Below are 57,671 nucleotides of genomic sequence, written 5' to 3' on the forward strand. Positions count from 1 at the left end.
TTCTGTATATTTTTGAAATGATTGTCCTTTTCTTGCCATAAAAAAATCCCCTCCAGATAAAACAGTATTGAGTCCATCATATCAGATGGACTCTTTTTTTACTGTCTACCTATAGGGGATAATACCAATCTCCCGTCTTTTTTTATGTGGATGTTGATGAGTGTAATAAACGATTATATGCTTTATAGGCTGTAGTGACTGCAAGGAATGAACCGATTAAAAATAATACTGAGCCGCCAAATGTAAATATCCGGCCAATATACGTCTCTCTAGCTTCTTCTATTTTTTGTTGTAATTGCGTATTCATATTGATCACCCCGTAAACTATAGGCATTTAGTTATAGTCTATGTAGAATGCCTATATTGTGTGAAGTGTAAATAAAAAACCTCGGTAGGCACCGAGGTTTTTTATAATCCGATATAAGGAGATGGGTCAACTGCGTTTGTCTTGCCGACATTCCATTCTCCAAGATGAAGTTCGAAGTGTAAATGTTGTCCGTATGATTGGCCCGTGTTCCCCATAAATCCAAGCTGATCGCCTTGTTTTACAGTTTGTCTATTCGATACAGAACGGCTATTCATATGAGCATATACTGTCGTATATGTTTTTCCGTTTATACGGTGAGATAAATACACTACGTTTCCGTAACTAGATGATAATTCTGAACGAATAACAACGCCATCTGCAGCGGCGATAATTGGAACCGTTCCCGAAGCAGCGATGTCAATTCCTTTATGGTTATCTAAAGAACGTACACCAAATCCGGAAGTTTTTGATCCAGCTGCTGGTTTGATAAAGCCACCGATGTTTGTATCATGTGGTGTTGGGGCCGCTTGAGTTGCTTGAGCAGATTTAGTAGCTTGTTGTTTGCGAGCCTCTTCTGCCTGGCGAGCTTCTTCCGCTTTACGAGCTTCTTCGGCCCGTTTTTCTTCTTCAATTGCTTTTTGCACAGCTTGACGTTGATTTTCTAAAATGCCTTTGGATTCTTCTAATCCTTCAATCTCTGAATCTACTTTTGCTACTTTCGTATGTAGATCGTTAATAAGAGTTTGTTGCTGTTGTTGGTTATTTTGTAATTCTTGCTGTTTTTGTTCTAGTTTTTGCTCAGATTCTTTCAGTTGTTGTTCTTTTTTCTCAACAGCCTCTTTTTCTGTAGTTACAGCATTTTGATCAGATGTTTGTTTTTTTACAATATCTGTATCGTTGTTTAATATTAAACTTACGGAGTACATATTATCAACAAGATCGGCAATATTTGAAGAATTTGTTAGTACCTCTGTAATGATATTTGTACGAGGTTTTTCTTGCATAGATTGTAATCGTTGTTTAATAACTTCCTGACGTGTATCTATGTTTGTTTGTAATTGTTCTATATGTTTCTTTTTGTCAGCAATTACTTGTTGAGTTTTGCTAATTTCTTTTTTTGTATCGTTTAATTCAGCTTCGTTTTTATTAATAGAAGTAGTTAATTCATCAATTTTCTTCTGTAATTCTTGAATTTCTTTTTCTATTTGTTCTTTCTCGACTGATTTATTTTGTAAGTCACTTTGTTTGCCTTCTAATTCAGATTGAATGTTAGATAATTTATCTTGATTTGTTTCAGCGTATACGGGTGAAAGTAACGGGGAAGCAAAAATCGTTCCTGCTGCTAAAACACTAAACGCTGCAAATTTCTTTTTCATAGTTGTCTGACTCCTTTCTCTATGAATGTTATATATCATAAGAAGAAGAGTGTCTATCGTTGTAATCATAATGTAAAGAAAACTTTATAAAATTGCTAAGTTTTGTCGGAATTTATCATTTTTCAACTGTAATTGTCATAGTACATACATTTTATTCATATGTGTAACAAAGGTATATTTTGGAATTAATCTGTAAAATGAAGAAGGAAAGTAATCGTTTTTATGAGGTGAAATATTACTTGGAAAGCTAATAAAACACTAGTGAGGAATCGTTCTCATGTTAGGTTTTCTGACATAGGTCTGCTTTTTGTCAAGAAAATTATTTGTGTTCGGGCAAAGTTATTTTGTTGTCAGATTTAAATTTTTGATTTATGATTTTTAACAGGGACAAAATGTAGTGAATTGTCGAATAATATGTAATACTCTTAATTTCTTAGTTTTATAGAGATAGAATGAGAGATAGAGTGACACATCGAAGAGGGGGTTACAACAAATATGAAAAGAATAGGACTTGCATGGCAAATATTAATAGGGCTTGCGCTTGGTATTGCGGTTGGGGCGATTTTCTTTGATAATCCAGCTGTTGTGAAGTACTTACAACCAATTGGTGATATTTTCATCCGATTAATTAAAATGATCGTTGTACCGATTGTTGTAGCAAGTATTGTTGTTGGGGTTGCTGGTGTTGGCGATGTTAAAAAACTAGGTCGACTAGGCGGAAAAACAATTCTTTACTTTGAAATTATTACAACAATTGCAATTATTGTTGGTCTATTAATAGCGAATATTTTCCAACCAGGAAAAGGCGTAAATATGGAGCAGTTAACAAAGACAGATATTTCGAAATATACACATACGACAGAGCAAGTACAAAGTCATTCATTTGCAGATACGTTTGTAAATATTGTTCCAACGAACATTATGAAGTCATTGGCTGACGGAGATATGCTTGCTATTATCTTCTTCTCTGTACTATTTGGTTTAGGTGTAGCAGCAATTGGTGAAAGAGGAAGACCGGTTCTTCAATTTTTCCAAGGTGTAGCTGACGCAATGTTTTACGTAACAAACCAAGTTATGAAATTTGCACCATTTGGTGTGTTTGCACTAATTGGTGTTACAGTTTCTACATTTGGTCTTGCTTCATTAATTCCATTAGGGAAATTACTAATTGTCGTATATGGGGCAATGATCTTCTTCGTCGTAGTTGTCTTAGGACTTACAGCGAAAATATTTGGAATCAACATTTTCCAATTCTTTAAGATTTTAAAAGACGAGCTGATCTTAGCGTATTCTACAGCAAGCTCAGAAACAGTTTTACCAAAAATCATGGAGAAAATGGAGAAATTCGGTTGTCCGAAAGCAATTACATCTTTCGTTATTCCGACAGGTTATTCATTTAACTTAGATGGATCAACTTTATATCAAGCAATTGCGGCTATTTTCTTAGCGCAAATGTACGGTATTGATTTATCTATTACACAACAAATTACATTATTGCTTGTATTAATGGTTACATCAAAAGGTATCGCAGGTGTACCGGGCGTATCATTCGTTGTATTATTAGCGACACTTGGTACAGTAGGAATTCCACCTGAAGGCTTAGCGTTCATTGCTGGTATTGACCGTATTTTAGATATGGCTCGTACAGCAGTTAACGTTGTAGGAAACTCTTTAGCAGCTGTAGTTATGTCTAAGTGGGAAGGTCAATATGACGCTGAAAAAGGACAAGCTTATTTAAAAGAGATTTCTGAAAAGGGTCAAGCGGCTTAATTATAATATGAACAAGCTCTCACATAATATGTGGGAGCTTTTCTGTATATAGAAGAGGAGCAGACATAATGAAACGAAAATATGGTGACGGTTCTTCGTGGAAGAGACTAATAGAAAAGAGTTATACGGTTAAGCAAGTGGAAGAGGGAATGCTCGGAATACTGGATATAAAAAAGGTGAGAGAGCCTAGTTGTAAAGAATATGATGGTGAAGAACTTTGTATTGCAGCGGATCAGTATACGTGGATTCAATATTTCATAGACGGGAAAAACTTTGCGATTACCGCTATGTTAGATGATCAGAAAAAATTAGTGCAATATTATATAGATGTGGCGAAAGAATATAAAATAGACGATCGTGGTTTACCGTATTTTGATGATTTATATATAGATGTAGTATTATTACCTAGCGGTAAGGTGTATGTATTAGATGAAGAGGAGCTAGAGTATGCTTATAAAAGTGGCGATGTCACGAAGGAAGAGTATGAGTTAGCTTGGTATACTACGAAATGGATATTAGCAACAATAAAAAATAGTAAATTTTATTGGATTTCAATATTGAAAGAAGAAATAGAAAAGTTGAAATGATTGTTGTATTCAAATTTTTGTATAATTACCAAAAAAATCTATACAAAAAATAATTGACTTTTGTTTTGTAAGCGAGTAAAGTTAGGGAAGAAATTATTATTAAAAAATAAATATGAAACCTTCTTATAAAGAGAGGCGGAGGGACTGGCCCTACGATGCCTCGGCAGCGGACTCGATTTCAGAGTGCTGTGCCAAATCCAGCAAGCGTGTGCTTGAAAGATGAGAAGAGTGTTTCTTATAGATGTATAAGACCTCTTCTCATCGGAAGAGGTCTTTTGTTATTGATTAGAAAAAGGTTGAAACTAGGGAGAGATGGTACTTTGAAAGAAACGAGAGAAAATGGTTTAGCTTTATTACCACTTGGGATATTTTTGGCGCTATTTATTGGTTCTGGAATTATTACAGGTGATTTCTATAAATTGCCGATACTTGTAGCGATTTCAATTGCTGTAGGAGTCGCTTTAGTGATGAATCGTAAAGAAAGTTTTAATGTGAAAGTAGAGCGGTTCGCTAAAGGTGCAGGAAATCCGGATATTATGATTATGGTATTAATTTTTGTGCTTGCAGGTGCATTTTCTGAAACTGCTAAAGGAATGGGCGGAGTAGACTCAACTGTTAATTTAGCGTTAACTATTTTACCGCCAGGATTTATCGTAGCTGGAATCTTTGTTATTGGTGCATTTATTTCATTAGCGATGGGAACTTCAATGGGAACAATTGCAGCATTAGCGCCGATTGCTGTAGGTATTAGTGGTCAAACTGATATCTCAATTGCGCTTGCAATGGCTACTGTTGTTGGCGGAGCGATGTTTGGTGATAATTTATCATTTATTTCAGATACAACAATTGCAGCTGTTCGTTCACAAGGAACAGAAATGAAAGATAAGTTTAAAACGAACTTTTTAATTGTGTTACCAGCGGCTATTATTACAATTGTACTATTAGTAATAGTTACTTCAGGAAGTGACACGCACATTAAAGCACATAACTTTGATTGGATAAAGATTTTACCGTACGCAGGAGTACTTATTACAGCGCTACTTGGCTGGAATGTACTTATTGTATTAACTGGTGGAACTGTACTATCTGGTGTTATCGGTCTTATAGATGGAAGTTACACGTTAGAAAGTTTCTTTAAAAGTGTAACGACTGGAATGGGCGGTATGATGGAGTTAGTATTACTTGCTATATTAATTGGCGGTATGGTTGAATTAATCCAATATAATGGTGGTATTCAATATTTAATGAATGTATTAACACGTAATATTCGTTCGAAAAAAGGAGCGGAATTTGGTATTGCTGGTTTAGTGAGTATGACGAATATGTGTACAGCGAATAATACGATTTCAATTATCTTTACAGGCCCCCTTGCAAAAAATATTGCAGATCAATATGAAATAGACCCTCGTAAATCAGCGAGTGTATTAGATCTTTTCTCATGTTGTGTGCAAGGATTAATTCCGTACGGTGCCCAAATGTTAACGGCAGCAGGATTTGCAGCGTTATCTCCGGTTGAATTGTTGCCATATGCATTTTATCCAATGTTAGTTGGAGTATGTGGGATTGTTTCTATTTTAATTGGGTTTCCAAGGTTTTCGAAAGTAGCTGAGAAAAAAGAGTATCATAAAACAGCTTAATTTAATATGAATGTTAGTAATTAAAAAACGTGCAGAGAATAGATTCTGCACGTTTTTTTGCGTAAAGGGCTGAATATGACTCGGTCTTAAGTCTGAGTTAAAAACGGTTCTTAAGCTCGTTATGGGAAGATGAAAAATTAGTTAAGATAAGAGTATCAAATCGAAGGGAGGCAAGCACAAGATGAAACAATTTCTAGCGTTTATCGCAGCCGGTATTTTGGCTTTAATTGCTCTTGGTAGTCTTGCTGGTATTGTAGGATTCGCAATCGGAGCAGGAGTTGTATATTGGAGCTATAAATCATTTGTGCGAGCTAAATCATTTTTTGGAAAGTTAACTTGGGGTATTGTTGGTTTAATCGGTTTATCCATTGCACTTTCTCATTCGCCAGCATTAATCGGTATCGCTGCTTTAGTGGTTTTATACTACGGATACCGTGAGTGGAAAAAAGAAAAAGATGTAGTTGTTGAATCTGCTCCAGAAAGTTCTAAATCATATAGCAACTTTGAAGATGAGTGGAACAAATTAATGAAAAACTAAAACAATAAATCAAATTATAATTAAAGTAGAAGAGAGGAAGATTTATAATGAAACAATCTTTATTCGGACGTGTACGCGATGCAATTTTAGCTGATTTTCATAACGTGTTAGATGAGAAGGAAAGAAAAAATCCAATTGCGATGTTAAACCAATATTTACGTGATAGTGAGCGTGAAATAACAAAAATTGAGAAGTTAATTGAGCGTCATAAAACATTAAAATCTAACTTTGCTCGTGAGCTTGAGCAAGCACGTTATTTCGTTAATAAAAGATCAAAGCAAGCTATCATTGCTCAAGAAGCAGGTGAATTACAATTGCACGAACGTGCGTTAGAAGAGGTAGCTTATTATGAAGGGCAAGTAACTCGATTAGAAGAAATGTATGCAGGTGTTGTAGAGCAAATTGATGAGTTAGAGCGTCGTCTTTCTGAAATGAAAAATAAATTAAAAGAAATGCACGCAAAGCGCATGGAACTAATGGCACGTGAAAATATGGCACATGCAAATCGTCGTATGAATACTGCGATGCATAAAATGGATGAAAATAATCCGTTCTTACGATTTGAAGAGATTGAAGATCATATTCGTGACTTAGAAACTCGTATGAATGAAGAGCATGAGCGTGACACGTTTGATATGAAAATTGCAAAACTTGAGCGTGAAATGAAAGAAAAGAATGATGTATCGTTAACGAAAGAGTTAACAAAATAATAGTGGTATATTATAAAACAGGCTTATGATATAGTGATAGGAGAAAAGGTGTTGGAAAGCAATGCCTTTTCTTCTATGTATATGTGACAAGAAGGGGGGGAGCTGAAATGAAGAAACATTTTTCAAAGACACAATTAATGGGGATGCTCCTCATCATATTTGGATTCGGTCTTTTTCTTGATATGATACTTGGACATTTTGAACCAGGTGGTCTCATTTTTGCATTTATTATGCTTATGTTTGGAAGGCATTATCGTAAAAAGAATCGTCATGTACGGGGAAATGTATTTTTATTTGTTGGTGGTATCGTATTTTTATTCTTCTTATTTTCATCAGCAGCATTTGTTCTTGTCGTATTTGCTTGTTTAGCTTTAATAGGTTATCAACTGATTCAACAAGGACATCAGCAAAAAGCAATGAAGGTTGAAATTAAAGAAAAAGGGATTATAGACGAAGAGAAGCAAATATATCGTACAGAACCATATTTAAAAAATATGTTTGTAGGCAATGTACGAATGATGGATCATATTTATGAACTTGAGGATATTAATGTTCAATATGGTGCCTGTGATGTGGAAATAGATTTAACGACTGCTATGATTCCAGAAGGAGAAACGGTAATTGTTATTCGAGGTGTCGTTGGTAATATTCGTTTATATGTGCCATATGATATTGAACTTTCTTTAAATCATTCTGTTATTGTCGGACGTGTGCTCTTGCCAGGTCATGAAGAGACAGGGTTTAACCGCAATGTTATATTTAGAACAGAGCAGTATAAAGAGGCTCCTCGTCGTATTAAAATTATTTCTTCGCTTGTCGTAGGCGACACGGAAGTGAGGAAAGTATAATGAAGAAACAAAAAAATATTTCGTGGATGTATATTCGTTATTCTATGTTGTCCTCTGTTAGTATCGCACTCATTTGTACAATTGTATATGTATGGAAAAGCGAGCAACAAGTGTATGATTTATTATGGAAGGAATCCATCGCTTCTGTTCCAATTGGCTTGTTTATTATGACTACAAGTTTACTTATCGGAGGAATTGTAGGATATGCAATCGGTTACTATATAGAGCAGCGTATACAAGGATTAAATACGTTTCTATTTGAAGTAGAGCGAGGGAATTTTCCGAGCGATGTTTCGTTTACTGCAGATGATGAATTTCATGAAGTGGAACGAAAAGTAATCGTTCTGGCTCGTCGATTAGAGGAGCAAGCTGGACTCTTTCAAAAAGTAACGAATGAACGAGCTCATTGGAATGAAGAGATGAGACAAGAAGCGATTTCTCAAGAAAGGCATCGTTTAGCAAGGGAGCTGCATGATTCAGTAAGTCAGCAGCTTTTCGCAATGTCTATGATGATGTCAGCGATTAATGAACAAATAACTGAATTTCCAGATGTGACAAAAAAACAATTGCAACTTGTTGAAAATATGGTTGTAAATGCTCAATCAGAAATGAGAGCATTGCTCCTTCATTTACGTCCTGTACAATTGGAAGGTAAGAAACTGACAGAAGGTATAGAGGAATTATTAACGGAATTATCGCGAAAACAACATATGAAAATTGAATGGCTTATTGAGCCAATAGAATTAAAAAAAGGTGTAGAAGATCATTTATTCCGTATTGTGCAAGAAGCGCTATCAAACACGTTGCGACACGCGAAGGCAAAGAAAACAGAAGTGCGCCTTCGAAAAATTGATCAATATGCGATTTTAAAAATCATTGATGACGGCGTTGGGTTTGAAGTAGGGGTTAATAAGGCTGGTTCATATGGCCTAAGATCGATGCAAGAGCGTGTTCATGAAATTGGTGGGACACTCAAGGTACTTAGTTTCCCGGCCAAAGGTACACAAATAGAAGTAAAAGTACCGATTATGATTGAGAGAGGGGGAGAAGTATGATAAAAGTATTGCTTGTCGATGATCATGAAATGGTTCGTATGGGTGTATCGGCATATTTATCTACACAGCCAGATATTGAAGTAGTAGGAGAAGCTGAGAATGGAAGAAAAGGATCAGAATTAGCATTGCAATTAAGACCGGATATTATTTTAATGGACCTTGTTATGGATGAGATGGATGGTGTCGAAGCAACACGTGCTATTATTCAAGAATGGCCAGAAGCAAAAATTGTAGTTGTAACAAGCTTTTTAGATGACGAAAAATTGTATCCTGTTATTGAGGCTGGGGCGACCAGTTACTTATTAAAAACATCAAGGGCAAGTGATATTGCTGATGCTGTACGAGCTACTTATGATGGAGAAACAGTATTAGAGCCAAAAGTTACCGGGAAAATGATGTCCCGTATGCGTCAAAAGAAAGAGCAACCTTTGCATGATGATTTAACGGAAAGAGAGTTTGAGATTTTGTTATTAATTGCAGAGGGGAAAAGTAATCAAGAGATTGCGGACGAGTTATTTATTGCACTGAAAACGGTAAAGACACATGTGAGTAATATATTAAATAAATTGAATGTAAGTGATCGTACTCAGGCGGTTATTTATGCATTTAGGCATCAATTAACGAAGTGATAAAGTGAAACTTTAATCAGTGGGAGGGATTCATCCCCCACTGATTATCAGCTCTCACCAATCGGGTTTTTACGGGCAGTTAATGCGGGATAAAGTGAAGCTTTAATTGGCGGGGAATTCCTCGCTGATTATTGGCTCGATACAATATAGATTTGACGTTAAAACAATTGAATGTTTTTATTGACGATAAATAATGTAAACGTTATCATTGAGGTGTTAACAGTACATATAAAGGGGAGAATGTATATGTTAGTTCAAACTATATTCGGAATGGATAAGTCTAAAAAATTAGGGGATTATGTGAACGCATTACAAGCGCTTTGTGAACAATATAATGTTGAAACAGATAAAATTGCGATTATTGAGGCAACAGAGGAATACTATTTATTTTTAGTAAAGCAAGAAGAGCACTATGATGTTGTCAAGGTAGAAACAGTTGATACGAATATTGAATATTATACGAAAGCTTATAAAATAAGCAGTTTTAATCATGCTGCGTATCAAATGTAAAAAAACTCCCTTTTGGGAGTTTTTTTAGGAGGCTTTTACTTCGTGAGAGTCGGGGTTACTAATGGAACTTTTTTCGTACCGCTTAGCTTAGCCATTGCAAGACCAATAAGAGCTCCTACTAATGCTGGTATTAGCCAGCCGATTCCTTCATTATATAAAGGGATAAATTCAAAATATGGTGTGATAAATGAAACTGAAATACCACCTTGTTTTAATCCATCAAATACGCTTACTACAGCTGCTCCGATTAAAGCACCTACATAAACAGAGCGATATCCACCGAAGTATTTATGAAGCAATGATAGTAGTACGAGTACAATTGCAATTGGATACACAACAAGCAGAATTGGAACAGAGATTGCGATAATTTTCGTTAAACCTAAGTTGGCAACTAGTAATCCTAATGTGCAAATGATACTCGCGAACGTTTTGTATGAAAATGTAGTCAATAATGTTGAAAAATATTGGCTGCACGCAGAGACGAGTCCAACGCATGTCGTTAAACAAGCGAGTGTAACGATAAGAGATAATAGGAGCAAACCATATGGACCGAATAATTGTTGTACGATAACAGTAAGTAGCTGTCCGCCATTTTTTGCATATCCGAGCGAGACGCTAGTTGCCCCAAGCCAGCCGAGTGCACCGTATACAAGTACGAGCCCTGTAGCGGCAATAAGCCCTGCTTTTGCTGTGGCGATGGCAATGGACTTACGATCATTCACACCTTTAGAGCGAATTGCATTTACAACGATAATTCCGAATGCAAGTGCTGAAATGGTGTCCATTGTTAAGTAGCCTTCCATAAAGCCTTTGAAGATTGGAGAAGTTTGATACTCTTGCATTGCTGGTCCTGATTGTCCAAGTGGTGTAAATACACTTTTAACAAACAATAAGAAAATAGAGAGTAATAAAATAGGTGTTAATACATTTCCAATACGATCAACAAGTTTAGATGGATTCAAACTCAGCCAAAATACGATAGTAAAGAAGATGATTGTATATACAAATAGTACTAGGCTGCTAGAGCGGATTGTTTCTGGCAAGAAAGAACTAACACCCATTTCATAAGCGACATTTGCAACACGTGGGATGCCCATGGATGGACCGATGGCAATGTATACAACCACTGTAAAGAAAATTCCGAATAATGGATGAACATGACTTGCAAGTTGTTGCATTCCATTTCCTGATAGAGAAATTGCGATAACAGTAAGTAGTGGTAAGCCAACTCCTGTTAGTAAAAATCCAATCATTGCTGGCCAAAAGTTTTCACCTGCGTTTTGCCCAAGCATGGGAGGGAAAATTAAATTACCTGCCCCAAAAAATAAAGAAAATAGCATAAGACCCGTGAAAAAAATATGTTTTTTTGATACAGTGTTCATTGTTTTTCCTCCTTTTTCATTCATTTGTAAGAACACAAAAAACTCGTCCCTAAAGAAAGGGACGAGTTATATTTACCCGCGATACCACCCTAATTTACACATGTAGAAATAAATCTATATGTATACGGCTTTGCAACGTACAACATGATACGTGTTCCTTGTAACGGGGGACGGCCGGTAAGAACTTACTGTAACATTAGGTTCTACTTCTCGGAGATGATTTTCGGTTACGCGCTGAACGTTGGCTTTCAGCAAATCGCCAACTCTCTGGGGAACAGTTCTATAACGTACTCGTTCTCGTCAATGAATTTTTATTCAAGTATTCTGACAGTATTGTTGCATGTTTTTTTTAGAAAGTCAATATGTTTTTTGAAAGATATATTTATATACGGAAATATCGAAAGTGATATTCGTTGTTGCAAAAGGAATAATGAATTGTAAAATGGAAGTAAAAATTTGCGGAGAATTGTAAAATTTATAGAGAAAGTTGATATTTATAGGAGTAAAGAAGGGATTGTTTGAATTTACAGAGAATAATACAACAATCCACTTGCTGGAAAGAACAAACCAAAAGAGGTGACTGAAATGCTTGCGATGGGAGTATTATTTGGCATTATTGCTATAATTGGTTTTATGTGGTTATATTATTCGCGTTCGTTTAAACAAGCAGAAGTTTTACTCTTTCAAAAAGGTAGTTTGTTGACAAATCAGTCTAGATATTTAGTATGTCCGAAGTGTGGAAGTGCACAGGCCAGAAGTGGAGGATATCAAGAGTGTTGCAAAATTAGATTATGAAAGAAAGGAAGCCTCACATTATTTTGTGAGGCTTCCTTCCTTACAACTTCATCGCGCTCCAAATTGTCCATCGATCTCTTTCAATAATAGGAGAGACGTTTTGTAATGCGGTCTGTATATGTTGTAGAAGTTGAGAAAGTTCATCATCTGTTAACTCATATAGAATGGATCGACCTGTTCGAGGAGATAAATCTTGCAATAATGCTTCTACAGAATCATGTATTTTTCGTATTTCCCATTGTGTTTGTGTGGGAAGTACATGAAGAGAATGTTTTTGCAATTCTGTCTGTATAGTGTTGGTTTTTGGACGTCTTTTTGACTCTATTTCAATAAGTTTTGGAAATAAAGAGAAAAAATATCCGCGAATATGTTCGGGACTTCCTGGAATTGTACAATCTTCAATTGTTCGATCTTGTAAAATAAGTACACCGTTTTTATTTAATATACGAGAAGCTTCACGTAAAAATGTAGGAATGTCTTGTAAATGATGAATAACTGCACGCGAAATAACTATGTCAAATGTTTCATTAGGGTATGGGATATTATGTGCATCACCGTGGATGAATGAAATGTTTGGAAAGTTGTTACAATTTTCTTTTGCAGCTTGTAATATTTCTTTTGAAAAATCAAGTCCCACAACATTATTGGCTCCCATAAGAGCGAGTTCTTTCGTATAAATCCCACCACCACAGCCGATATCAATTATTTGCTTGTTTTGTATTTCTGTAATGTTTTTTACCATTTCAGCCCAAGAAATATGAGCGTTTCTTGTTGCATATGTGTACTTATTATTTTCATCATGAAAATTAATGGACATGATAAAGACCTCCTTTCAATGATTAGTATAGCGTATTTAATAGGATGTCACGTTTTTGTTTTATGTATGAAGGTTATAAGGATTTCTTATCGTAAGAGGAGGATTAATTTGAAAGGGAAATATGTATTGGTGTTGTTGTTTGTTATGTTACTAGCAGCTTGTGGTCAAGTTGAGCCGAAAAAAGAAACAAAAAAAGTAGAAGAGACGGTGAATGAAGTGAAAGAAACAATAGGGGTAACCGTTATACAAAAAAAACATAAAGAGAAAAAGTTGCAGGAATCAGAAGCGAAGTTAGTAATAGACATTTTGAATAAAGCTGAGAAACAAGAAATAACAGGAAGCTTCGGTGAACCTGAATATGAAATACAAATTAGTAGAGATGAGAAAAAAGAAACTTATTATGCATGGTTAAGGGGAGAAGATAGACGAGGATGGGTGCAATATAAGAAAGCTATGTATATGTTGAATGAAAAAGATACGGAAAAGCTTTTGGATATATTTCCAAATGTCTCAGAACAAAAAGAAGATGAGATGCAGGTAAGCCCTTTAACGGAAGTAACAAAAAAAGATTTGCAGATTACCGCGTTTCATATTAAAACAGGCGATCAAAACGTGAATTATACGGTACGGTATACGATTTCACAATCACTATACAATAAGTTAGTGAAGGAGCAAGAATATTATTTGCAACTCAATTTTCCAGAAAAAGTTCAAAAATTAATTGGAGCAAAAGAGAGTGAAATGATTTTAGGTGAAAAAGTAAAGGAAGGGTATAAGCAATATGAATTACATGCTACTGTTCCGATAAAAAGCGCTTCAGAATCACAATTAAAATCATTAGAAACATATTACGAAAATTATGATTTGAAAATATTAAACAGTGAAAAAGAAAAAATAGGTGTGTTTCAAAATATAATTCAGATTGTTAAAGATTATGGTGAAAAAATGAATTTTCAAAGATAAAGTGAGACTTTAATTAGCCCTTACGGATTGGAATGAATGTAAACACGTCAAATCTATATGACCTTTCCTAGGAAATGATAATAGAGAGGGGAAAGCACCCCTCTCTATTACTTTGCTTTTGTAGATGGCTCATTCATTGATTTTCGTGTAATAAGAAAAGAAATCATAAGAGCGGAAAGGATGACAAGGGCAATAAATACGTGATTGGGCAACAAATCTAATAATAATACGTAACTAACGGTATAAAAAATAAGAGTTGAAGCTAAAAACGATAGGGCACCTATTATAAGAGATTGTAAATTCATTTGTGTACACCTCCTTTTATTTATATTTTTGGCTGAAAATGGATTATATAAACATTATTTCTAACAATAGAAAAAAATATGTCATAATAGAGAAAAGAACAAGCTTTGATGAATGATATGATTCATTAATGAGAGATAAAGGAGAGGAATATGAAAAATAATAAAAAAGGATTATGGGGAATTATTGTTGCGATAGGTCTATTTTTACTGTCTAAGTTAAAGTGGGTATTTGCAATTTTTAAATTAGCAAAGTTTTCAACGGTATTTAGTATGTTTCTATCGCTTGGCGCATACGCAGTTCTATATGGTTGGAAATTTGGAGTGGCGCTCATTTATTTGTTGTTTGTTCATGAAATGGGCCATTTATGGGCTGCGAAAAGAAAGGGGATCCCAACATCGCCAGCAATCTTTATTCCATTTATGGGGGCTCTTATTGGAATGAAAGAGATGCCGAAAAATGCGAAAGATGAAGCTTACATTGCATATATGGGTCCGCTTTTCGGACTTCTGTCATTTTTACCAGCGATACCGCTTTATATAATGACGAAAGAGCCATTTTGGGCGCTTGTTATTTTGCTTGGAAGTATGATTAATTTCTTTAATTTAATTCCCGTTTCGCCGCTAGATGGTGGGCGAATTATTTCAGTTGTCAGTACTAAAATTTGGGGAGCAGGCCTTATTTTATTACTTGGCTATTCAATTTACTTTAAAAGTATTTTGGGAGGATTTATTGTTATTATCGGTTGTATGGAGTTATATAGAGTAATAAAGAGAGATGAGCCGATTAAGGAATTAGGGCATAAAATTGATGGGATGAAAGAATATGTTACTAGGCTTGAAGAGGAATTAAAAGAAACGGGTGCTGTACATCGGACTATATACGTGATGCATCATGAGATGAATGCATTAAGACAAAGAGAACGGGAAAAAGAGTTACAAATAGGTGAACTTCAAAAAATGGAAGTGTTAGAGTATCTTTTACCGAAGTTCGAACCGTTAGATTATGTTCCATATGAAGATGAAAAAGATGAGTATACAATTCACATAAGGGAAGCATTTGAAGCGTCAGAAAGAAAATTAAATGAATGGAAAACAGAAAAGGAACAACAAGAAAACTATTATAAAGTGGATGCGAAAACGAAATGGACAGTATTTGCTTGTTATATCGGATTAATGGCTATACTCGGTTACGCAGCTTATGAAGGATATATTGTTTTACAAGAACATTTGCCAACGAGAAATGTATAGAAAAATATTGTCGAAATGATAGGAAGAATTTATACAGGAATTATATTTCTACGAGAGAAAGTTACAAGTATAGTCATACATTGTAATATTTTTAGTAGAGAAGGAGTTCTGTATATGAAGAAATTGTTAAGTGTATTCGGGATTATTATCGTGATGATCATTGCAAGCTATAGTCTTATGAAAGTGCTGTTACATTATGCGAATAAGCCTGCTGAGGTAAATACAATAGCTCAAATAGAAGATGTGCAAGAAGAGACAAAAGTGCTAAATTTTATTCGAATGACACATGAAAGCTATAATAATTTCTTAAATTACGGTAAAGCAGAGAATTATACAGACGGGGATTGGAATCAATTTAAGCAATGGTTTCAACAACAAGAATCATCGTTAAAAAATATACATACAGACATAAAGAATGAAAAAATAAAACGTGATGTAAATAGAAGCTATGAAATTGTAAAAAAAGGTGTGGAACTTCAAAATATTGAGTATGTAGTGTATGCCCACCGTGTATATCATGACTTGGATATTATCGTAAATAAATATAGAGGTGAAACGAATATCTGGGGATATACGGAGTTTGGCGATGGGAAAGATATAAAAGTAATTGAACAAGCTATACAAACAAAATAATAAGCTAGCTAGAATTCTAGTTAGCTTATTTTCTTTTGTAAATACAATGTTCATATATTATTCACAAAAACACCGTGTTAATAGTGATTAAAATCACAATCTGCATTATAAGATTCAGTTAAACTAAAAACAGTTAAGGAAATAGAGGAGTGGGATACAATGTTAAGTGCAAAAACAATTGAAATCGTAAAGTCAACAGTATCATTATTACAAGAAAAAGGCGTTGAAATTACAACGAGATTTTATGAAATTTTATTTTCGGAACATCCGGAGTTATTGAATATTTTCAACCATACAAATCAGAAAAAGGGAAGACAACAACAAGCGTTAGCGAATGCTGTTTATGCAGCTGCAACGTACATTGATAATTTAGAAGCTATTATTCCAGTTGTAAAACAAATTGGTCATAAGCATAGAAGTTTAGGTATTAAAGCAGAGCATTACCCGATTGTAGGTACATGTTTACTGCGTGCCATTAAAGAGGTCGCAGGTGCACCTGATGAAGTTTTAAACGCATGGGGAGAAGCATATGGTGTCATTGCTGATGCATTCATTAGCATTGAAGCAGAGATGTATGAAGAAGCTGCACATAAAGAAGGTGGATGGAAAGACTTCCGCAACTTTGTGATTGTTAAAAAAGTGAAGGAAAGCGATGTTATTACGTCATTTTATTTGAAACCTGAAGATGGAGGGAAAGTTTCTTCATTCATCCCAGGTCAATATGTAACGATTCAAATCAATATTGAAGGTGAGACATATACACATAATCGTCAATATAGTTTATCCGATGCTCCTGGGAAAGAATATTATCGTATTAGTGTAAAAAAAGAAAAAGGTGTAGATACACCAGACGGTAAAGTGTCTAATTACTTACATGAACATGTAAAAGAAGGAGATGTTTTACCAGTAAGTGCACCAGCGGGAGATTTCGTGTTAAATATGGATTCAACATTACCAGTTGTACTAATTAGTGGTGGAGTAGGGATTACACCGATGATGAGTATGTTAAATACGTTAATTGAACAAGATTCAAAACGTAATGTATATTTTGTTCATGCAGCAATAAATAGTAATACACATGCAATGAAAGAACACGTTAAGGCAGTAGAAAATGAATATGAACAAGTTAAAGCATATACTTGTTATTCTGCACCGACTGAAAAAGATTTAGAAATGAAGAACTTTGATAAAGAAGGTTTTATTGAAAGTGAATGGTTAAAAACTATTATTCCGACAACTGAAGCAGAGTTTTATTTCTGTGGTCCAGTAGCATTTATGAAGCATATAAATGCTGCACTAACTGATTTAGGTGTGAAACAAGAGCATATTCATTATGAATTTTTCGGCCCAGCAACAAGCTTACAATAAGCAAAAAAACGAGGTATTTATTTTACCTCGTTTTTTATTTGTTCTCGTAATAAACGGTTTACTGTTTCACGACGTATACCTATCAGTTGACCAATTTCGGTTTGTGTTAATATTTCATATATAGGAATGTCACCTAAATATAGGGTGAACCATTCTTGTAAACGATGAAGACGTTCTTTCGGAGAGACGGTTGTCAATTGATCAATTCGTTGTTGCATCATTCTTAATTTAGATTGCAATTGCATAGCGATGTTAGCATACGATTCGGGATTTGCTTGAAGTCTCTCGTACCATTCACTACTAGTGATCGGTTCCACTTCTGTTTTTATTAAAGCGATGGCTGTACCGTGATATTCTTTCGGTGAAATTAAAGAATGATGAGGTATCGTTTCACCTGGAACGATAATGTTGAATAAAAATGGTGTTCCGTCTTCTTCTAGCCGAACTACTTTTAATAAGCCTGTTTTTATAAAGTATAAAGGACCGTCCTCGCCTTGACGGAATAGTACATCTCCTTTGTGTAGAATCAATGTTAGCCCCCCATTAATATGTTTCTATTTCTTCTATTTTAGCGTATATGTATATAGACAATATGCTATTTCAACAGCAATTTCATTGACGAAATGTATGCTATTACAGTAGTATACTATTTAGTGTGTAATAGTACTAGCAATGAATACGCTGTAGGGGGTTTAGTATATTGTTAGATGCGATGAGAATGACGGATATGAGAATTCCGGCGAATGCTATCGTTCATGTAGAAGAGATGAAAGGTGGAGTCGTTTTATCCGTTGAAGTAGACGGCCAAATTATTTATACGATGGCTTATGATGAAGAAACAGATAGCTATGCTGAATTATATGATCGAAACGATAAGAGGGCGTGCCAAGTACATGAAGACTTCATGGGGTGGTCACTTCTTCATTAAAAAAGATGTCAATATGACATCTTTTTTTATTAAATCGATAGAATATACAAAGAAATGAAATATAAGGATAAAATTTGTAATAATTGATTTTGCATTGTTAGCACTCTGTAACTGCAAGTGAACTATTTTTTCGCTATCATAAAGATAACAGTCGCAGTTATAGGAGTGGTCAACTTGAAGAAAGTACATATTTCAAATTATATGTTATTATGTGTTTGTTTAATTTTATTTGTTCTCCTCGGAGGATTTTTATATTCATGTGTATAAGAAAAACGCATTCTAAAAAGAATACGTTATAAAAGGGAAATAATGATTAATCTAGTTCCAAGAATAATCAACGTAATACGTAATAAATTAATTACGGCGTTACCACTTAGTTTTGTATTAATGTAAGCCCCGATTTTTCCGCCAATCCATGCACCCGGAATCAGGATTAATGCATAAATCCAGCTGACATTTCCAAGTGAGATGTGAGTTGCAGAACTTACAATTGCTGATAGAAATACGATGAACATTGAAGTTGCTACTGCAATATGTGCTGGGAATGCAAAAAGAAGCATCATTGCTGGAACAAGTAAGGCACCGCCACCAATTCCAAATAATCCAGATATAAACCCAACTATAAAGGCGATAAAGATAGCAAGAAACGGTGGAAATTGGTAGTGTACAGTATTTCCATCATTATCTGTAAAAGAACGCTTAATTACAGACGTATTTGAGAGGGAAAGAGGTTTTAATTTGTCTCGAAGCATAAGTAGAATTGAGACGAATATAAGGAAAATCCCAAAGTATAAAGAAAATGTGTCTTGGTTTAAAAATTTATTTGCCCATGATCCGATAATACCACCAGGGCCGCTTCCGATAAATAAAATAAGTCCACTTTTATAATCTACTCGCTTATGCTTCATGTAAGTAAGGGTGGAAGATAGTCCTGTGAAAACGACTGTTACCATAGAAGTCCCTACTGCAAGTTGTGGTGATAAACTGTGTAATCCAATTAATAACGGAACAATAATAATTCCGCCTCCAAGCCCAACTAGGCTGCCGACTGTTCCGGCGATTAGTCCGATGAAAAGTAACATGATGTATTCCAAAATTGCCAACTCCTCTAAATAACTTATCCACCAATTATTATACACGCTTTTTAATGAGAAATAGGCTTGTTCACAAAAAAGTCGTCTTCCTAGAAAAATAAGGAAGACGACTTTTGATTAGAAAACAAAATGTAATAGGTAGTAAAACAGAGCAGCTAAAGAAGCTGAAATAGGAAGTGTAATAACCCATGTAATTAACATACGTTTTGCAGTTCCCCATTTTACCCCTTTCACACGGTGAGAAGCACCAACTCCTAAAATAGAAGAAGAGATAACGTGCGTCGTACTAACCGGTAAGTGAATGAATGTTGCACCGAAAATAACAAGTGATGATGATAAATCGGCAGCTACACCATTTACAGGACGAATTTTCATAATTTGTCCACCGACAGTTTTAATAATTTTCCATCCACCGACAGAAGTACCAAGCCCCATTGCGACAGCACAAGATAATTGTACCCAGAACGGGATATCGCTAGAAGTATGATAGTTATTAGCCATAAGTGCCATCGTAATGATCCCCATTGCTTTTTGTGCATCATTCGTACCGTGTGTGTAGGCTTGTAATGCTGCAGTGAAAATCTGGAATATACGGAAGTTCTTATTCGTTTTCGTTAAGTTAAAGTTTTTAAATACTACTTTAAAAATACTGTATACGATATAACCAATAACAAAAGCGATAATCGGTGAAATGATTAAAGCTTCAATAATTTTAATGAATCCTTTAAGATTTAGCGAGCTAATCCCAGCGGCCGCAATTGCAGCACCTGCGATTGCGCCGATAATTGCATGCGAAGAACTACTTGGAATACCGTAGTACCAAGTAATTAAGTTCCAAGCTATTGCCGCAAGCAAAGCAGCTAAAATTACAAGAGAACCATTTTGTAAGGCGAATGGATCAACGATATCTTTTGTAATCGTTTTTGCTACACCTGTAAATGTCATTGCGCCTAAAAAGTTCATAATAGCCGCCATAATAATGGCATGTCTAGGCTTTAGAGCTTTCGTTGAAACAGCCGTTGCAATAGCGTTTGCTGTATCGTGAAATCCATTGATAAAGTCAAAAGCTAAAGCGCAAATGACTACTAAAACGGTCAGTATCAAGAGTGTATCCATGATCAAACTCCTTACGCGTTCTTCATAATAATTGTTTCTAATACGTTTGCAACGCTTTGACAGCTATCAGCTACTTCTTCAAGCTCTTCGTAAATCTCTTTAAATTGAATAATCTTAATCGGATCTTTTTCACGAGAGAATAAGTGCTTAATCGCATGACGGCGAATATCATCACACTGTGATTCATAATCCTTAATCTTAATCGCATTTGTACGAATGTCGACTAATTTTTTGTTAGACATTAATTCAACAGAGTTTGCAATCTCAATCGCACATTGATTAATTGCTTCTACGAATTTAATCATGTATTCATCAGCTTCTGTAATAGAATACATTTCGAACAGACCAGCACTGTGATCTAATCCGTCTAATACATCATCCATACTCATTGCAAGTTGTAGGATGTCCTCACGCTCAATCGGAGTGATAAACGCTTTGTTTAACTCCATAATGATTTCGTGAATAAATGAGTCACCTTTTGACTCATACTCTTTCATGCGCATAGAAAACTCTTTTAAATCGCTAGCATTTTTAATTTTATACTCCACGAAAAACTGCGCGCCTTCTTTTAAATTTTCGGAAACATTCATTAACATTTCAGAAAATTTATCTTTTTTTGATTTAAAGACCATTATTGTTACCCCCACAAAAGTAATATATGTAAAATATATTGGCTAATCAATTCTAACAAAAAACTGTCGTTTTTTAAAACATTTTATCGAAAAGTTTACAAAAACTTAACATAACTCTCGTTGTTCTATTAATAATATTAATATCCAATAGTGAATATCTTACTTGTAGAATGTCCTTTTCTTGCAAAAAGTATGAATGTAAAAGAAAAGCTTTACACTATAGGAATGACTACGTTATTATAATAAATTTAAAAGGCGGTATATTCTTCCTTTTAAAAAGAAGAGTGTAAATAAATGAAGGAAGTGAACGAATGAAATTGAAGAACACTCATTTTAAAAAAATGCTTGAGTGGTTCAATAAGAGGAAGAAACTTCGTAATTCATTAATTGTATTGGGAAGTGTATTCGTTACTCTATTTATTGCTGTAAATATAATAATTTCCATTCAAGACATATCTGAACTAAAACAAGCTGTTCCACAACCGACTTTAATTTATGATGCAAATAATGAGGTCGCAACTAAATTAGCTTCTTCGAAAACAGAAGGCGTTAAAAGAAAAGATATTCCTGATATTATGGTTCAGGCAATTGTTGCAGTAGAAGATAAGGAATTTTTTAACCATCATGGTATTTATTATAGTGGAATTATAAGTGCGGTTTTTAAAAATATTACAGCAGGAGAAGTTGTAGCTGGGGGAAGTACAATTACACAGCAGCTTGCGAAGAATGTATTTCTGACACAAGATCGTACATTTTCTCGTAAAATAAAGGAATACTTTTTAACAAAAAAAATAGAACGTACTTATACAAAAGATGAAATTATTGAAATGTATATGAATCAAATTTATTTTGGGGAAGGTGCTTGGGGTATAAAAAGGGCAGCAAAATCTTATTTTGATAAAGATGTAAAAGATTTAACAATTTCAGAAGCTGCAACGATTGCAGGCTTAATTAAAGCACCATCTGCATATTCACCTTATAAAAACTTTAACAAGTCAATTGAAAGACGTAATGTCGTATTAAGCTTAATGAAAGAGCAAGGGTATATTTCTGACGAACAGTATAATAAAGAAAAAGAGAGCGGTCTTGTATTAAAACGTGGTGTGGATGATAAATACAAGGGAAAATATTCTCAATATGTAGACTATATTGTTAGAGAAGCAATGGACAAGTACGAATTGACACAAAATGAAATTTTAGCGGGTGGTTATCGTATTTATACAGAGCTTGACCCGAAAAAACAACAGGCTGTAGAAGACGTTGTGAATAATGATAGTTATTTCAAAGATAATGGCTCAGACCAACTGATGCAAACGGGTGTAGTTCTTATGAATCCAAAAACAGGTGGTGTACCAGCTTTAGTTGGAGGGAGAGGACCGTATCAGTTTTTACAGTTTAATCATGCAACCCAATTAAAAAGACAACCTGGCTCAACGTTAAAGCCTTTAGCTGTATATGTACCCGCGTTAGAGCAAGGGTATGAAGTATACGATATATTGAAAGATGAACCATTTAATATTAAAGAATATAAACCACAAAATAGCGATCATACTTTTCACGGTGATGTGACAATGTATGAAGCTGTGGCAAAGTCGTACAATGTTTCGGCTGTTTGGCTATTGGAACAGATTGGATTAGATAAAGGATTGAAATCTTTAGAGCGATTTGGTATTCCATTAGTGCCAGAAGATCGTACGTATCCAATCGCTTTAGGCGGTATGCATGTAGGAACATCCCCATTTGTAATGGCTCAAGCGTATAGTACATTTGCAAATGATGGTGTTCAAGTGGAAGCTCATGCGATTAGAGAGATACAAAATGCGGAAGGTGAAACGATTGGAAAGTGGTATAAGAAAGAGACACGAGTGACAAGCGAGAAAATTTCTCAAAAGATGACATATTTATTAAAAGGCGTTGTCGAAAAGGGAACGGGCGAAAAGGCGAAAGTTAATAATGTTGATACGGCCGGTAAGACAGGAACTACTCAAATTGTAAATGGCCCAAGCACCGGCGCAAAGGATTCATGGTTTGTTGGATACACACCAGATTTGGTAGGTGCGATTTGGGTAGGATATGATAAAACAGATAGCGATCATTATGTTCCGGGTGGTAGTCAAATTACGACGACAATGTTCCGGGATATTATGAAAAAAGCGAACGCAAATCCAGCTCAAAAAGCATTTCAGTTATCGCTCATATCTGAGGCTGATTATAAAAAACAATTGACTACAATAGAAGAGGAAAAACGAAGAAAAGAAGAAGAGAAGAGAAGGAAAGAAGAGGAACAACAAAGAAAAAAAGAGCAACAAGAGTGGATTGATAAAGTGAAAGAATGGATTCCTTCATTTTGGTAAAAGAAAGAGGCGAATAATGAAATTCGCCTCTTTTTTGTATGAAAAACAAAATGAAACTTTAAACGATTGAAATTATCCCTTCTCCGTACTAGTTACTACTCGTTAAGTATAATGTTCGTATTGCCAAAGGATTGAGAATCGTATGTGACAATTATTTTTCCTTTACTAATAGGTTCGTAAGGTAATTCTTCTTCGTAATTACCATTATTTTCATTGTGGATAGAAAGTGTAATTTCATCGATTTTTTTATTTGTATACTGATCTTTAATCGTTTCAGCAATTTGAAGTAACGCTTCGGAACTAGAAGCTTTCGTAATAAGCATTCCCGTTATAACTTTCTTTTCATTTTTTGTTGCATTGGAATAAGGGATGTTGCTTTGTTTCGTATACAAAATTTTGTATGGAACAGTTTTTCTATCTGCTTTTGAAATAGTGGAATATTTTAGAGTTAAAAAAAATCCTACACATAAAATAATGCATACCATAAGAGCAATCCAAATGCGTATCGGTGACATAACTCTCATTTTTCATCCCTCTTTCATATCTTTGACTTCATTATTTATCATACAAAATGAGGATTAAGATAGAGTAAATTTGAGGTAAAGAAACGTAAAGAAGGAGCACTTATCCTCCCAAACAAGTGCTCCTTTTTATTAAAAGAGAGATTTAATAGACAATCAAAATCACATCTATTACTTATAAATGTGCTTAGTCCTCCCAAAATATTTTCGGAAATTGTGGTTAGTAAATTCGGAAGACAGATAGTGTCGCAGTTGTATCGCCCGCAGGTCCTTGAGCGCCTTGAGGCCCTTGAGCACCAGTAGTCCCCGTAGTTCCTCCGCCTAGGCAACCAAATCCATATTGAACTAGAATAGCTTGGCCAAGAGCTTGAAGAAGTCTAACGAATTCTGTAAGTTCGGACTTAGAAATGTTAATATGACTGCAAGCTCTGACTTCGCAACAATCATTACCATAAAATACTTTTCCTTTATTTTTATTGTTCATCTTTTCATTCGTTTCTTTCATAGAATCATTAGTCATTACTATATATTAAAATGAAATTTATACTAAATTCGTGATGGACAAACTACCATTTCTAAAAAAATAAGAAATTGGCCCACCTAGAAAGAAATAAGTAAGATATAGAGAAAGGTTTATATAATGTAAAAAAGAAAAGTGCAACATAAAAAACTACATGCTAATTGTTGGGAGTGTTTAACAATTGGCATGTAGTTCGTGGATAGTCCTTTATTTACATTGATTTAATTTTTCAAGGGTTGTTTTAGGTAAGATTGGAATTGAAATAGTGAAAGTTGTACCATCTTCATTACTAGTCATTTTTAATGTGCCGTTATGATTTTGGATGATTTTTTTTGTTACTGACAAGCCCAGTCCTGTTCCCGAATCCTTCGTTGAGAAAAATGGATCAAAGATATATTCTTGAATAGCTGGAGGAATACCAATTCCATTATCTGTGAAAGTAATCCGAATGAAGTTATTAAGGCGATAACTAGTAATTTGAATAGAAAGAGGTTTGTCGCCTTGAGCATCGACGGCATTTTGAAATAGATTTAAAAACACTTGAACAAGTTCATGTCGATCAATATTGACTAAAATATCATCTAATTCATTAGAGAAGTTATAATCAATTGAAATATTATGCAAGGAAACTTCACTAGCTAGTAACTGTTGAATATAGTCACGTAAAAATGTATTGATGGGAAACGGTTCTCTTGTAAATTCCCGTGTTTTTGAAATGGCTAAAAATTTTGTAATAATATTATTTGCACGATCTAATTCAGGGATAAGCAAGTTTTTAAATAACTCTTTATTTGATGGAGAAACGCTTTCTTGTAAAAATTGTAAGTATCCTCGTACTGTTGTAAGAGGATTTCGTACTTCGTGTGCAATTCCAGCTGCGATTCGCCCTGCTAACGAAAACTTCTCTGCATCACGTTCTGTATTTAAATAATGAAAGACACTAATAACTCTAAAAATCTCCCCGTTATAATCGCGAATAATTCGGTTATTTATAATGCCATAGTTTTTGTCTAAAACTTCTTCATTATATATTTCTGTTCCCGTTTTTAATGTTTCAATTGCTTTAATTTTTTCTTCCGGCAAGTTTAGTAATTGTTGAATCGGTTTTCCGATAATATCATTTCGTATTATACCGAAATCATCTGCAGCAACTTGATTACATAAAGTAATATTCCCTTTACTATCGATAAAGGTTACATGATGTGAAAAGGCATCAAAAATATGTACAAAGTGTTTTTCAAGTTGTTCAAATAAAAATAATGAATCACAAGTAAGTTGAAAATGAGCCTCTTTATTCTCTTTTGGTATTTCTTGAATGGAATGAGTCGTTCTAGTTTTCTTTATTCGTAAACCAATATGTGGATTTTTGTATGTGAAATGATGTGGTAATTGATTCACAAGTTCTTCATAAAAACGTACTTTATTTTCTAGTTCTTCAATTCGTTTTTCATGAGATACAGTAGCATCGTTTGGAAGCATAAATAAATAACCCCTCATTTTAAAAATTCTTCCATATAGTATATCATATTTTTATAAGGATACTCTTAAAGAAAAGGCTACATGATGCAAAGTGTTTGGAAAGTGAATTGAAGATGAAGTTAAAAGGGAGGGGTATATGTGCTGTTTATTGGAGTGACAGGATGGGGAGATCATGATTCTTTATACATAAATCCCTATGAAAATAGAAATAAATTACGAACATATAGTGAGTATTTTCCTATTGTGGAAGTGGATAGTTCATTTTACGCGATGCAACCTGCACGAAATTATATAAAATGGGCAATGGAAACGCCGAAAGATTTTTCCTTTGTCGTAAAAGCGTATCAAGGAATGACAGGACATATGAAAGGTGAAATTCCTTTTTCTACGTTCGATGAGATGTTTGATGTGTATAAACAGTCTATTCTTCCTTTAATAGAAGCTGATAAATTAAAAACAATTTTATTTCAATATCCACCATGGTTTGATTGCAAAAAGAAAAATGTAGATTTTCTTCGATATACGAAAGAAAAAATGGAAGGTTTACCATGTGCAATAGAATTTCGAAATCAAACATGGTTTTATCCAGAAATGAGAGATAAGACGTTACAGTTTCTAGAACAGGAGAAATGGATTCATACAATTTGTGATGAACCACAGGCTGGGATAGGTTCTGTGCCACTCGTGTTAGAGGTTACGAATTCAGACATGGCATTAATACGTTTTCACGGTCGAAATGTTCATGGTTGGCTTGATAAAGGGGAAAATTGGAGAGCGGTTCGCTGTTTATATCGCTACAACAATAAAGAACTCGAAGAATGGGTTGAACGACTAGAGCAATTAAAAAAGAAAACAAAGGATATATACGTACTGTTTAACAACAATTCAGGTGGGGATGCAGCAGATAATGCGAAACAGCTTATGAAAATGATGAACATTACATATGGTGAGCCGAAGCCGGAGCAATTAAATTTTTTTGAATGATAATAAACAAGAAAGGCACTGTACAAACAGGGGGAATGTACAGTGCCTTTCTATATGAAAAAGAGGGGTAACAATGTTACTGAGCGTTTGGTTGATTCATCAATTGTTGGCTTCATAATAAATGATAATGGTTATCATTATCATTGTCAATGGTTTTTCTAAAAATATATAAAAAACTTTATATATTTTAAATAGAGATAAAAAAAGAACAGCGATTAATGCTGTTCTTTTCCATTGACGAATTGTTGTAAATCAAAAGGAGTTATCGCTTGGATAAATTCTTTTGAGATAAGTGTTTGAACGAGAGTGCTCTCAGAGATAGAAGCACCTGTTTTCTTTTCATAAGCTTGTTTTAATAAATCAAGTTTTTCAGCCGTTTCTTTTGGTAATTCAATTGTAAGTGTGTTCATAATTTCTCCCCCTTATTATTAGAGTACCACTACAGTATAGGAGAGACAAGAAAAGAGAATATGAAATATAAAAAAGGTTACCAAATTTTAAAATGGTAACCTTTTTTATGTATAAGAGTTATTAAGCAATACCGATATACTTTAAAGTTTTTGATGGAGTACTGTGATCAAAGAAGTGTTGTAAAAACGCAATATCAACACCTGATTTGTATGCACAATAACCCCAAGTTTTTCGAAGTGTATGTGAGCTAATCCCTTCTAATCCAACTTCTTTTGCAGCTTTGTTTAAAATGTACCATGCATGTTGTCTCGTAATAGATTTTGTTCCTTTTTGAGATTTTAACAATGGTTCATTACGTTTCCAAGTTTTACGTTCTTTCATGTAGTCTTCGATTGCGTGCTGTAAGTCTTCATTTACAGCAAACCATTTATGTTTCTTCACTTTTTCATTGTAAAATAAAATGGAATGGCGAACATTTTCATTTTCATCGATTACATCACTAACTTTTAATTGTAAGATTTCACTTACTTTTAAGCCAGAATTTACAGCTAATACGAATAATAAGCCATCACGTTTCGAAGATTGTAAAAGTATATTTTTGATAGTTTCTAATTGTTTTTCATTTTGAATAGGTTGTCCTGCTTGTTTCATTTCACGCACTCTCCTCTTTTATATGTGTAAAGGAAAGGATTAACTTGTTTCTTACTATAAAGGGAGAGTGTGAATTTCATGTGAACTCCTAGTGAAATTAAGACAAATTATTTGACTTCTTTTACTTTTTGTAAATTGAAATAGAATACAACACTGTTAGTCGTATTATACACACCATACTCGGCATGATGTAGGTCTAAAATGTTTTTTACAATAGATAATCCGAGACCGGTACCTCCAGTGTGACGGCTACGTGATGCATCTAGACGATAGAAGCGATCCCAAATTTTTTCAAGACTTTCTTCAGGGATAGGGTTTCCTGTATTTTCGATTTCGACTTTTACGGTATCTTCTGCTTCTATAATGGAGACTTGTATTTTTTCTCCCTCTGGTGTATAACGAATTGCATTACTTAGTAAGTTCACAACTACTTGCTCAATGCGACTGCGATTTGCTGTAACAAGTATAGAAGGGTCTGCATCGACGTTCACTTGTAAATGTTTTTCTTCCATGCTAAATAATAATTTTGTGTAGACTTGTTGCGTTAATTCACCGATTGAGAACGTCGTCATATCTAGTTTGTAAGTACCAGATTCCAACTTTGCTAATTCTAACATTTCAACAATCAGCCTGTTCATATTTTCTGTTTCTTCTAAAATAACATCAGTATAATACGAAGTATCCTTACTAACACCATCTTTAATTCCTTCTGCAAAACTTCTAATTACACTTAGCGGTGTTTTTAATTCGTGTGATACGCCAGAAATGAATTCTTTTCTTGTTTTTTCTAATTGACGTTCACGTTCAATATCTTGTTGTAACTTTGTATTAGCAACATTTAATCGATCGATTCGATCTTTTAAATTTACAGATAATGTATTGATACTGCCAGAAAGTCCGCCAATTTCATCGTCAGCTGTAACAGGTAATTTCTCACTAAAATCAAAATTAGCCATTTTTTTCGTAACACGATTCATTTTAATTAATGGCTTTACAATGATTTTTGAGTAGTAGAAGGATAACAAAATAATAACGAGAAACACGATGATTAAGGCATAGACATAATAATCTTTTAAAACGAGCATCGCTTCATTAACAGGCTGCAAAGATGCTATCGCAAAAGCGTATTCTGTAATCCTTCCATTTTCTATAATCGGTTTTACAAAGATACTATTTTTTATATTTTCTCCGCCATCTAATATGAAAGTACTTAATTGGTTCGAGTTAGAAGTGCCCTCTCTAATCATATCAGCAAAATATTGAACGGCTTGTAATGTTTCAATATCATTTGCAAGGCGAACCTCAGCTTTGGATGGGAGCTGTAACTTAGTTATAACACCTGTAAAGACGATTCGAGTTGTAGATTTGTATCGGCTCGCAAGTCTATTCTTAGAAGGATTTCCATTAATTGATTGAAAATCCGAATAGAAATGTTCGTTTTGCCATTGATTATAATTCGTTCCTAATTTTTGTGGTGTGATTATATTATTCTCTTGCACGACTCCATCAACATTGATTATTACATCTTTTTTTAAACCTAAATTTTCGAATTTATTATATTCTTCTGGTGTTAAAAGATTATTGAGTGGAATGGAATACTGTTTATTATTGTTGGGATTAAATACATCGATATAGTAATTGTTATCACTTTTAATAATACCGTTAGAATCTAAAAACTGCATATCGGCATTTGTTTTATCATGAAATTCTTGTTTTAGTTTTCTAACCTTCTCATAACTTTTATCACTTTTATCATAATTATCTACGAATTTTTCAAAAGCAGTTTGGACTGTTTTTACTTTCTTATTAATATAAAATTTCTCTAAAAATAGAGATTGTCCTAGGAAAAAAAGTAGGAATATGATTGTAAATAAAGTGGATGTTAATAAAAATAGTTTAAAGACGATACTTCTGTTTTTCACTGCGTCACCTCTTATGAGAAATACTGTAAATGATTTCTTTATCCCGCTTTAACGGGCAATAAGACTCCCACTTCAAAATTCGGCGAATACAAGGGAGTTAAGTGGGAGATCAATTGCCCGTAAAATCCGATTGGTTCAACTAATAATCAGTGGGGGATGGAAAAACCCCCCACTGATTAAAGTTTCACTTTATTATAACAAACGTTACAAGAAAGTAGAGGGGAGAAATCTGTCTCTTTATAAAGTAGTTATTTATAAAAAGTAACATAAAAAGAACTCGCCAGACGTATGACAAGTTCTTTAGTGTACTATTGTTGAATTGCTGCATCTAAAGCGATTTCAATCATTTCGTTAAATGTAGTTTGACGCTCTTCAGATGTTGTTTCTTCGCCAGTGAAGATGTGATCGCTAACTGTTAATACTGATAATGCATTTACACCGTATTTCGCTGCTAATGTGTAAAGAGCAGTTGTTTCCATTTCTACTGCTAATACACCGTAATCTCCAAGTTTTTTAACCATGTCCATGCTTTCACGATAAAACACATCTGCTGTTAAAACGTTACCGACACGAACGTGTAATCCTTTTTCAGTTCCAGCATCATAAGCTTTCTTTAAAAGGTCAAAGTTTGCAGCTGGTGCAAAATCAAATCCTGGGAATGTTAAACGGTTCATATTAGAATCAGTACAAGCCGTCATTGCGATAATAACATCACGAACTTTTACATCTTTTTGAATTGCACCGCAAGTTCCAACGCGAATTAAATTTTTAACTCCGTAGCTTTGGATTAATTCGTTTACATAAATAGAAATAGAAGGAACACCCATACCTGTACCTTGAACAGATACACGTTTTCCTTTATAAGTTCCAGTGAAACCTAACATACCACGCACATTATTATAGCAAGTAACGTCCTCTAGAAATGTTTCAGCGATATATTTTGCACGTAATGGATCACCAGGTAATAGAATAGATTCAGCGATTTCACCTTGTTTTGCTTCGATATGTACACTCATAAAAAAGTCCTCCTTATAATGTATTGATAGAAATCAATATCATTTGCATTATACACTACGAATCCTTTCAATTAAAATCTTTTTATTATTTGTAATATGTACAAAATAGGAGGATTTCATAAATCATAATCTAGAATATATATCTTAAGAAGTTTTGTATGAATAGAGACAATAAAAATGGTAGGTGATGTTTTGAAAAATCTTGTCATTGGGCTTATTGCGTTAGTACTTATTGTGGCAGGAGGATTTTACATAAAAAAATATCAAGAAAACGAAGAGACTGTAGGAGATGTTCAGGAAGTAAAGTGGGATGTTTCGAATGGAAAGGGAAATGAGAAAGTAGATATTGTATTTCAGTTGTTAAACAACAAGAATAATGAAATTCGTGGTGTAAATGATCAAATGCGGGCAGTGATTGTAGATGGACAGTTAAAAAACATACAACAAATTAAACCCACATTTGCAGGGAACGGGTCATATAAGTTATCTTCCAAAATAGCGAAAGACGAAGAATATACAATATTTTTATACGAAGACAAAAATAAGTCCGTAGAGTCATTCGCTAGGAAGAATTTTGGTAGAACGAAAGAGGAGAACAATAAGAAAAAAGTGAAATTTCCAATCGACAGTGTACTTACAAAAAAAATAGGAGAGTATGAAGTTTCTCTTTTATTTGGTGCATTACATCCGAATGAACCAGTTACGTTAACATTTCAGTTTCAAGCGAAAAAGGGTGAAAAATTGAAATTGCATTCAGAGAGAGGAGAAGTAGAGTCACTCTATATAGTGGATGAAACGAAGGAGAATTTTTTATACGCTATGCCTGTAGATACGGATGAACAATTACAATACCGAATTACATTTCCTGCCGAGGGCACGTATAAAATGTGGGGGAATTTCTATATAAATGGTAAGAAGTATGAAAAAGAATTTATTGTACAAGTTCAAAAAAGAAAAAACAGCTAAGAATTTAGCTGTTTTTTCTTTTTCCTATTAATTTTGTTACAGAGAGCATTGTAATTGGTAAAGAATGATTCTTCCTAAATGCTAAATATTTACCGCTCCATGCTGGTTTATATTTTTCTTTAAAATGTCGTAATCCGCTGAAACTATACGTATAACGAACGTTATTAAAGATTGCAGCAGCCACTCGTTCAGACCAGAAAGACTGTGTGGATAAACCAACATTTGAAAGTGGTGCCATACCGATATTAAAGGAGTGGTATTCATTTTCTTTTGCCCACTGGAATAAGTGGATGAAAATTGCGTCCATAATGCCGCTAGGCGCATCTGGATAATATCGCATTAAATCGACAGATAATGATCCGTTTTGATATACAGGCATGAATGTTGTGAATGCAATAATTTTTCCATCCGAATCAGATAATGTTGCGATAGGAGCGCGACTAATATATTCACGATCGAAGTATCCGAGTGAAAAACCTTTCTCTTTTTTTCCACCAAGCCATGCATCTGAAACTTTTCTTAACTCTTCATATAATTCGTCGGAGAAAGGTGGCTCATGAATAGAGAATGTATAGCCTTCTCTTTCAAAACGGTTGAAAGTAGCTCGCATGCCAGCGCGTTTCTTTCCTGTTATTGTAAAGGTATTTAAATCAACAACAGCTTCTTCACCAAGCTTAAAGAAGTTATAACCAAAATCGTGGTATAAACTCATCCATTTACTTTCAATTTGATAGAATACACAAATGTATCCAAATCGATCAGCCTCAGCTAAAAACTCTTGCAATACAGTACGATAGGAGGAAGGGTCCCCAATTGGATCACCTAGTACAATAAGTCGTTTTCCAGTTATTGAGAAGAGAATGAGTGCTTTTCCATCACTACTGAAAAAGAACTGTTTATCTCCTAAAAAACCTAAATGACTAAGTACATTTCCACCATGTTCATCTAAGAAGTTTTGTAATCGTTTATCATTAGCTGGTTGCCCGGGAAATTCATTTCGATAACGATTTGCAATGAGTGAACCAATTAGTAAAAAAGTAGGAACAAAAAAGGCAGCTGCTAATGCACTTCGTTTCACTTGTGTAATATTACGAACGACAAAATCAGGTTTGAAAGCTTCTTTTGCACCTGCAAATAAAATACCTAAGTTTTTATATAAATATAACGTTACAAGTAGGAATATAAAAACTTTTACGATATCGGAAAGTGAGACTTCCATTTTCTCACGCACAAACCTTTTACGAAGCATATACAATACAGCGAGTACGATTAATAAAATAAAAGTTTCTTCAACATCAATTCCTTTTAGTGTGTTAAAAATAGCCGCTCCAATTAAAGAAACAATCGTCATATAATAAGAACGTTTTGTTCCGTAATATATCCCCCGCGAAAGAATGAGGAGGAGAATACCGAATGTTAGCGATAAGCTAAAAGAAAATTGAATAAGATGTTTTGGAGCTAGAATATGTAAGGCGTGTGCCCGATTTATACTTGTCGGTAGAATGGTTGATAAAATAACCATTAAGCCAGCAAATACTGTTAAAGCAGCAGATGCCCAAGAACCTAACTTTCCTAGAAAGTCACGCTGCAAAGTCCATATAACACCAGTTGTCTCTAATGCAGGCGCAATAAAAGGTTTATCTTCAAACTTTTTAATGGCTACTCCTGTCATTTCAAAAGCTGCAAAAATGAGACCAAGGCAGAAGGGCAAGATGTAATAGACGAGACGATATAATAACATAGCAGGGAGTAAAACACCTGTATCGATGCCGTATTGCCCAAGCCCAGTTAAGAAGACAAGATCAAATGATCCAAGGCCACCAGGAACAAGACTAACGACACCAGCTAAAGCAGCAATAACATATACGCCTAAAAACTTTTGGAATTCGATTTCAATGCCAAATAATAGTAATATGACGTACATAACAATACCAGCAGATACCCATTCGACTAATGAAACTAATGAGTATAAAACAGTTGGGTTTTTCTCCTCTTCTTCTTGTTCCTCTGTTTGCGTCGCTTTTCTATTTTTTAATTTAGAAAATCCGATATATATAGGGACGAAAAGAGCGAAGAAGATAAGAACAGGCCATAGCCATGGTTTTTCATGCAAAATAAATCTCGTGTCTAATATTCCGATGAGACCAAGAAATGAAAGAATGGCTAATCCATTAATAAAGGCAGTTGTCATCCAAGCGATACTTTTAATAAGTTTTCCATTTTCTTTTATATATGGACGATAAAGCATTGTGCGTACGCCGGCTCCAACAAGACCACCAAACCCGATAAATCCATTTAAAGTATTAGCAATCCACGAGATACGGAAAATCTTTTGGACAGGGATATCAGCTTTTAAGTAACGAAGCATAACATAGTCATAAAAGAACATTGTTGATACAGCGAATGCACCAAGTGTAATTGCTAAAAAGACTCCTCCAGTTGGAATGTTTTTAATTGTATCAATCGCTTCTAAAAAAGAAATGCCCGCTAATTCTTTTTTTGCTTGAAAGAATACAATTGTTAATACAACAAATGGGAAGACAATTTTCCCGATTTGTAAGAAACGTTTCCATGAAAACGACATAAATACAACTCTCCTTGTATAAGAAAACTGAGACAATAATATTATTATGACAAACTTCAAGAAAAATAAAAAGGTAAATTCCTGTATAGGCGAGCTATTTTTTATATAGGTATATTTAAAAGAATATTTTGTTTATCAGAAAATTAAGTTAGAATAAGATGAAAGAAGGAGAGGGGAGTATATGATTATAAAAGGTTATGTAGGATATGAGTTAGAAAAAGCGAAACCTAATACATCAGAAGATTTTTTTAACAGATCTGAAGTGACATATATATTAAATGGTAAAGAGAAAACTTTTTCGGTTTTATACGTTCGATATTTTGAAGAAGTTTTACAAGAAATTACTCCTTTTGAAGGAAATCCAGTGTATAAAGTAGAAGAACAAAACATATATTTGCGTGATATTGTAGCGATATGTTGTTTAGTGAAAGATAAGGAGCTTCGTGCGCAAAAACGTTTGTATTTAAATAATATGGAAGAATTTCAACAATATTTTGATGAGGGAACGGTGTCGAAAGTACAAGAAATATTGGCTGAATTACATAAAAATAAAAGAGTAGAAATAGCGTGAAATGGCAAAGGAGAGAGAAAAATGTCTAATTTGATGGTTGAAAATCAAACAGAACAAGTTTCTATATTTTTAGAAGATGCTATTAATTTGATAACCAATTATGTAAATTATCATACGTTACCTTCTTTATTAGAGGAAACACCAGCAGGGAATGAGCAATATTATAAAGGGGTATTAGCATCAATGAGACGACTTCTCGTTTTTTGCGAAGAAGGACAGGATGCATGTTTTGTTTTGTTGAATAGCCAGCCATTTCGAAAAACAGCAGCTGAAAAAATTTTATATAAGATTTACCATCAAGTAATTGCAGAGTTTTTTTCACCGAAGAGTGATCATTGGTATGAAAATAGTCGGTCTGCATATACAGGGAAAAATTCTATCGTTTTTCAACAAACACCACCTGCATCTTTGGAGCAAGTGATGAAGAGTTTAGAAGGTAAATTTCAATTGATGCGTGAAGAACTAGAATATTATGAGACGGATTATCAGACAAAGATGTTACACAAATATTGATTGAGGAAAAGAAGCTAAGGTGACTTAGCTTCTTTTCCTTTTGTACAGTTATATAAGGGATTTTCATTGAATATAGTTAAGTGGATAGCATTAGGGAGGTGCAACATGAATCAGCAAGGTGTATTTACAGATTACTTTCATGAAGTAGAAAATTGGTGTGAAAGTGTTCTTCACGTATTAGATAGCCGCGCAATGGAAGTGTATGATGTCCATATGCTTGCTTATAAAATTCAGACGTTATTAGAGCGTATGAAAGAGCATGAGTATGAAACAGATGCAGAGTTTATGTATGAAATAAGCGATGATGTAGAACACATTCAGCATCACTTGCAGGAAGTATTTATGCAAGAAGAAGAGGAATATGAATTATATGAAAGAGGGGATAGTGAACGAGCTGTCCCAATTGGAGGACATACACTCCCGCCATTACCTTATCCGTATAATGCATTAGAACCGTATATTTCTAAAGAAATTATGATGTTACATCATGATAAACATCATCGGAGTTACGTGGAAGGGTTAAATAAAGCAGAGAAGATGATGGAAGAAGCGAGAAAAACAAATAAATTTGATTTAATTAAGCATTGGGAAAGGGAAGCGGCTTTTCATGGGTCAGGTCATTACTTACACACGATATTTTGGAATAACATGAAAAAAGACGGTGGTGGAAGTCCAAGAGGAGCTTTTTCACAACAAATTGAACAAGATTTTGGGAGCTTTTTACGTTTCCAAAAACATTTTACAGAAGCGGCCTCTAAAGTAGAAGGTTCAGGCTGGGCAATTCTCGTTTGGGTACCCCGGTCTGGAAGGTTAGAAATTTTGCAAAGTACACTTCATCAATTATTTACACAATGGGATACGATACCGCTCCTTGTACTAGATGTCTGGGAACATGCGTATTATTTACAATACCAAAATCGAAAAGATGAATATATTAAAAACTGGTGGAATGTTGTAAATTGGCCTGATGTAGAAAAAAGGTTTGAAACTGCGAAACAAATTGAATGGACACCATATTAGACGCAAATTCTCTGCGTCTTTTTTAATGGAAGTAGAAGGAAGATTTCGTTCATATTTTAAAAGGCCAAGCATACACTTGTACAAAAAGTGCCAAAAGGACGTGGGGGGAAATATGAGACGAATTTGTGTAATCATTACGCTTCTTATGATGTATGCAAGCGTTATGCCGATTCCTACATATGCAAAGATGAACAGCAATGTCAGTGCTCGAAATGCTGTATTAATGGAGCAACAGTCTGGTCGTGTATTATACGGAAAAGCAGAACATGAGCCTCAAAAAATTGCTAGTATAACAAAAATTATGACCGCTTTATTAGCTGCTGAATCAGGGAAGATGAAAGAAATGGTATCAGTTAGTAATGAAGCGGTGAGGGTGGAAGGATCGGCAATCTATTTAAAGCCTGGACAAAAAGTGAAGTTAGAAGATTTAGTATACGGACTCATGCTTAGATCTGGTAATGACGCAGCGCAAGTAATTGCTGAAAGTGTGGGTGGGAGTATAGATGGATTCGTATATTTAATGAATCAAAAAGCGAAAGAAATTGGAATGAAAGATACGCACTTCTCAAACCCTCATGGCTTAGATGGAGATGGATCACATTATTCGTCGGCTTACGATATGGCATTATTAACGAAATATGCAATGGGAAACGAGACATTTAAGAAAATCTTTGGAACCAAAACATATAAATCAGATTCTTGGGATTACCCGTGGAAAAATAAACATAAGCTGGTAACGTCTTATTATGAATTTGCAACAGGAGGAAAAACAGGCTTTACGAAGAAAGCTGGGCGAACGCTTGTGACAACGGCATCAAAAGATGGACTAGATTTAATTGTCGTAACTTTGAGTGCCTCTAGTGATTGGGATGATCATATGAATTTGTTTGATAAAGGTTTTGAACGTTTCAAACAAACGAAAGTTTTAGGACAAGGAGCAATTGCTGAAATAAATGAAAAGAAGTATGCCAACCATGTTTATACGAAAAATAGTTTTTCGGTACCGTTAACTGAAGAAGAAAAAAAGAACGTAGTATTAAAAGTTGAACTCCATAAAAGTATAAAACTTACGGATGGAGTAAAGGTTGGGAAGACAGACATTTATGTTGGTAATGAAAAAGTTGGAGAACGGAATTTATTTTATAGTAAACGGAAGTTAGTAGCTACAACGGGACTTTACTGGAATAATGTGAAAGAAATTTTTTCTTACATGATAGGTGTTGGGAACGATGGTTAATCTCGTATGGGTAGCGATGGCTGTCATTGGGATTGTATACGCCATGATAAATGGCACGATGGAAGAAGTGAATAAAGCTGTATTTGACGGAGCAAAAGATGCGGTAACGATTTGTATAGGACTTATTAGTGTTTTAGTATTTTGGCTCGGTTTAATGAAAATTGCAGAGGAAGCCGGATTGTTAAAAAAATTAGTTACGCTTTTTATGCCGATAGTAAAAAGGTTGTTTCCAGAAATACCAAAGGATCATCCGTCCATGGGATTTATTCTATCAAATATGATGGCAAACTTTTTTGGTCTAGGTAATGCAGCAACCCCTCTTGGTATTAAAGCGATGGAACAACTGAAAGAGTTAAATGGAGGAAAGGATTCGGCGAGCCGTTCTATGGTGACGTTTCTAGCATTAAATACATCAGCCATTACATTAATTCCTACGACAGTCATTTCCATTCGAATGACGTATGAATCAGCGAATCCTACTGAAATTGTTGGGGTAACATTTATTGCACAAGTACTTTCTATGATTGGAGCAATTTGGATTGACCGCTATTTTTACCGAAGAAGGAGTAGAAAGGGGCGGAAAAAATGAGTATTGTAAATACAATTTCCTTATGGGTAATTCCTTGTGTAATTGGTTTTATCCTTTTATATGGCACAATAAAGAAAGTACCGACGTATGAATCGTTCGTTGAGGGAGGAAAAGAAGGGATTCAAATTGCAATTTCCATCTTACCGTTTATGGTTGGAATGCTTGTGTCTATTTCTATATTCCGGTCTTCAGGTGCGTTAGATGCAATGATATCGGTAATGAAGCCAATGTTAGATTTGATCCATGTTCCAGCAGAAATTGTTCCACTAGCACTTATACGCCCTATTTCAGGCTCTGCTGGTTTAAGTATTACGACCGATTTAATTGCCACATATGGGCCAGATTCGTTTATTGGGAGATTGGCTTCTACGATGCAGGGGAGCACAGATACGACTTTCTATATTTTAACTGTATATTTTGGAGCGGTCGGGATTAGAAAAATGGGTGATGCACTAAAAGTAGGACTTTTTGCAGATTTAATCGGGATTATATGCTCAATTGTGTTCGTTTCTTTATTGTTTCAGTAATACTATTCATTTTTTACGCTATTTCGCTTATAATACGTATACGACCACTATTAAGGTGTAGCTTAATAGTGGTTTTTTTATGTGGTATTTTTGACAAAATGATGAACTTTTATTGTGAGAAATATGAAAAATATGGACAATAATAAAGGGTAAAAACATGATTTGACCTTTATATGTTTATTATCATCGCTATGTTGTTTAAGTAAGATGAAGCGAATAGCCGTAAAGCGTATGCGGTTGCCAAGTCTTTCTAATGTAAGGTAAGATAAATTCGAGGTGAAAAAAAGAAATGGAACGATTACAAAAAGTGATTGCGCAAGCAGGTATTGCATCGAGAAGAAAGGCTGAGGAATTAATTCAGCAAGGAAAAGTGAAAGTTAATGGAAAAATAGTGAAAGAGTTAGGGACAAAAGTAACTCCTCAAGATAAAGTAGAAGTAAATAACATCCCTCTTGAAAAAGAAGAACCTGTTTATTTTTTACTATATAAACCAACTGGCGTAATTTCAAGTGTATCAGACGATAAAGGAAGAAGTGTTGTAACGGACTTTTTCCCGGAAATTACACAACGTTTATTCCCAATCGGACGCTTAGATTATGATACGTCTGGCGTATTATTAATGACAAACGATGGGGACTTCGCAAACGTATTAATGCATCCTAGATATAAAGTTGAAAAAACATATGTTGCAAAAATAAAAGGGCCATTAACAGGTGAGAAAATTCGCATGTTAGAACGCGGTGTTACGTTAGAAGACGGTAAAACAGCACCAGCACGTGTGAAAATTATTTCTTGGGACAAGCGTAAAGAGATGGCTATTGTACAATTAACAATTCATGAAGGACGTAATCGTCAAGTACGTCGTATGTTTGAAGCGTTAGACTGTAAAGTAGTGAAATTAAAACGTGAACGTTATGCTTTCTTAGAAGTAGGAAGCCTGCGACCTGGTGATGCGAGAGAATTGACACCACATGAGGTGAAACAATTACGCGCGCTTGCTTCTACAAAGCCAAGATAAGCTATAGAGTTAAAAATTCACCAGTGGAGTGCTCTGCTGGTGATTTATTCAATACAACATTTACAGAAGATAATACATAACATTTATCGAGGAGAGGAGAAGTAATATGAAGAAAAATCGCTTATTATTTCGCGTTATTATTCTACTCATTTTATGTGGTGCTGTAGGATTTACCCTTTATCAAGGATTCTTTGCTAATAAAGAGAAAATGCAAATCGGAAAAGAAGCACCTAACTTTGTTGTGACGGATTTAGAAGGGAAGAAAATTGAACTAAAAGATTTAAAGGGAAAAGGTGTATTTTTAAACTTTTGGGGCACGTGGTGTAAACCTTGTGAAAAAGAAATGCCTTATATGAATGAATTATATCCAAAGTATAAAGAAAAAGGCGTTGAAATCATAGCGTTAGATGCAGATGAAACGGATATTGCAGTCAAGAACTTTGTGAACCAATATGGTTTGAAATTCCCAGTTGCCATTGATAAAGGACAAAAGATTATAGGAACATATGGAGTAGGTCCATTACCGACAAGCTTTTTGATTGATAAAGATGGAAAAGTAGTGGAGCAAATTATAGGTGAACAAACGAAAGAACAGTTAGAAGGGTATTTAAAGAAAATTACTCCGTAATAAAGAAAGCCTTTACATAAGGGGTGCGTGTCTATAGTGCCTCTGGTTTAAAAATTCTGAGTATTGCGGTAACTTGAGGTTAGAATATACAATAGTACATATAGATACAGGGGCGGTGAGAGTGTTGAAAGAAATTAAATGTGAATGTGGACATGTTAATCCGATAGGAACCGTTTTTTGTGAAGCTTGCGGGAAACCATTTGAAAGCAATGAAAATACAAAACTATTGGATATGCGCTATGAGGGGAGTGCACGGAGATCTCTCACGCAGACAAAAACGATAATCGATAAAATTTGGAGCTTTTTCTCTTCTGTAAAAGTGGGTGTATGGCTAATCGTAATAACTTTAGCTGCATCAGCGATAGGAACTATTTTTCCGCAAGAAATGTACATAACTCCAGGGATTGCACCAGCTGAATATTATAAACAAGAATACGGATTTTTAGGACAATTATACTATCAATTAGGGTTTAATAATTTATACGGTTCATGGTGGTATATGATTTTGATTGCTTCTATCGGTATTTCACTTGTGATATGTAGTTTAGACCGTGTTATTCCACTTTATAAAGCTTTAAAAAAGCAAGGCGTAAAAAGACATCCTAGCTTTTTAAAGAGACAGAGATTATATGGGACTGGTACACCGCAAGAAGGTGATCTGGAAAGAGTGCAAAAGAATTTAAAGAAAAGAAACTATAACGTGAAAGTGGAAGACGGAAACGTTTTAGCAGAAAAGGGACGCTTCTCGCGTTGGGGTCCATATGTAAATCATATCGGCCTTATTATCTTTTTATTCGGTGCGATGCTTCGTTTTTTACCGAGTATGTACGTAGACGAAGCACTTTGGTTACGTGACGGTGAAACGAAAGAGATACCAGGGACGGATGGACAATACTACTTAAAAAACGAGAAATTTATAAAAGAAGTTTATGATAAAAGTAAGGACAAGGAAGTTTTTGATGAAGCGATTGATCGTGTAGGCGATAAAATGATTGCGAAAAACTTCCAAACGAATGCCGTATTATATAAAGCAGTAGGAGAAAATATAGCAGGACAAAAACCGAAATTAGAAAAAGTAAAAGAAGCGGAAATTCGAGTGAATGAACCATTGAAATTTGATCAATTTGCAGTGTATCAAGTGGATTATAAAGAAAGTGAATTTAAAAGTATGTCCTTTAACTTGCAAAATAAAGAAAATAATCAAAAGTGGGGACCGATTAAAGTAGATTTAACGAATCCTAAGGAAAAATATGATTTAGGAAATGGTTATTCTCTGGAACTATTAAGCTATTTTCCTGATTTTTATTTTGATGAGAATGGAAAACCAAATACAAAAACGAAATTACCAAACAATCCTGCATTTGTATTTAAAATGTTTACACCTGAAACACCAGATGGTGAAGTGAGTTTTGTTGGTATTCAGCAAAATATAGAACCAGATGGAAACAACAAATATAAAATGTCGTTTGCAGGTGTTGAAATGCAAAATGCAACAGCACTTACTGTAAGAAAAGATTTAACGCTTTGGATTCTCGGCATTGGAGGATTTATATTTATGGTTGGTGTCATTCAAGGTATGTATTGGAATCATCGCCGTATTTGGATACAACGTGTTAATGATGAATGGTGGATTGCAGGGCATACAAATAAAAATTGGTTCGGTTTAAAGAAAGATATTGAAAGAGTAATAGAAGGTACAGCAATTCCACAGCCAAATGATAAAGTAATCGATAAAAAAATTAGTTAAGGTGGGGAAACGATATGGTGCAAATAAGTAGTAACTTTCTCTTTACCGCATTTATTTTATATTTAATTGCGACTCTATTTTTTGGGGGAGCCATTAAAGAAAAGGGTCATAAATGGGCAAATGTAGGAATAACGATTACAATTTTAGGGTTTATAGCACAAACAGTATATTTTGTTACAAGGTGGATTGCATCAGGGCATGCGCCAGTTAGTAACTTTTTTGAATTCGGTACATTTTTCGGCATGATGCTTGTAGGAGCATTTATTGTCATGTATTTTATGTACCGTGTAAGCATAATCGGACTATTTGCATTACCAGTTGCGCTTTTATTAATTGCCTATGCAAGTATGTTTCCGAGGGAAATATCTCCGCTTATTCCATCTTTAAAAAGTAATTGGTTACATATTCACGTGACGACTGCAGCAGCAGGACAAGCCATTTTAGCGATTAGTTTTATTACAGGCGTTATGTATTTATTGAAAAATGTAGATCAATCGACGAGAAGTAAACGTACATTTTGGCTAGAGACGGTAGTATTTACACTTGTTTGTACAGTTGGATTTATTGGAGTAACAACGGTATTTTCTAGTATGAAATATGAAGCGAAGTTTCAATGGATTGATAAAAATGAACAACAACTGGAAATGAAGTACAATCTTCCGGCTTTAGTTGGACCGCATGAAGGGAAGTTACTGACAGAAAATAAATTAGAACCGGCAGTTGAAGTTCCAGCAATTGTAAATGCAAAAAAATTAAATACTGTTATTTGGTCAGTGTTAGTTGGGACATTACTGTATATTGTATTAAGACTCGTTTTACGGAAGCGAGTATCGGCGGCACTTCAGCCGTTAGTAAAGAATACGAATAGTGATCTACTAGATGAAATCGGATATCGATCTATTGCAATTGGATTCCCAGTTTTCACATTAGGTGCATTAATTTTTGCGATGATTTGGGCTCAAATAGCGTGGACGCGCTTTTGGGGCTGGGATCCGAAAGAGGTTTGGGCACTTATAACGTGGCTCTTTTATGCTGCAGTACTACATTTACGATTATCTAAAGGGTGGCATGGAGAGAAATCAGCTTGGCTTGCAGTAATTGGTTTTGCAATCATTATGTTTAACTTTATTGTAGTAAACTTAATTATTGCCGGTTTACATTCATATGCATAGAGAAATAAAATAGGAGAGTGCATGTCACTTTCCTATTTTATTTTTGTCAACTTTTCTTCTTTTTTGAGAAAAACATGACAAAGTAGCGGTTGATTTTGTAAAATGATGTCGAGGACATTATATACAGTTCAAAAAAAATACATAGTTTTGGAAAAAAATTGAACAAAATTTATTATTCTTGTGAAGCATAATATGGGAAGTGAAACATTTAGAAGATTGCTTAAATAAACGAGAATAGCGCAACATAATAGTTAAAGAAGGGTAGGTGTGAACCGCTGAGGTGAGAGTACGCAGCGGGTAGAGATGGAAAATGAATCAAGAATTTTAATTGTAGATGATGAGGATCGTATTCGTCGTTTATTGAAAATGTACTTAGAAAGAGAACAATATACGATTGAGGAAGCAGATAATGGTGATACAGCTTTAGAAATGGCGTTGCAAAATGATTACGATTTAATCTTATTAGATCTTATGATGCCTGGTAAAGATGGCATTGAAGTATGTAAAGGGGTTCGTGAGAAGAAAGCGACACCAATTATTATGCTGACAGCAAAAGGTGAAGAAGTAAATAGAGTACAAGGATTTGAAGTTGGAACAGATGATTATATTGTAAAGCCGTTTAGTCCACGTGAGGTCGTGCTACGTGTGAAAGCGGTATTACGTCGTGCTGTACCAACAACATTCTTTACACAAGATACAACGACAAAAGATGTTACTGTATTCCCTCACTTAACAATTGATAACGATGCACACCGTGTTACTGCAGATGGCAATGAAGTAAACTTAACGCCGAAAGAATATGAGTTACTATTATTTTTAGCGAAAGCTCCTGATAAAGTATTCGATCGTGAGCAGCTGTTAAAAGAAGTATGGCAATATGAATTCTTCGGAGATTTACGTACAGTTGATACACATGTAAAGCGTTTACGTGAGAAGTTAAGCAAAAAATCACCAGATGCAGCGAAAATGATTGTTACTGTTTGGGGTGTAGGTTACAAATTTGAGGTTGTGAACGACTGATGCTTTGGAGAAGTGTAGTAGGGAAGTTATGGATGACCATATTACTTCTCGTTTCGTTTGTTCTTGGATTTGTTGCGATTTTACTTTCACAATTTTTTAGAACGTATTATGTTGATATGAGTGAAAATAGACTTCAAAAAGTCGCAACAAGTGTTACAGAATTAATTGAAGAAGGTGCCGATGTAAAAACGATTGAGAACATCGCGTACAAATTCTCTGATCCACTTTCAAGGATTGTTATTGTAGAAGATGGCAAGGAAATCTCTTCTTCACCGAAACAAGAAGGGTTAGTCACTCTTACAATGGATGATTTAAAAGAAGATAAAGAATTAGCCGCTGTTTTTACGGACAAAAAAGAAATTAAGAACAACATTAGAAAAGCTTCTGATAGTAGAAAGAATAAAAGCACTGAAAATGATATTGTGATCGTTGGGAAACCAGTGCAATCAAAAAATCAAAGCGCAGTGTTCGTATATGAATCTTTACAAGTGCCAATAAAAGATATGGAGAGAACGACTGATTTCATTTTCTTAGCCGCTGGGATTGCGATTATATTAACAACTTTCTTTGCGTTCTTCTTATCTACTCGGATTACAGCACCGCTTCGTAAAATGCGTGAGGTTGCTTTTGAAGTGTCACGTGGGAAATTTGATGCAAAGGCTCCTATGGTATCTCAGGACGAAATTGGTGAGCTGGCAACGGCCTTAAATCAAATGGGTAAACAGTTGAAGTTTAATATGAATGCTTTGCAGCAAGAAAAAGAACAGTTAGCCAGTATTTTGAGTAGTATGGCGGATGGAGTTATTACGTTAAATCAAGAAGGTGAAGTCGTAGTTATTAATCCACCGGCTGAACATTTCTTACAAGTTTGGCAAGAAGAAAAAGAGATAGAGTTAAGTAAAAAATTACCTTCTGAACTTGTGGAACTATTCCATCTCGTTGTAGAAAGCGAGCAACAACAAGTTGTTGAAATTAATTTACAAAAAGGGAACTATGTAGTTCTTATGACACCACTTTACAATCAAACGAAAATTCGTGGGGCTGTAGCGGTACTGCGAGATATGACGGAAGAACGTCGTCTTGAGAAAATGCGTCAAGACTTTATTGCGAATGTATCACATGAACTTCGTACACCGATGGTCATGCTGCAAGGGTATAGTGAAGCGATTTTAGATGATATTGTGCAAACGAAAGAGGAAATAGATGAGTTTGTTCAAATCATTTATGATGAATCCGTTCGTTTAGGTAAACTTGTAAATGAATTGTTAGATTTAGCTCGTATGGAAAGCGGTCACGTAGAGTTACATATTGGTGAAGTGGACATACATCCATTTGTGGAAAAAATTGGTCGTAAATTCCAAGGGATTGCAAAGGATAAAGAAGTTGAACTAACAGTTGATTTCCGGAATCAGATTGAAGAATATGCGTTTGATGCAGATCGGATGGAACAAGTGTTGACGAACTTGATTGATAACGCAATTCGTCATACGAATGCGGGTGGACATGTAACGCTTGTAATTGATACGAAAAATAATGGCCTCATTTTTGAAGTACAAGATTCGGGTGCAGGCATTCCAGAAGAGGATATTCCATTTTTATTTGATCGTTTCTATAAAGCTGATAAAGCAAGAACACGTGGGAAAAAGGGTGGAACAGGACTCGGGCTTGCGATTGCGAAAAATATTGTTCAAGGCCATGACGGTAAAATTGCTGTATCAAGTGTTGTTGGAGAAGGAACTACATTCTCTGTATATTTACCGAATCGTATAATTTAGATATGTGTTTTTAAAGTTGATAATGAATAAAGTTCTGCTGTTTTTTATTTTTTTGTAAACTCAATTAAATAAAGAATGGTAGAACTTTTTTCTATCTTGATCGAATCAAGAATAACAAGAGAGGGGCTGTGAAGAAATGAAATTATATACAAAAACAGGAGATAAAGGAACGACAAGTGTAATAGGTGGCAGGGTTGATAAAGATGATATCCGTGTGGAAGCGTATGGAACAATAGACGAGGCAAATTCTCATATTGGATATGCAATGACTAAGGTTCAAGGCGGGGCTTTTAGAGATATTTACAATGAGCTCGAAAATATTCAACATGAACTATTTGATTGCGGAGGAGACTTGGCAATAGTGGAACAAAAAATTCCTTATAAAGTGACAATTGAGATGGTTGAAAGTTTAGAAAGAAAGATTGATTTATATATAGAAGAAGCCCCGCCATTAGAACGCTTTATTTTGCCAGGTGGTAGCGAGGCGGCGGCTACTATTCATATTGCACGTACTGTTGTAAGGAGAGCAGAACGCTCTATAGTATCATTGCAAAAAGAAGTGAAAATAAATGAAGTTGTCTTAAAGTATGTAAATAGATTATCTGATTATTTGTTTGCGATAGCTCGAGTAATAAATGCCCGATTACAAGTGAAAGATGTGGAGTATAACCGTAGTGCATTAGTTTTTCGTGATAAGAAAGAGAAGGAAGTGGAGTAATTCACTTTCTTTTTTTTGTATACTTTTTTCTGTAATATACCAAAATAGAGAAGGTATGGTGGTAATTAGAAAACGGAGGATGTATATGAAAGTTTTAAAATGCGGCGTCATGTTATTGAGTATACTGTTTGTATCTCAATTACATGTTTATGCAGAAGAAAATCGATGGACATGGCCTGTTGAAGGTCAGATAAGTGATTATTTTGGGACAAGGCATGGAAAACATTATGGTATTGATGTAGCTGCGCCGATTGGAACGCCTGTGGCAGCTATTCAAGATGGTAGGGTAACGAAGTCTTATTATTCAAGTAGTTATGGAAATGTTGTATTTATTAAACACGGAGAATATGAGGCTGTATATGCACATTTAAATAAGAGATATGTGGGGCAGGGAGATTATATTTCCAAAGGAGAAAAAATTGGAGAAGTAGGGAACACGGGAGAATCGCGAGGTGCACACTTACATCTAGAACTTCATCAAGGAAGATGGACGATGGCGAAAAAGAATGCGATGAACCCATTGCTTGTTTTAAATGAACAAAGAAATGAAGTTGTTTCTTCATCATTATATGTCGTACAAAAAGGGGATACTTTAGTTAGTATTGCACGGAAATTTAGTATGACACTTAAGGAAATTAAAGAAAAAAATGGATTGCAGCAAGAGCTAATTTATCCTAATCAACAATTATATGTTAAGTGAAGGAAACATCTCAAAAATTAAACTTTGAACAAATTTATGTTCTTCTTAAATAAGGTTCAATGTAAATGAAATTATATGGGCGCTTTTGCTAGAACTATTGAGTGAATTAGAGCATCTATATCTAAAAGAAAACCGTCCCAAAATTTATTTTGGGACGGCTTCTTTTACCAAAAAATAAAGACACATATAAATCCAGAAATAGCTAAATAGCTATATAAGTAAAAAACTTTTGTTCTTGTTTTCTCTTTTGTTCGAAACAGTACGATAGTCGGTTCAATTAAACCGATTGTCAAACAAAGTAGGCCAAGAAGCATACAACCAATCGAGATAGAATACAGGGCGATTTGTGGTGCTTGAAATGGAATCATCCATTTTAATAAAAATGCAATAAGTGCAGTGTAACAAATACTACCGATGTATTTATTCAGTGGTGTATTAGAACGAAAACCAGGAAGTTTTTTTAAGAAAGAGCGGGAAACAACTTCTGTTTGTAAAGATGTATGCTCTTCAATAATTTTTTGAGCTTCTTTTCCTTTTTGAAAAAGAGATAAGATCCAATTTCGCTCACCCTGAAAAATAAATTGAGAAGTTGTCAAATAGTGATCAATCTTCACTTTATTCCAACTCTTCCACGGATGACGCTCACACAATTTTAATTTACTTTCTGTTTTTTTATCATACTGATAAATACTGATGCCATCTTCATCGAAAGTAGCATAGTATGTCTCGTTTGAGAATGTGCCTAAATCAATTGGGCAGTAGAAAAGTAATTCTTTTTTTAAGTAAAAGTATTCTTTTCTTAAGTTTTTTTTCATTGCTTCTCGAATAGAATGTCTCTTGTCTTTTTTCATGACATTTCCTCCATAACTCAGAAAATGTTCTTATCTTAACAATTCAATATCTTATCACTTTTAATTATATATGACTAGGTAATTCAAAAGAGAAATGCCGAATAATAAAAAATATGGATTGTATTGTAAAATATCTCGCAATTTATTTTTTGTTACGAAAAATAAATAACTAATTTTAAATAAGTTACAATTTTTTAGTTCACAATGTTATGAGGTTGTTGTATAATGAAGGGGAAAATAGAATATCGGTCTATCTTCGGGGCAGGGTGAAAATCCCGACCGGCGGTGATGAACTATTTATGATTTTGTTCTAAGCCCGCGAGCCGTTAAGGCAGGATTTGGTGTGATTCCAAAGCCGACAGTATAGTCTGGATGGGAGAAGATGGAGGTTCAAGCGTTCAAAAAAGATATGGATTTGAACGTCTGTTTGATGTGCCTTAAATTCTCCCTTTGTGTAAAACACAAAGGGTTTTTTCGTTCTATGAAAAAATAGGCATAGCAGAACCTTTCCACTTTCCATGAGATGATCGATGGAAAAGGAGAGAGAAAGATGAAACAAAAAAACAGTGTAGTGCAGATGGTGAGTGTAGCGATGCTAAGTAGTATTGCATATTTACTAATGATGTTAGATTTTCCGTTCCCAGGGCTTCCGCCATTTTTGAAAATTGATTTTAGTGATGTACCAGCTCTAATTGCAGCAATTATCTTTGGACCAGTAGCAGGAGTGATTGTAGAGGCGATAAAGAACATTTTACATTACGGGATTCAAGGAAGTTTAACGGGAGTACCAGTTGGAGAGATTGCAAACTTTATTGCAGGATGCTTATTTATTGGACCAGCAGCTTTCTTATTTAGAAAGTATCGTACTGTGAAGAGTTTAACTACAGGATTAATGCTAGGGACAATTACAATGGCACTTATTATGAGTGTATTAAACTACATCATCATATTCCCGGCTTACACTTGGTTTTTAAATTCACCGGCTATGTCTAGCGAAGCTATAAGAACAACGGTTGTAACGGCAATCTTACCATTTAATTTAATTAAAGGGATTGTTGTAACAATTGTATTTGTAGCATTATTCTCACGCCTGAAAGTATGGGTGTTTGCAAAAATGAAAAATGCATAATATATATTAAAACCATTAGTAGTGTGAAACTACTAATGGTTTTTTATTAAGGAAAATAAAATTTAGATACAAAAAATGCCCCTCATCAATATGAGGGGCATTTTTTGAAGTTAATAAAAGACTATTCGAATTTTAAAGCGTCTCCGTCGAATGATTCGTCAGCAACTTTAATTGAGTCAGTTGGACAGCCTTCGAATGCATCCATCATATCTTCAATTAATACATCTGGAATTTCAACGATACCTTGGTTATCATCTAATGTTACAAATGCAATACCTTCATCATCATAGTCATAAATGTCTGGTGCAGCAGCGCCACAAGCACCACATGCAATACAAGTATCTTTATCAACGATTGTATATTTTGCCATCTTTTTTCCCTCCTGATAATATGTATGTGAAAAGCTCGCCATAAAAATTATAACCTTATTGTAAAACGGTTTGTAAAACTTTTCAACATAAAATTATAATGATAATGCTTATCAATTAGAGTGTCAACTTATTTTTGAATTATGTCATAAGATTTTCAAAATACGTAAATATGATTTCGTTTGATACAATAGAATATATACAAGTATATAGTTCTCATATGATAAGTTTAATGAGCGAAAGTAGATAGTGTAATTGTACTGAAAAGAATGAAGTTAAGATTGGAAGGTGGAAGCGGTCATGCAAATACAATATACTTTGTTGCATTGTTTAAAACAATTGAATGGTGAAAGAACCGTTTCTTCTATTTATTATTTACTAAAGGGCAAACGCTCTTCGCAAACTTTACAAGATGGAAATATGTTCCGAATTTCTTTTTTGTTCGGAATATACAAATCATTGAATAGAAATGACTATGATGGTGAAGTTGCAAAGTTGTTGCAAGCGAATTTTATTCAAGAAATACATGAAAATACATATGTGTTAACACCTACGGGTAAAATGCAGTTACATAAATGGGAGGAAGTTTATGCTTTTCCGGCGCATTTGCATGGTTTACATTATGGTGAATTAGGTGAAACATTTTGGAAAAGATTATCATTAATTATTCAAACTATATCAAATTTACAACAGAATAATACGAAGTTTATCCCAATTCAGCAAGATACAGAAATAATGATGTGGGTGAAACGTTTTCTAACAGGAATACCATATAAGAGAAGTGAGTTGGCGAGAAAACTATGGACGGAAGTATATAATCTTTTAGAAAAGAGCAATACGATAGAAGCGACGATTGTAACATATCGACTAACGGGTTATGAACGTATTGGTTGTACATTGCAACAATTAGCAGAAATTACGAAACAAGATATATTCAGGGTGTATTTTTTATTTTGGGGTACAATGCATTTCTTTATACAAGAAGTTCGTGATAAAGAAAATGAATTTCCACTATTAGCTGAAATTATATCTTATCCAAATGAAAGAGCTGAATTATTTAGTTTATCGACGAAAAAAACATATAATTTTTGGAGACAAGGACGTTCTTTAGAAGAAATAGCGACGATTCGGAATTTAAAGGTTGCAACGATAGAAGATCATTTTGTTGAAATTGCTTTGCGAGAAAAAGATTTTTCTATTGAAATGTTTATGGAAAAAGAAAAGATAGACAAAGTAATAAAAGTAATTGAAGCATTGCAAACGCGGAAGTTACGTGTTTTGAAACAAGCGGTTGGAGAAGATATCTCTTATTTTGAAGTTCGTCTTGTATTAGCGCGGATGGAGGGTGTAAATGAAACTTGAAGAATATTTATATAAGTGGTTTGGATATTCTGAATTTCGTCCAGGTCAAAAAGGAGTTATTACAGATTTATTAGAAGGAAAAGATGTGATAGCAATGCTTCCGACTGGAAGAGGGAAATCTATGTGCTATCAGTTTCCGGGGCTTATGCGAGAAGGAACAGTGCTTGTTGTATCACCGTTATTATCTTTAATGGAAGATCAAGTAACACAATTAAAGTATGTTGTGAAAAACCGAGTAATAGCATTTAATAGTTTTCGGACATTAAATGAAAAAAGAGAAGCGATGAAAAAATTATCTTCATATAAATTTATTTTTGTTTCACCAGAGATGTTACAGTCGGAGTTATTAATTAGGGAATTGAAGAAAATTCATATTTCATTATTTGTTGTTGATGAGGCTCATTGTATTTCTCAATGGGGTTATGATTTTAGACCGGACTATAAAAAACTAAATGTAGTTATTGAAAATATTGGTTCTCCTACAGTATTAGCATTGACAGCCACAGCGACAAAAGGGGTACTGCAGGATATCGCAAATAGTTTAAATTTAAAGGGTGCCGCGGAACATGTATACTCTATTGACCGTCCTAATATTGCAATGGATGTGCAATTTGTAGAGACGATAGAAGAAAAGAAAGAGGCGCTTTTAGAGCAGGTGATGTATTTACAAGGGCCGGGGATTGTATATTGCTCAAGTAGAGCGTGGACAGAAAGGTTAACGGAATACTTGAGAGGAAAAGGTGTTACTGGTGTAGCTTTTTATCATGGTGGTATGGAACATGAAGAGCGTATGTTAATTCAACAGCAGTTTATGAACGATCAACTGCAACTTGTAATATGCACAAGTGCATTTGGTATGGGGGTAAATAAGGCGAATACGCGATATATTATTCATTTTCATTATCCAACTAATATAGCTTCTTACTTACAAGAAATCGGAAGAGCTGGAAGAGATGGCGAACCGAGTATAGCTATTTTATTATGTAGTCCGTTGGATCATGATTTACCAATTTCAATCATTGAGGATGAATTGCCAAGTAAGTCACAAATACAATTTTTATTTTCTTTACTACAAGAAAGAATGTTTCAAACGAAAGAATTACCAATAGAAGATGTAGAAGAAATTTGTTATAATGCAGCAAGATTTAATGAGCAATATTGGCGTTTCGTTCGTTATCATCTCGAACAGGTTGGAATTATACAACAACGAAGATTATTATTAGAAGGTTTGTCAGATGAAATTATGAACCGATTAATAGCTGAAGTAGAAATAAGGTTGCGTAATAAATATAGTGAGCTAGAAAATATGAAGTCATGGATACAAGTTAAAGGATGTAGACGTGAATATGTGCTGCAACAGTTCGGTTATAGGAAAGAGCAAGAGTTAATTAATTGCTGCGATTATTGCGGTATTACAAAAGAAGATTATAAAAAAAGACGAGCGCAACAATCGGATTTCGACTATAATTGGGAAACAGAGTTACAAAAGCTTTTCGGCCTAGAAAAGATGGAGGAATGATGAACATTCAAAGGCATAATGTTGAAGATATGAGTCCGCAGGAAATAAGGCTGAATCTATATATAACACAGTTAATTATTATCGGTATTGGCTGTTTACTGGCATATATATTATTTCAAGATGTAAAAGAAGTCTTTAATTTATGGAAATGGGAACCAGTATCTATACTTATTATAGGTGGTTTGTTAGCGATTGGTATTGTGTTATTAGATTATGTTGCAATGCGAGTGTTTCCGGAGTCTTGGTTTGATGATGGTGGTATTAACGATAAGATGTTTCGAGGAATGTCCGTTCTGCATTTACTCGTTATTACGTTCTTAATTGGTTTTGCAGAAGAATTTTTATTTAGAGGTGTAGTACAGACTCATTTTGGAATTGTAATTGCGAGCTTCGTATTTGCAGTGTTACATATTCGTTATATAACAAAGCCATTTTTGTTTTGTTTCGTCTGTTTCATTAGTTTTGTCTTTGGTTATGTATTTGAATGGACAGGAAATTTGTTTATAACAATCTTTGCACACTTTCTTGTTGATTTTATAATGGGACTCCAATTAAGAAAATAAATGGAAGGTGGTGGTGAACAACATGAGGAAACGAATTCCTGATTTTGAAGAGGAATTAGAAGTTGAGCGAGTGGAAGAAAAAGAAAGTTTACCGCCGCGTAGTGAAATTCATAGAAATAAAGAAAAAAAACAAAAGTTTAAAATAAATCACATTTTCGTCCGGGTTTTAACATTTCTATTCATTCTGCTGCCGATTAGTATTTTGTGGTACACGGATAAATATATTCAGGTGAAGGGTGATAGTAATAATGCCGGAAAAAGTGCGTTTGAAGTAATCTTCTTTGATTCAGCTAAATCTGAGTCGCGGAAACATTCTGAAAAATTAATAACGCATACTGTGAAAGAGGGAGAAACTTTAGAAAGTATAGCGAAGCAATATTTTTCAGATGGAAATGGAATTGAAGTAATTAAAAAGTATAATAACTTGCAAGACGATGAAGTGAGTGCAGGTCAAGAATTAAAAATTCCGATAAAAGATAAGTCCACAAAGCAAGAAAGCTAGTGAGTTAAGCGATCACAGTTTGTTATAAAAGCCTAGGATTATCTTTATGAGGAGGGGAGTCAAAAATATGATATGGATTATATTATTCAGTACTCTCATAGGCATGGGGATTTTATTGCTTCTTGTGATGTATAAAGAAGCGATGCGTAATACGGTGTTGGAACATACTTTAGTATTTAAAGAATTTCCGAAAAGTTTTCAAAAAGTAAATGTGTTTTTTATTTCTGATATTCATAGAAGAGTCATTTCGAATTTGTTAATTGAACAAGTAAAAGGAAAAGTAGATCTCGTAATTATCGGAGGAGATTTAGCAGAGAAAGGTGTCTCTTTATCAAAAATCTCTGCGAATATTCAAAAGTTAAGAGAGATAGCTCCTGTATATTTTGTGTGGGGAAACAATGATTATGAGATAGAATATCATGAATTAGATGCGTTATTATTAGAAAATAACGTAAAAGTTTTAGATAATACAAGAGTGGTATTTGAGTCTGAATTAGGCGAGAAAATTTGTTTGCTCGGTATAGATGATGTTGGATTGCACCGTGATCGTCTAGATTTGGCATTGGCGGATTGTAAAGAAGATGGTTTTCGTATCCTAGTTAGTCACAACCCTGATATAATAAAAAAAATGTCTGGAAATGAACAGATTTCACTTGTCTTAAGTGGACATACGCATGGAGGGCAAATCCGATTATTCCCATCTAAAAAATATTTAAAAGGTGGCGTATATAACCATTTAAATACGATTCTCTTTGTTAGTAATGGGTATGGAACAACATTGATACCACTTCGTTTCCGAGCACCTGCTCAAACACACATCATTACATTGTGCGGAGGGAAATGATGCCAACTCTTAATGGGAAATACAATATAAAAGCCGTTTCGAATATAATTGGAGTTCAGCCGAGTACGCTTCGTGCATGGGAAAGACGATATCAAATTATTGCCCCAAAGCGGAATCAAGCTGGGCATCGTTTATATACAGAAGAGCATATTCAAATTTTAAAATGGTTAATGGAAAAAGTTTCTTCCGGTATGATGATTGGACAAGCAGTTCGATTATTAGAAGAGAATCGTTTGCAGAGTACAGTTCAAAAAGAGATACATTTCGATAAAGAAGTTGTTTTAGTGGACGATTTGCTACAAGCTTTGTTAAAATTTGATGAAATTACAATTGCTGCATTATTAAACGAAGCTTTTAGTATATATTCAACAGAGAAGGTTGTTGCCAGTATTGTTCTTCGAGTGACAGACAAATTATTAACGTCAAAAAATAATAATGAGATTTCAATGGTGCAATTTCAATATGCACTATCATTTTTACAAACGCGTCTAGGGATGGTGTATCACAATGCCTCAATGTTTTCCTCTTTACACAAAGTTATTGTGTTAGAAAAGGATGCATTGAAAGGATTTATTTTTTCAACTTATTTACGCTTAAAAGGATATGAGGCGATATATATTAGGACAAGCTTAGCTGAAGATGGTATGTTATCAGCGGTAGAGGAAATACAGCCGAAATATGTATTTGTATCTTTTGCTGACGAACAAGAAATGAAAAAGACGATGAACTTTATAAATTTATTACAAGAAAAAAGGGAATCTCTTTTAGTTGGATTTATCGGAAAGCTAGGCGTTCTAAACCAGTTGGACATTGAAACAATCCTAATTGGTGATACGAAAGAAGAATGGGATGGATGGTTAAAAATGTCGGAATAGTTGTTCGAAAAGAACCATCTATTTTCTATTTCATATAATAAAAATTAGATGCATTGGTTACGTAGGGAGGGTATGAGATGAGGCTGGAACGATTAAATTACAATAAGATAAAAATTTTTCTAACATTTGATGATTTATCTGAACGAGGATTAACGAAAGAAGATTTATGGAGAAATGCACCGAAAGTACAGCAATTATTTCGTGATATGATGCAAGAAGCAAATAAGGAATTAGGGTTTGAAGCAGATGGTCCGATTGCAGTTGAAGTGTTTTCTCTACAAGCACAAGGGATGGTTGTAATTGTAACGAAAGAAAATCAAGAAATGGATACAGATGATGAGTTCCGTGACGAGTTTATTGAAATGCAAGTGACTCTAGATGAAAGTGAGCATATATTATATGAGTTTGCTACGCTAGATGACGTAATTAACCTGTCGAATCGCTTATATAACCTTGGTGTAACTGGCGGAAAGCTATATACGTGGGATGAGCGCTTCTATCTTTGGGTGGAAGAAGAGGAACAAATTCAATTGTTAAAGGCGGATTTTATAGCTATTTTAGCGGAATACGGTAATCCGTCTACAGCAACCATTTATCGCATCATGGAGTACGGTAAAGAATTAATGGATGTTAACGCGATAGAGCAAATACACAATTACTTTGTGAAAAAACAAAACCTCAGCTAATACAACATAGCTGAGGTTTTGTTTTTATTTGGAGAAGGGAAGGGATGATTGTAAATACTCGAACATACTTTTTGAAAATAAAATATGCAGTTTTATGGGAGTGTGGTTGATGGAAATAAAAAATATTTAAATATTTAAGTATTTTACTTTTCTAAAAGTAATAAAAGGACTATAATAATAGTGAAAACGCTTGCAACAGAAAATAGTTTGTATATATTTGTTAGCGTTTTCTATTGCATTCCAAATTTAAGGGTGTATACTAGGCAATGAAGGTTTACTAAACAAGTGAAATTACAGGGGGTTTACTTACTATGGTAGCCGAAAAGGGAACTCAAACAAAAACACAACAACAAAGGGAACAACATTTTGAACTATTGAATTCAACACAAATTGTTATTAGTGAAGCGTTAGAAAAATTGGGTTATCCAAACGAAGTATATGAATTATTAAAAGAACCAATTCGTATGATGACAGTGAAAATACCAGTTCGTATGGATGACGGGACTGTTAAAATATTTACAGGATATCGTGCACAACATAATGATGCTGTTGGTCCAACGAAAGGTGGGATTCGCTTCCATCCGAATGTAACAGAAAATGAAGTGAAAGCACTTTCAATCTGGATGAGTTTAAAATGTGGTATTGTTGATTTACCATATGGTGGAGGTAAGGGTGGAATTATTTGTGATCCACGTGAAATGTCATTCCGTGAGTTAGAAAGATTAAGCCGCGGTTATGTACGAGCAATTAGCCAAATCGTAGGACCGACGAAAGATATTCCAGCTCCAGATGTATTCACAAACTCTCAAATTATGGCATGGATGATGGATGAGTATAGCCGTATTGATGAATTTAATTCACCAGGATTTATTACAGGTAAACCGCTTGTATTAGGTGGATCACATGGACGTGAAACAGCAACAGCGAAAGGTGTAACAATTTGTATTCGCGAAGCTGCGAAAAAACGTGGCATTGATATTAAGGGTGCACGCGTTGTTGTTCAAGGATTCGGTAATGCTGGTAGCTTCTTAGCTAAATTTATGCATGATGCAGGTGCGAAAGTTATTGCAATCTCAGATGC

At 34.6% G+C, this 57,671-nt stretch carries 59 protein-coding genes, 1 pseudogene, 2 riboswitches and 1 other annotated feature (1 of these 63 running past the window's edge); of the genes and pseudogenes, 41 read left to right on the plus strand and 19 right to left on the minus strand.

Annotated features, from left to right (window positions below; translation table 11 throughout):
- Positions 1-142: 142 nt before the first annotated feature.
- Entirely contained in the window at positions 143-307 is a 165-nt protein-coding gene (locus tag D1166_RS31360; protein WP_001096002.1) for a hypothetical protein, read from the minus strand.
- A gap of 101 nt (positions 308-408) precedes the next feature.
- Entirely contained in the window at positions 409-1,683 is a 1,275-nt protein-coding gene (locus D1166_RS20930) for a murein hydrolase activator EnvC family protein (protein ID WP_118043414.1), read from the minus strand.
- Between the two features lie 495 nt (positions 1,684-2,178).
- Between D1166_RS20930 and gltP the strand changes: the two genes are divergently transcribed.
- From gltP to D1166_RS20975, 9 genes are all read left to right on the plus strand, one after another.
- Positions 2,179-3,453 carry a glutamate/aspartate:proton symporter GltP gene (gene gltP, locus D1166_RS20935; RefSeq protein WP_000821130.1) on the plus strand — a complete coding sequence of 425 codons (1,275 nt, stop codon included), beginning with the start codon at positions 2,179-2,181 and terminating at the stop codon, positions 3,451-3,453.
- Positions 3,454-3,521: 68 nt separating this feature from the next.
- Complete coding sequence (locus D1166_RS20940) at positions 3,522-4,040, plus strand: ribonuclease FAU-1 family protein (RefSeq protein WP_097861690.1); 519 nt, start codon at positions 3,522-3,524, stop codon at positions 4,038-4,040.
- A gap of 120 nt (positions 4,041-4,160) precedes the next feature.
- A riboswitch (SAM riboswitch) is annotated at positions 4,161-4,266 on the plus strand.
- Positions 4,267-4,360: 94 nt separating this feature from the next.
- Entirely contained in the window at positions 4,361-5,677 is a 1,317-nt protein-coding gene (locus tag D1166_RS20945) for a Na+/H+ antiporter NhaC family protein (RefSeq protein ID WP_000665465.1), read from the plus strand.
- Positions 5,678-5,858: 181 nt separating this feature from the next.
- Positions 5,859-6,215: a lmo0954 family membrane protein gene (locus tag D1166_RS20950; protein WP_097861689.1), complete on the plus strand. Its 357-nt coding sequence runs from the start codon at positions 5,859-5,861 to the stop codon at positions 6,213-6,215.
- 47 nt (positions 6,216-6,262) lie between these two features.
- Positions 6,263-6,925: a PspA/IM30 family protein gene (locus D1166_RS20955; RefSeq protein WP_000814127.1), complete on the plus strand. Its 663-nt coding sequence runs from the start codon at positions 6,263-6,265 to the stop codon at positions 6,923-6,925.
- Between the two features lie 107 nt (positions 6,926-7,032).
- A complete protein-coding gene (gene liaF / locus D1166_RS20960; RefSeq protein WP_000716086.1) occupies positions 7,033-7,773 on the plus strand; it encodes a cell wall-active antibiotics response protein LiaF in 741 nt (246 codons plus the stop codon).
- Positions 7,773-8,828: a sensor histidine kinase gene (locus D1166_RS20965; RefSeq protein ID WP_000744326.1), complete on the plus strand. Its 1,056-nt coding sequence runs from the start codon at positions 7,773-7,775 to the stop codon at positions 8,826-8,828. Before liaF ends, D1166_RS20965 begins: the two co-directional genes overlap by 1 nt.
- Positions 8,825-9,457: a response regulator gene (locus D1166_RS20970; protein ID WP_000598707.1), complete on the plus strand. Its 633-nt coding sequence runs from the start codon at positions 8,825-8,827 to the stop codon at positions 9,455-9,457. Before D1166_RS20965 ends, D1166_RS20970 begins: the two co-directional genes overlap by 4 nt.
- Positions 9,458-9,628: 171 nt before the next feature.
- Positions 9,629-9,967, plus strand: a complete 339-nt coding sequence (locus tag D1166_RS20975; protein ID WP_118043415.1) for a DUF3922 domain-containing protein — start codon at positions 9,629-9,631, stop codon at positions 9,965-9,967.
- 24 nt (positions 9,968-9,991) lie between these two features.
- Here the strand turns inward: D1166_RS20975 and brnQ3 are convergent.
- Positions 9,992-11,349 (minus strand): annotated as a pseudogene (gene brnQ3 / locus D1166_RS20980) (branched-chain amino acid transport system II carrier protein BrnQ3).
- 54 nt (positions 11,350-11,403) lie between these two features.
- Positions 11,404-11,662, minus strand: a binding site (T-box leader).
- A 272-nt stretch (positions 11,663-11,934) separates the two neighbouring features.
- On the opposite strand from brnQ3, the gene D1166_RS20985 reads away from it, so the two are divergent.
- Entirely contained in the window at positions 11,935-12,144 is a 210-nt protein-coding gene (locus D1166_RS20985; protein WP_000880630.1) for a hypothetical protein, read from the plus strand.
- 40 nt (positions 12,145-12,184) lie between these two features.
- Here D1166_RS20985 and D1166_RS20990 read toward each other — a convergent pair whose 3' ends face one another.
- Complete coding sequence (locus D1166_RS20990) at positions 12,185-12,961, minus strand: class I SAM-dependent methyltransferase (protein ID WP_000026283.1); 777 nt, start codon at positions 12,959-12,961, stop codon at positions 12,185-12,187.
- 108 nt (positions 12,962-13,069) lie between these two features.
- Here D1166_RS20990 and D1166_RS20995 point away from each other — a divergent pair, with 108 nt between their 5' ends.
- Positions 13,070-13,924, plus strand: coding sequence for a YhfM domain-containing protein (locus D1166_RS20995; protein ID WP_118043417.1), 855 nt, complete (start codon positions 13,070-13,072; stop codon positions 13,922-13,924).
- A gap of 107 nt (positions 13,925-14,031) precedes the next feature.
- Here the strand turns inward: D1166_RS20995 and D1166_RS21000 are convergent, their stop codons facing one another.
- Positions 14,032-14,229 carry a hypothetical protein gene (locus tag D1166_RS21000; protein ID WP_001053357.1) on the minus strand — a complete coding sequence of 66 codons (198 nt, stop codon included), beginning with the start codon at positions 14,227-14,229 and terminating at the stop codon, positions 14,032-14,034.
- Positions 14,230-14,379: 150 nt separating this feature from the next.
- On the opposite strand from D1166_RS21000, the gene D1166_RS21005 reads away from it, so the two are divergent.
- The 3 genes from D1166_RS21005 (at position 14,380) to hmpA (ending at position 17,478) form a co-directional block, all read left to right on the plus strand.
- Positions 14,380-15,477 (plus strand): site-2 protease family protein, encoded by a 1,098-nt coding sequence (locus D1166_RS21005; RefSeq protein ID WP_097861688.1) that lies wholly within the window; start codon positions 14,380-14,382, stop codon positions 15,475-15,477.
- A 114-nt stretch (positions 15,478-15,591) separates the two neighbouring features.
- On the plus strand, positions 15,592-16,110 hold the full coding sequence (locus D1166_RS21010; RefSeq protein WP_053512843.1) for a hypothetical protein: 519 nt from the start codon (positions 15,592-15,594) through the stop codon (positions 16,108-16,110).
- A gap of 159 nt (positions 16,111-16,269) precedes the next feature.
- A complete protein-coding gene (gene hmpA, locus D1166_RS21015) occupies positions 16,270-17,478 on the plus strand; it encodes an NO-inducible flavohemoprotein (protein ID WP_097861687.1) in 1,209 nt (402 codons plus the stop codon).
- 17 nt (positions 17,479-17,495) lie between these two features.
- Here the strand turns inward: hmpA and D1166_RS21020 are convergent, their stop codons facing one another.
- On the minus strand, positions 17,496-18,008 hold the full coding sequence (locus D1166_RS21020) for a Crp/Fnr family transcriptional regulator (RefSeq protein ID WP_000600585.1): 513 nt from the start codon (positions 18,006-18,008) through the stop codon (positions 17,496-17,498).
- A gap of 170 nt (positions 18,009-18,178) precedes the next feature.
- Between D1166_RS21020 and D1166_RS21025 the strand changes: the two genes are divergently transcribed.
- On the plus strand, positions 18,179-18,406 hold the full coding sequence (locus D1166_RS21025) for a hypothetical protein (RefSeq protein WP_000883010.1): 228 nt from the start codon (positions 18,179-18,181) through the stop codon (positions 18,404-18,406).
- A gap of 293 nt (positions 18,407-18,699) precedes the next feature.
- On the opposite strand, the gene D1166_RS21030 is transcribed toward D1166_RS21025, so the two are convergent.
- The 3 genes from D1166_RS21030 to D1166_RS21040 form a co-directional block, all read right to left on the minus strand.
- The gene (locus D1166_RS21030; RefSeq protein ID WP_000455762.1) at positions 18,700-19,500 is read right to left on the minus strand and encodes a sulfite exporter TauE/SafE family protein; all 801 of its coding nucleotides are present in this window, start codon (positions 19,498-19,500) and stop codon (positions 18,700-18,702) included.
- A gap of 117 nt (positions 19,501-19,617) precedes the next feature.
- The gene (locus D1166_RS21035; RefSeq protein WP_000380270.1) at positions 19,618-20,616 is read right to left on the minus strand and encodes an inorganic phosphate transporter; all 999 of its coding nucleotides are present in this window, start codon (positions 20,614-20,616) and stop codon (positions 19,618-19,620) included.
- 11 nt (positions 20,617-20,627) lie between these two features.
- A complete protein-coding gene (locus D1166_RS21040; RefSeq protein WP_000231447.1) occupies positions 20,628-21,248 on the minus strand; it encodes a DUF47 domain-containing protein in 621 nt (206 codons plus the stop codon).
- 311 nt (positions 21,249-21,559) lie between these two features.
- Here D1166_RS21040 and D1166_RS21045 point away from each other — a divergent pair, with 311 nt between their 5' ends.
- The gene (locus D1166_RS21045; RefSeq protein ID WP_000769232.1) at positions 21,560-23,602 is read left to right on the plus strand and encodes a transglycosylase domain-containing protein; all 2,043 of its coding nucleotides are present in this window, start codon (positions 21,560-21,562) and stop codon (positions 23,600-23,602) included.
- 95 nt (positions 23,603-23,697) lie between these two features.
- Here the strand turns inward: D1166_RS21045 and D1166_RS21050 are convergent, their stop codons facing one another.
- The 3 genes from D1166_RS21050 to D1166_RS21060 all read right to left on the minus strand — a co-directional run bounded on the left by D1166_RS21050 (position 23,698) and on the right by D1166_RS21060 (position 26,122).
- Positions 23,698-24,126 carry a hypothetical protein gene (locus tag D1166_RS21050; protein WP_001265589.1) on the minus strand — a complete coding sequence of 143 codons (429 nt, stop codon included), beginning with the start codon at positions 24,124-24,126 and terminating at the stop codon, positions 23,698-23,700.
- 217 nt (positions 24,127-24,343) lie between these two features.
- Positions 24,344-24,628: a hypothetical protein gene (locus D1166_RS21055; RefSeq protein ID WP_118043418.1), complete on the minus strand. Its 285-nt coding sequence runs from the start codon at positions 24,626-24,628 to the stop codon at positions 24,344-24,346.
- Positions 24,629-24,850: 222 nt separating this feature from the next.
- The gene (locus tag D1166_RS21060) at positions 24,851-26,122 is read right to left on the minus strand and encodes an ATP-binding protein (RefSeq protein ID WP_000937238.1); all 1,272 of its coding nucleotides are present in this window, start codon (positions 26,120-26,122) and stop codon (positions 24,851-24,853) included.
- A gap of 138 nt (positions 26,123-26,260) precedes the next feature.
- On the opposite strand from D1166_RS21060, the gene D1166_RS21065 reads away from it, so the two are divergent.
- Positions 26,261-27,106, plus strand: a complete 846-nt coding sequence (locus D1166_RS21065; RefSeq protein WP_000897354.1) for a DUF72 domain-containing protein — start codon at positions 26,261-26,263, stop codon at positions 27,104-27,106.
- 215 nt (positions 27,107-27,321) lie between these two features.
- On the opposite strand, the gene D1166_RS21070 is transcribed toward D1166_RS21065, so the two are convergent.
- The 4 genes from D1166_RS21070 to deoD all read right to left on the minus strand — a co-directional run bounded on the left by D1166_RS21070 (position 27,322) and on the right by deoD (position 31,106).
- Positions 27,322-27,516 (minus strand): DUF3924 domain-containing protein, encoded by a 195-nt coding sequence (locus tag D1166_RS21070; RefSeq protein WP_001094860.1) that lies wholly within the window; start codon positions 27,514-27,516, stop codon positions 27,322-27,324.
- Between the two features lie 121 nt (positions 27,517-27,637).
- A complete protein-coding gene (locus D1166_RS21075; RefSeq protein ID WP_000806236.1) occupies positions 27,638-28,168 on the minus strand; it encodes a tyrosine-type recombinase/integrase in 531 nt (176 codons plus the stop codon).
- A 107-nt stretch (positions 28,169-28,275) separates the two neighbouring features.
- Positions 28,276-30,090 carry a sensor histidine kinase gene (locus D1166_RS21080; protein ID WP_000797508.1) on the minus strand — a complete coding sequence of 605 codons (1,815 nt, stop codon included), beginning with the start codon at positions 30,088-30,090 and terminating at the stop codon, positions 28,276-28,278.
- A 308-nt stretch (positions 30,091-30,398) separates the two neighbouring features.
- On the minus strand, positions 30,399-31,106 hold the full coding sequence (gene deoD, locus D1166_RS21090; protein ID WP_000110707.1) for a purine-nucleoside phosphorylase: 708 nt from the start codon (positions 31,104-31,106) through the stop codon (positions 30,399-30,401).
- A 177-nt stretch (positions 31,107-31,283) separates the two neighbouring features.
- Here deoD and D1166_RS21095 point away from each other — a divergent pair, with 177 nt between their 5' ends.
- Positions 31,284-32,072 carry a hypothetical protein gene (locus D1166_RS21095; RefSeq protein WP_000232610.1) on the plus strand — a complete coding sequence of 263 codons (789 nt, stop codon included), beginning with the start codon at positions 31,284-31,286 and terminating at the stop codon, positions 32,070-32,072.
- 4 nt (positions 32,073-32,076) lie between these two features.
- Here D1166_RS21095 and mprF read toward each other — a convergent pair whose 3' ends face one another.
- Positions 32,077-34,656, minus strand: coding sequence for a bifunctional lysylphosphatidylglycerol flippase/synthetase MprF (gene mprF, locus D1166_RS21100; RefSeq protein WP_000010893.1), 2,580 nt, complete (start codon positions 34,654-34,656; stop codon positions 32,077-32,079).
- Positions 34,657-34,837: 181 nt separating this feature from the next.
- On the opposite strand from mprF, the gene D1166_RS21105 reads away from it, so the two are divergent.
- The 14 genes from D1166_RS21105 to D1166_RS21170 all read left to right on the plus strand — a co-directional run bounded on the left by D1166_RS21105 (position 34,838) and on the right by D1166_RS21170 (position 47,891).
- A complete protein-coding gene (locus D1166_RS21105; protein ID WP_000584363.1) occupies positions 34,838-35,227 on the plus strand; it encodes a hypothetical protein in 390 nt (129 codons plus the stop codon).
- Between the two features lie 21 nt (positions 35,228-35,248).
- Positions 35,249-35,740 (plus strand): YpuI family protein, encoded by a 492-nt coding sequence (locus D1166_RS21110; protein WP_000067556.1) that lies wholly within the window; start codon positions 35,249-35,251, stop codon positions 35,738-35,740.
- Positions 35,741-35,845: 105 nt separating this feature from the next.
- Entirely contained in the window at positions 35,846-36,760 is a 915-nt protein-coding gene (locus tag D1166_RS21115; RefSeq protein WP_001075739.1) for a superoxide dismutase, read from the plus strand.
- 112 nt (positions 36,761-36,872) lie between these two features.
- Complete coding sequence (locus D1166_RS21120) at positions 36,873-37,997, plus strand: D-alanyl-D-alanine carboxypeptidase family protein (protein WP_001252636.1); 1,125 nt, start codon at positions 36,873-36,875, stop codon at positions 37,995-37,997.
- Positions 37,990-38,586: a spore maturation protein SpmA gene (gene spmA, locus D1166_RS21125; protein WP_000247811.1), complete on the plus strand. Its 597-nt coding sequence runs from the start codon at positions 37,990-37,992 to the stop codon at positions 38,584-38,586. Before D1166_RS21120 ends, spmA begins: the two co-directional genes overlap by 8 nt.
- Positions 38,583-39,113, plus strand: coding sequence for a spore maturation protein SpmB (spmB, locus tag D1166_RS21130; RefSeq protein WP_000029514.1), 531 nt, complete (start codon positions 38,583-38,585; stop codon positions 39,111-39,113). Before spmA ends, spmB begins: the two co-directional genes overlap by 4 nt.
- A 289-nt stretch (positions 39,114-39,402) precedes the next feature.
- A complete protein-coding gene (gene rluB / locus D1166_RS21135) occupies positions 39,403-40,131 on the plus strand; it encodes a 23S rRNA pseudouridine(2605) synthase RluB (protein ID WP_000440556.1) in 729 nt (242 codons plus the stop codon).
- Positions 40,132-40,237: 106 nt separating this feature from the next.
- Complete coding sequence (gene resA / locus D1166_RS21140) at positions 40,238-40,759, plus strand: thiol-disulfide oxidoreductase ResA (RefSeq protein ID WP_000742194.1); 522 nt, start codon at positions 40,238-40,240, stop codon at positions 40,757-40,759.
- Between the two features lie 121 nt (positions 40,760-40,880).
- Positions 40,881-42,506, plus strand: coding sequence for a cytochrome c biogenesis protein ResB (resB, locus tag D1166_RS21145; RefSeq protein WP_097861684.1), 1,626 nt, complete (start codon positions 40,881-40,883; stop codon positions 42,504-42,506).
- A gap of 14 nt (positions 42,507-42,520) precedes the next feature.
- Positions 42,521-43,678, plus strand: coding sequence for a cytochrome c biogenesis protein ResC (gene resC, locus D1166_RS21150; RefSeq protein ID WP_000250081.1), 1,158 nt, complete (start codon positions 42,521-42,523; stop codon positions 43,676-43,678).
- Between the two features lie 303 nt (positions 43,679-43,981).
- Complete coding sequence (resD, locus tag D1166_RS21155) at positions 43,982-44,698, plus strand: DNA-binding response regulator ResD (protein ID WP_000426861.1); 717 nt, start codon at positions 43,982-43,984, stop codon at positions 44,696-44,698.
- Positions 44,698-46,473, plus strand: a complete 1,776-nt coding sequence (gene resE / locus D1166_RS21160; RefSeq protein ID WP_097861683.1) for a sensor histidine kinase ResE — start codon at positions 44,698-44,700, stop codon at positions 46,471-46,473. Before resD ends, resE begins: the two co-directional genes overlap by 1 nt.
- A gap of 136 nt (positions 46,474-46,609) precedes the next feature.
- Positions 46,610-47,191 (plus strand): cob(I)yrinic acid a,c-diamide adenosyltransferase, encoded by a 582-nt coding sequence (locus tag D1166_RS21165; protein WP_000781277.1) that lies wholly within the window; start codon positions 46,610-46,612, stop codon positions 47,189-47,191.
- A gap of 85 nt (positions 47,192-47,276) precedes the next feature.
- Positions 47,277-47,891 (plus strand): peptidoglycan DD-metalloendopeptidase family protein, encoded by a 615-nt coding sequence (locus tag D1166_RS21170; RefSeq protein WP_000866120.1) that lies wholly within the window; start codon positions 47,277-47,279, stop codon positions 47,889-47,891.
- 164 nt (positions 47,892-48,055) lie between these two features.
- Here the strand turns inward: D1166_RS21170 and D1166_RS21175 are convergent, their stop codons facing one another.
- A complete protein-coding gene (locus D1166_RS21175; RefSeq protein WP_000710837.1) occupies positions 48,056-48,742 on the minus strand; it encodes a hypothetical protein in 687 nt (228 codons plus the stop codon).
- Positions 48,743-48,990: 248 nt separating this feature from the next.
- Positions 48,991-49,130, plus strand: a riboswitch (FMN riboswitch).
- 162 nt (positions 49,131-49,292) lie between these two features.
- Between D1166_RS21175 and D1166_RS21180 the strand changes: the two genes are divergently transcribed.
- The gene (locus D1166_RS21180; protein ID WP_000810856.1) at positions 49,293-49,871 is read left to right on the plus strand and encodes an ECF transporter S component; all 579 of its coding nucleotides are present in this window, start codon (positions 49,293-49,295) and stop codon (positions 49,869-49,871) included.
- A 121-nt stretch (positions 49,872-49,992) separates the two neighbouring features.
- Here D1166_RS21180 and D1166_RS21185 read toward each other — a convergent pair whose 3' ends face one another.
- Positions 49,993-50,241 (minus strand): ferredoxin, encoded by a 249-nt coding sequence (locus D1166_RS21185; RefSeq protein ID WP_001151993.1) that lies wholly within the window; start codon positions 50,239-50,241, stop codon positions 49,993-49,995.
- 298 nt (positions 50,242-50,539) lie between these two features.
- On the opposite strand from D1166_RS21185, the gene D1166_RS21190 reads away from it, so the two are divergent.
- The 8 genes from D1166_RS21190 to gudB all read left to right on the plus strand — a co-directional run.
- Positions 50,540-51,601, plus strand: coding sequence for a YpbB family protein (locus tag D1166_RS21190; protein WP_001167011.1), 1,062 nt, complete (start codon positions 50,540-50,542; stop codon positions 51,599-51,601).
- Positions 51,591-53,120 carry an ATP-dependent DNA helicase RecQ gene (gene recQ, locus D1166_RS21195; RefSeq protein WP_000762980.1) on the plus strand — a complete coding sequence of 510 codons (1,530 nt, stop codon included), beginning with the start codon at positions 51,591-51,593 and terminating at the stop codon, positions 53,118-53,120. The genes D1166_RS21190 and recQ overlap by 11 nt, the downstream gene beginning before the upstream one ends.
- Positions 53,120-53,683 (plus strand): CPBP family intramembrane glutamic endopeptidase, encoded by a 564-nt coding sequence (locus D1166_RS21200; protein ID WP_001025780.1) that lies wholly within the window; start codon positions 53,120-53,122, stop codon positions 53,681-53,683. The genes recQ and D1166_RS21200 overlap by 1 nt, the downstream gene beginning before the upstream one ends.
- A 22-nt stretch (positions 53,684-53,705) precedes the next feature.
- Positions 53,706-54,185 carry a LysM peptidoglycan-binding domain-containing protein gene (locus D1166_RS21205; protein WP_097861682.1) on the plus strand — a complete coding sequence of 160 codons (480 nt, stop codon included), beginning with the start codon at positions 53,706-53,708 and terminating at the stop codon, positions 54,183-54,185.
- Between the two features lie 67 nt (positions 54,186-54,252).
- Positions 54,253-55,029 (plus strand): metallophosphoesterase, encoded by a 777-nt coding sequence (locus D1166_RS21210; RefSeq protein WP_000637796.1) that lies wholly within the window; start codon positions 54,253-54,255, stop codon positions 55,027-55,029.
- A complete protein-coding gene (locus D1166_RS21215) occupies positions 55,029-55,904 on the plus strand; it encodes a MerR family transcriptional regulator (RefSeq protein WP_001142653.1) in 876 nt (291 codons plus the stop codon). Before D1166_RS21210 ends, D1166_RS21215 begins: the two co-directional genes overlap by 1 nt.
- 77 nt (positions 55,905-55,981) lie before the next feature.
- Positions 55,982-56,590, plus strand: coding sequence for a genetic competence negative regulator (locus D1166_RS21220; protein ID WP_001235402.1), 609 nt, complete (start codon positions 55,982-55,984; stop codon positions 56,588-56,590).
- A gap of 311 nt (positions 56,591-56,901) precedes the next feature.
- On the plus strand, positions 56,902-57,671 hold the 5' portion of the coding sequence (gene gudB / locus D1166_RS21225; RefSeq protein ID WP_000225173.1) for an NAD-specific glutamate dehydrogenase. It continues 517 nt past the right edge of the window; 770 of the gene's 1,287 nt are visible here — the first part of the coding sequence; its start codon is at positions 56,902-56,904; its stop codon lies off the right edge, out of view.

This window comes from Bacillus sp. ISO11 (assembly GCF_003458115.1).
In the GTDB taxonomy this organism is placed as follows: domain Bacteria; phylum Bacillota; class Bacilli; order Bacillales; family Bacillaceae_G; genus Bacillus_A; species Bacillus_A cereus.

Excerpts from the sequence above, each read along its gene's own strand:
- D1166_RS31360 (WP_001096002.1), bottom strand. The coding sequence starts at position 307 with ATGAATACGCAATTACAACAAAAAATAGAAGAAGCTAGAGAGACGTAT.
- D1166_RS20930 (WP_118043414.1), bottom strand. The coding sequence starts at position 1,683 with ATGAAAAAGAAATTTGCAGCGTTTAGTGTTTTAGCAGCAGGAACGATT.
- gltP (WP_000821130.1), top strand. The coding sequence starts at position 2,179 with ATGAAAAGAATAGGACTTGCATGGCAAATATTAATAGGGCTTGCGCTT.
- D1166_RS20940 (WP_097861690.1), top strand. The coding sequence starts at position 3,522 with ATGAAACGAAAATATGGTGACGGTTCTTCGTGGAAGAGACTAATAGAA.
- D1166_RS20950 (WP_097861689.1), top strand. The coding sequence starts at position 5,859 with ATGAAACAATTTCTAGCGTTTATCGCAGCCGGTATTTTGGCTTTAATT.
- D1166_RS20955 (WP_000814127.1), top strand. The coding sequence starts at position 6,263 with ATGAAACAATCTTTATTCGGACGTGTACGCGATGCAATTTTAGCTGAT.
- liaF (WP_000716086.1), top strand. The coding sequence starts at position 7,033 with ATGAAGAAACATTTTTCAAAGACACAATTAATGGGGATGCTCCTCATC.
- D1166_RS20965 (WP_000744326.1), top strand. The coding sequence starts at position 7,773 with ATGAAGAAACAAAAAAATATTTCGTGGATGTATATTCGTTATTCTATG.
- D1166_RS20970 (WP_000598707.1), top strand. The coding sequence starts at position 8,825 with ATGATAAAAGTATTGCTTGTCGATGATCATGAAATGGTTCGTATGGGT.
- D1166_RS20975 (WP_118043415.1), top strand. The coding sequence starts at position 9,629 with ATGTTTTTATTGACGATAAATAATGTAAACGTTATCATTGAGGTGTTA.
- D1166_RS20985 (WP_000880630.1), top strand. The coding sequence starts at position 11,935 with ATGCTTGCGATGGGAGTATTATTTGGCATTATTGCTATAATTGGTTTT.
- D1166_RS20990 (WP_000026283.1), bottom strand. The coding sequence starts at position 12,961 with ATGTCCATTAATTTTCATGATGAAAATAATAAGTACACATATGCAACA.
- D1166_RS21000 (WP_001053357.1), bottom strand. The coding sequence starts at position 14,229 with ATGAATTTACAATCTCTTATAATAGGTGCCCTATCGTTTTTAGCTTCA.
- D1166_RS21005 (WP_097861688.1), top strand. The coding sequence starts at position 14,380 with ATGAAAAATAATAAAAAAGGATTATGGGGAATTATTGTTGCGATAGGT.
- D1166_RS21010 (WP_053512843.1), top strand. The coding sequence starts at position 15,592 with ATGAAGAAATTGTTAAGTGTATTCGGGATTATTATCGTGATGATCATT.
- hmpA (WP_097861687.1), top strand. The coding sequence starts at position 16,270 with ATGTTAAGTGCAAAAACAATTGAAATCGTAAAGTCAACAGTATCATTA.
- D1166_RS21035 (WP_000380270.1), bottom strand. The coding sequence starts at position 20,616 with ATGGATACACTCTTGATACTGACCGTTTTAGTAGTCATTTGCGCTTTA.
- D1166_RS21040 (WP_000231447.1), bottom strand. The coding sequence starts at position 21,248 with ATGGTCTTTAAATCAAAAAAAGATAAATTTTCTGAAATGTTAATGAAT.
- D1166_RS21045 (WP_000769232.1), top strand. The coding sequence starts at position 21,560 with ATGAAATTGAAGAACACTCATTTTAAAAAAATGCTTGAGTGGTTCAAT.
- D1166_RS21050 (WP_001265589.1), bottom strand. The coding sequence starts at position 24,126 with ATGAGAGTTATGTCACCGATACGCATTTGGATTGCTCTTATGGTATGC.
- D1166_RS21055 (WP_118043418.1), bottom strand. The coding sequence starts at position 24,628 with ATGAAAGAAACGAATGAAAAGATGAACAATAAAAATAAAGGAAAAGTA.
- D1166_RS21060 (WP_000937238.1), bottom strand. The coding sequence starts at position 26,122 with ATGCTTCCAAACGATGCTACTGTATCTCATGAAAAACGAATTGAAGAA.
- D1166_RS21070 (WP_001094860.1), bottom strand. The coding sequence starts at position 27,516 with ATGAACACACTTACAATTGAATTACCAAAAGAAACGGCTGAAAAACTT.
- D1166_RS21075 (WP_000806236.1), bottom strand. The coding sequence starts at position 28,168 with ATGAAACAAGCAGGACAACCTATTCAAAATGAAAAACAATTAGAAACT.
- deoD (WP_000110707.1), bottom strand. The coding sequence starts at position 31,106 with ATGAGTGTACATATCGAAGCAAAACAAGGTGAAATCGCTGAATCTATT.
- D1166_RS21095 (WP_000232610.1), top strand. The coding sequence starts at position 31,284 with ATGGTAGGTGATGTTTTGAAAAATCTTGTCATTGGGCTTATTGCGTTA.
- mprF (WP_000010893.1), bottom strand. The coding sequence starts at position 34,656 with ATGTCGTTTTCATGGAAACGTTTCTTACAAATCGGGAAAATTGTCTTC.
- D1166_RS21105 (WP_000584363.1), top strand. The coding sequence starts at position 34,838 with ATGATTATAAAAGGTTATGTAGGATATGAGTTAGAAAAAGCGAAACCT.
- D1166_RS21110 (WP_000067556.1), top strand. The coding sequence starts at position 35,249 with ATGTCTAATTTGATGGTTGAAAATCAAACAGAACAAGTTTCTATATTT.
- D1166_RS21115 (WP_001075739.1), top strand. The coding sequence starts at position 35,846 with ATGAATCAGCAAGGTGTATTTACAGATTACTTTCATGAAGTAGAAAAT.
- D1166_RS21120 (WP_001252636.1), top strand. The coding sequence starts at position 36,873 with ATGAGACGAATTTGTGTAATCATTACGCTTCTTATGATGTATGCAAGC.
- spmA (WP_000247811.1), top strand. The coding sequence starts at position 37,990 with ATGGTTAATCTCGTATGGGTAGCGATGGCTGTCATTGGGATTGTATAC.
- spmB (WP_000029514.1), top strand. The coding sequence starts at position 38,583 with ATGAGTATTGTAAATACAATTTCCTTATGGGTAATTCCTTGTGTAATT.
- rluB (WP_000440556.1), top strand. The coding sequence starts at position 39,403 with ATGGAACGATTACAAAAAGTGATTGCGCAAGCAGGTATTGCATCGAGA.
- resA (WP_000742194.1), top strand. The coding sequence starts at position 40,238 with ATGAAGAAAAATCGCTTATTATTTCGCGTTATTATTCTACTCATTTTA.
- resC (WP_000250081.1), top strand. The coding sequence starts at position 42,521 with ATGGTGCAAATAAGTAGTAACTTTCTCTTTACCGCATTTATTTTATAT.
- resD (WP_000426861.1), top strand. The coding sequence starts at position 43,982 with ATGGAAAATGAATCAAGAATTTTAATTGTAGATGATGAGGATCGTATT.
- resE (WP_097861683.1), top strand. The coding sequence starts at position 44,698 with ATGCTTTGGAGAAGTGTAGTAGGGAAGTTATGGATGACCATATTACTT.
- D1166_RS21165 (WP_000781277.1), top strand. The coding sequence starts at position 46,610 with ATGAAATTATATACAAAAACAGGAGATAAAGGAACGACAAGTGTAATA.
- D1166_RS21170 (WP_000866120.1), top strand. The coding sequence starts at position 47,277 with ATGAAAGTTTTAAAATGCGGCGTCATGTTATTGAGTATACTGTTTGTA.
- D1166_RS21175 (WP_000710837.1), bottom strand. The coding sequence starts at position 48,742 with ATGAAAAAAGACAAGAGACATTCTATTCGAGAAGCAATGAAAAAAAAC.
- D1166_RS21180 (WP_000810856.1), top strand. The coding sequence starts at position 49,293 with ATGAAACAAAAAAACAGTGTAGTGCAGATGGTGAGTGTAGCGATGCTA.
- D1166_RS21185 (WP_001151993.1), bottom strand. The coding sequence starts at position 50,241 with ATGGCAAAATATACAATCGTTGATAAAGATACTTGTATTGCATGTGGT.
- D1166_RS21190 (WP_001167011.1), top strand. The coding sequence starts at position 50,540 with ATGCAAATACAATATACTTTGTTGCATTGTTTAAAACAATTGAATGGT.
- recQ (WP_000762980.1), top strand. The coding sequence starts at position 51,591 with ATGAAACTTGAAGAATATTTATATAAGTGGTTTGGATATTCTGAATTT.
- D1166_RS21200 (WP_001025780.1), top strand. The coding sequence starts at position 53,120 with ATGAACATTCAAAGGCATAATGTTGAAGATATGAGTCCGCAGGAAATA.
- D1166_RS21205 (WP_097861682.1), top strand. The coding sequence starts at position 53,706 with ATGAGGAAACGAATTCCTGATTTTGAAGAGGAATTAGAAGTTGAGCGA.
- D1166_RS21210 (WP_000637796.1), top strand. The coding sequence starts at position 54,253 with ATGATATGGATTATATTATTCAGTACTCTCATAGGCATGGGGATTTTA.
- D1166_RS21215 (WP_001142653.1), top strand. The coding sequence starts at position 55,029 with ATGCCAACTCTTAATGGGAAATACAATATAAAAGCCGTTTCGAATATA.
- D1166_RS21220 (WP_001235402.1), top strand. The coding sequence starts at position 55,982 with ATGAGGCTGGAACGATTAAATTACAATAAGATAAAAATTTTTCTAACA.